Below are 57,671 nucleotides of genomic sequence, written 5' to 3' on the forward strand. Positions count from 1 at the left end.
ACGCCCGAGCAGGATCAGGTCGTCGCCGTCGAACCGTCCCTTGTCGCCGGAGTGGAACGTCCGCACGCCGTCGTCGTCGACCGAGAACCGGCCGGCGTCGCCCGCGGGGTCGAGATAACCGAGAGCGATGTAGCGCGACGAGATCGACACCCGACCGGACGGGTCGATCGTCACCGTCTTGTGGAGCGCCGGGGTGCCCGCGGGCAGCGGCCCGGTTCGGGCGGGATCGCCGGCGCGGACGTCGAAGTGCCCGATCGCATAGGTCTCCGACGAACCGGCCCAGTTGGTGACGGTCGCCTGTGGTGCCAACGCGAGTGTGGCGGTGGCAGTTTCACCGGTGAGCGGTTCGCCGGTGGTGATGATCCGCTGCAGATTCGCCCACGCGGGATGGAGTGCGCCCGACGCGCCGGCGCGAACGAGCGAGCGCAGCAGCGACGGGGTGAGGAAGACGGTGTGGATCTCGTCTGCCGCGATCATGTCGAGCAAATCGGTCGACGTACCCTGCCGCGGATCGGCGACGAGGACATCGCAACCGCTCAGCAGTGAGCCCATCAACACATTGAGGCCGCCGCCGAAACTGATCGGCATGCACAAGGCGACGCGCAGGCGGTGTGCGAGCCCGAAACACGCTCGCATGAAAATCGAGTCGCACAACCACATCGCGCCCGGTTGCAGCACACCCTTCGGGGTTCCGGTGGAACCCGACGTGAACTGGATGTTGGTGACCTCGAAGGCCGTGTCGGTCGGGAGGAGTGGGGCCCCGCCGGTATCGGACGGGATGGCCGCATCCGATGCCGATGGAGCGTCGACGAGGACGTCGGTCGTCGCGGCGACCATGAGTCCGAGTCGATTTCCGCAGTCGCGCAGCCTGTCCAGGTGATCGTCATCGGCGACGGCCAGGCCCGGTGGCCGGCCATGGGTGTGCAGCGAGGCGAGTATGGCGTCGATCCGGTCCGCGGGCAGCGCCGTGTCGAGCGTGACCAGAGGTCGCCGCGTCAGGACGATGCCGAGGACCACGGCGACGGTGTCCGGGGACAGGCCGAGCTGAACGACCACCGGACCCCGCTCGCCGGGTTGCAGCTCGTGGATCCGTCCGGCGACACCACGCGCGGTGTCGAGGAGCGCGCGATAGCTGATCTCGGTGCCCTGCAATCGGAGCGCGATCGCGTCCCCGAAACGGTCGGCGGCCGCCGCGAACGCATGCGCCAGCCCGCCGGCCAGCTCGGGCTGGGCGGTGCCGGACTCGGTCGCGGGGAACGCGGCGACGAGGCCACGAGTGGAGTCGATGGTCATGGTGTGGTCGTCCTCGCCGAGAGCTCGGCAGCAGTGGGGGCGGGGGTCAAGGCCTTGCGGATGAGCCGGAGACCGGGAACGAGCAGCAGGATCACGACGGCGACGTTGGCCGTGAGATAGACGTAACCGACGCCGATGATGCCCCAGTGGTCGGCGCCGAAGACGATGCCGCACAGCACGATCACACCGAACACGCCCTGCACGCCGACGGCGAGGCGGAGCTTGCGGCGGACACGGGCGAGCGCCGTGTAGATCGTCACGAACGACACGGTCGGCAGGGTCAGCGCCATGAGACGGATCAGATCGGTGCCCTCGTCGGCGTATTGGGGTCCCATGATCGCGAGAATCCAGGGCGCGGTGACGAACAGGACGACGCCGCCGATGACCCCGGCGCCACCGCACAGGGTCATGAACCGGATCGTTGCCGACCGGAGATCGGCATCGGGCTCCGCGGCCTTGGCCACGAAGGGCGCCGACGTTGCGTGCAGGAGGATCGCCGCGGTGTTCACGACGAGCCAGCAGATCGAGAAGTAGGCGTTCATCTCGGTTCCCAGGCGAGCGACGATCACGAGCGGCACGATGAGGGGCACGACCACCCCGACGGCCGTGATCCCCAGTGAGCCGGCATAGAACTGGGCGATCTCGCCCGGCCGCGGAAGTGTGCCCGGGCCGGTCATCGAGCGGGCGGTACGACGGATCGCACTCAGGCCGACCCACGCCGCGATCACCGCCGCGGGCAGGACCCAGGCCCAGAAGACGGCGAATCCGGTGGCAACCGGGATGAACGCCGTCACCAGGACCAGTTTGATGGTCGACTGTGAGATGTTCTTCGTGGCAACGGTTCGCGAGCGGCCCAGGCCGATGAGGGTCTGATCCTGGATGGCGAAGATCCCCAGCACGGCCACGAAGAGCGGGAACAGCCAGGTCTCCCACGGGCTCATGAACAGGGAGTCCACCGGTCCGAGAAACACGAAACCGAGTCCGAGTAGGAGTGCGGCACCGATGATCACGAGGCGCCCCGACGCGATGATCCGGGGCGCGTTGCCCCCTGCGACAGGGAGAAAGCGTTCGTAGAGGCTGCCGATGCTGAGGTTCGACAGGGTGGCCAGCAGGGTCGCCGAGGTGATGAGCGCGGACGCCCGACCCACCTCGGCGGTGGTGTAGCCACGTGCGGCGATGGTCCAGAAGACGAATCCGAGGACACCGGTCGCGAGACTCGACGTCATGACGGCCATGATGTTGAGGCCCACGCCCGTCTGGTCGCCGAGGAGCCCTCCGGTGTTCCTGGTGAATCTTCTCGGCCGGGCGCGCCGCCGGGTGACGGATTCCGCCGGTGTCTCGATCGGTCGAGGAGATCGTCGGGACGGCGTGTGCGCGTCGAACACTGACTTCTCCGATCGTGATCCGGCGGGCGGTGAATCTGGCGGGACGCGCGGATCCGAGATGAGGGTAGCCTATCCTGAAGTTGGCTTTCCACTCAGTGGTGTCGGATGACGCGGAGCGGATGGGCGCTTAGGCCTCACGAGGGCATCGCTCGTACCGATCCGACTGCGCGAGTCCGTTTTAGGCGGTTCGTATGAAGCTGATCACAAAGTAAGAGCAGCCTAACCTTACTGGTTATGCTTCACTCGCTGAGCGTCGTGGGGGGCGCTTCATGACTCATGATGATGCGATTCGCGCTGGAGGTATGGTGACCGACTTGATCGACGCTGGGAACGGCACGGGGGGTGCAGATCCGGCGGTGCTCGACGACATGACCGAGTTTGAGAACGAACTCGACGTCCATCCATCGGGTGGCGTGGAAACGGGGGAGCGGGTCGCGGAGATCGCCGGCATCGGCGACGTCTCCGCGGCCGAGGTCGTCGAGACTGCGAGACCTACTGTCACCGTCGTCATCCCGACCCGCAACGAGGCGCTCAATCTGCCGTATGTGGCCGAGCGGATGCCGCCCGTGGACCAGATCGTCGTCGTCGACGGCGCGTCGGTGGACGGGACCGTCGACGTCGCGCGGACGTTGTGGCCCGATGCGGTGATCGTCTCGCAGACCCGTTCCGGCAAGGGAAACGCGCTCGCCTGCGGCTTCGAGGTGGCGACCGGTGACATCATCGTCATGATCGACGCCGACGGCTCCACGGACCCCGCCGAGATCCCCGACTTCGTCGGTGCGCTCGTGGCCGGCTCCGACCTCGCGAAGGGCAGCCGCTTCTCCCTGGGCGGGCACAGCGACGACATCACCGCCTTCCGCCGCGCTGGCAACAAGGGTCTGAACTGGCTCGTGAACCGGATCTTCGCCACCTCGTTCGCCGATCTCTGCTACGGCTACAACGCATTCTGGCGTCGCCATCTCGACGTCCTCGATCTTCCGCTCACCGATGTCGACGAACCCCAGTGGGGCGACGGGTTCGAGATCGAGACGATCATCAACGTGCGCATGGCGCGGAGCGGTCTGACGATCCGTGAGGTCGGCAGCCGCGAGTCCAAGCGAATCCACGGACGCAGCAACCTCAACGCCCTGACCGACGGTGTGCGCGTGCTCCGGACCATCGGTTTCGAGCGTCGCCTCCACCGCGACCACAAGGCGTCGGCTCTCCGCTGAGCGGACCGAGAGCGCCTCTGCCGCAAAGGAGGACGCCCCGCGTGACGAACGCCGGTGACCGTGAGGTCGCCGGCGTTCGGCGTTCGGGAGCAGTGATCCTCGCGAGCCCTTCGTGGCTCGTCGCTATCGCTCCTCGCACCTCAGGGGGCGGAGGGGGTCGATCGCTTGTGCTCCTTGCACCTCAGGGGGCGGAGGGGGTCGATCGCTTGTGCTCCTTGCACCTCAGGTGGCGGAGGGGGCGCTCTTCTCGGCTCAGGGGGCGGAGGGGTCGCGCTGGGGTTCGAAGACGAAGATCGCGGTCTCGCCGTCCTCGTGGACCATGCGCCACCCCGGCGCAACCCGAAGAGCGGCTTCGAGTTCGGCCGCCGCGTCGGGCCGGTACGTCCCGTAGTAGGCGGAGATCCGGCGCGACTGCTCGGTGAAGGTGACGTAGGTCGGCATGTCGGACTGGTCGACCTTCCAGAAGAGGTCGCCGAGCTGTTCGGGACTGGGGAACGTCATCCGGTCGCCCGCGAGGTCGAAACTGAGCGGGTAGTCGAAGTAGGGGTTCGCCAACGTCATCGGCGCGTAGTTGCCGTTCGTCCGGGTGGGCATGCCCGCCGGATGCAGTGAGATGAACCGGGTTCCGGGTTCGGCGTTCTCCGTGATGGTGTCGATCGCCTCGTACTGTGCGCGGGTCTCGACGATCAGCGGCCACAGCGCCACATAGGAATACATGCCGGCGAGGGTCGCCGCGCAGACGAGTACGGCGGCGCCGGCGGCCCGCAACCGGGCCCCGGCACCCCGCGAGAAGCCGGTGAGCAACCAGACCAGGGTGGGTGCGATCAGCAGCGCACAACCGAGGAGCCCATAGAGATAGACGCGGAAGATCGCCTCGCCGCCATAGCTCTGGCCCAGCAACAGGGCGAGAGCGGAGAACGCGAGCACAGCGAGGGTGAGCCAATGTGCGCGCCTGCGGCGCAGGCCGATCAGCGCGCAGACGCCGGCCGACACCACGACCCCCGCCGACAATCCACGGCACACCATCGAGGTGGTCTCCTTGGCGGGCACGCCGGCCATGGTGAAGTTGCTGGCCGCGTTGTCGATCGGGTTGCCGCCCGACAAGATGCCGTACGGGGCAACCGCTTCCAGATTGGCCAGCAGATAGGCACCGGCGATGGCGACCATGATGGCCACCGCCCACCACGGTCGCACCCGGCGCAGGATGACCAGCAGGATGCCCGCCCCGAGTACCCAGAACGGTGTCAGCTGATGACTCGGCACGATCGCCGCGAATGGGATGATCGCCAGGACTGCGGCGCGCGGGGTGCGTCGCGACGCCAGCAGGAGGGCGATCGCGCCATAGGCCAGCACGAGCGCCCATGCCTGGGGTGCGAAGTAGTCCTGACCGACCCAGTTGACCGTTTCGACGAGGAAAGCTGCTGTCAGCGCGACGATGCGACTCATCGACAGGGTGCGCGCCGTGGCGTAGACGATGACCGCGAGGAGTACGTGGACGACCGTCGCGAAGAGATGCGCCAGCACCATCGGATCCAGTCCCGTCACGTCGCAGAACCAGGCCCCGACCACGAAGAACGCGGGCCACTGGGCGTAGATGTCGGTACCGCTCGGGGTGAGGGTGCCGGTGTCCTGGATGTAGTCGACGACCGCGAGGTGTTTGTATGTCCAGTCGTAGAGCGGCATCTCGGTGCCGAGCCAGGTGGTCACGCGGCTGACGACGATCGAGGTCCCGATGGTGACCACGAGCCCGGCGGAGCTCCGGGTGGCGATCGCGACGACGGCAGCGGCCGCGGTCAGCAGGGTCGCCGGGATGAGCAGGCGTCCGCTGCCGGAGAACAGCAGACCGTAGTAGCTCGCGTCGACGCCCGGGAGCGTCGGCACGGCGATCGCCCACAACGTCAGCGCCGCAACGCAGAACGCAACGGACACACGGAACCCGGTCGACCGGAGGCCGGGACTGCGGAACGCGGTGGCCCCGCGGCCGGTGAGTCGGGTCCGTAGCTCCCGGAGGTCGGGGGTCGGCGCGTGCGTCCGTCGACGAAACGCGATGCCCGACGCCAGCACCGCCGCGCTGCCGACCACCAGGAGGACTGTCGGCTGCCACCACGACGCCCAGATGGCGGCGATGGTGACCAGGGTGGTGAGCGCCAGGCCGAGCGTCGGTACGGCGGCGAGTCGGGTGCGCCGCGGGAGTTCCACCCAGGTGCACACGGCGGCACCGGGTCCACAGATCACGAAGAAGCCCACCGACAATGCGCTGAGCACCGACGGCAGCGGCAGCGCACCGACGAGTCCGGCGATCGCGGCGACGACGCTCAGGGTCGCCACAAACCCCGAGCGGCCGGCCGTCGCCGTGGTGCTCACAGTGCCGGCGTCGGAGAGACGCGACGGTGCGGCCTCCGCGGCGGCAGTCACGCTGATCCCTTCGCCAGCGGCTCGGCGCGACGGCCACGAAGGCGCTCGCGAACCAGCGCGACGGGTCCGCCGACGACCGACAGCACCTCGCGCCGGCCTGCCCGGGCCGCGACACCGTCGGCGATGGCCGCCGGTGGTCTGGTGATCGCACCATAGGCGACACCGGCTTTCGCGACGGCGCGCGACCGACGCCGGAGCACGCGCAGGGCGAGTGCGAGATGGCGTCGGTCGGTGGCGACCTTGGTCAGCCACGCACCGAGTCCGACGCCGTAACCCCGCGACTGCTCCAGCAAGGCGTCGTCGGTGCTGCGATGCCGGTGCCAGATGATCGAATCCGGCTCGTTGGCCAGCGCGTGGCCCGCCGTCAGGATTCGGAAGAACATGTCGATGTCCTCGCCACCCCGTGTCCGGGTCCCGGCCCCGAGCGCCTCGTCGAACCCGCCCAGCGACAGCGCGATGTCCCGGCGGATCGCGAAATTGGCACCCGTGCCGTAGACCCCGATCTGGAAGGGGAACAGCGGCAGATCCGATGGTGGCTCGGCGAGTGAGAAGACCCGAGCCCGCATCGAATCCGCCCACGACACCCGCCAGTCGAAGTAGACCTGCGACCGAGTCCGCAGTTCTCCGCTCGGCACCATGCCGCACACGCATGCGATCTCCGGCGACCGGGCGAAACCCTGGGCCAGCCCCAGCAACCACCCGGTGTCGGCGACGACGTCGTCGTCGGTGAAGGCCACCAGGTCGTGAGCGGTGGCCAGCAGGCCGGCGTTGCGTGCGTTGGACAGTCCCGCGACCGGCTCGGTCACGATCCGGAACCGCGGGTCGTCGAGGGACTCGACGACCTGTCGAGTGCCGTCGGTGCGGGGCGCGTTGTCGACGACGACCACCTCGTAGTCGGGGTAGTCCAGTCGTTGCAGTGACTGCAGCGCATCGGCCAGCATGCCGGGGCGCTCGTGCGTGCAGACGACGACGCTGATCGGCGGTAGTGAGGCGCGCGAAGGTGGCTCGGGCAGTGCGTACGGTGCGACCGGGACCCGCACGAGGCCGTCGTCGATCGGCGCGTCGACGAACCGGATGGGTACGGAGCCGTGTCGGAGGAGAACCCGTGCGCGCCGATAACCCGTGGCGTCCGATGGGACGCAGGTGACCGACCCGTCGGGCGCCGATCCGGGAGTCCGGTCGCCGTCGGCGATCTCGGTGACATCGAGTGTCCCGACCCAGGTGGCACCCGCCCATTCGGGGGCGCCCTCGAGCGGCATCGCGGGATTCAGCGGAACCGGGGCCGGATCGGTGGTGTCCTCCGCCGCGTCGTGGACGTAGTCGGTTGTCACGGTGCGGTCACCCGTACCCAGTCGACGAGCATGGTGTTCTCCGCGGGTGTCGTGTCGTCGGTCGGTCCGGGCCAATTGCCCCCGACGGCGAGATTGAGCAGTAGGTGGAAGGGCTGGTCGAGGACCCAGCGTGCGTCCGGCGCGAGATCCCCGGGTTCGACGACGAACAGCCGCTGGTCGTCGATCCCGCTCTCGATCCGGCCCGGGAGCTTGTTCAGCCAGTAGGTGCGGAAGGTCGAGGCCAGCGGCCCGGCGGGGACGCCCGATCTCGAGATGTTCTGTCCCCGTTCCGAGGACGTCTGCGGTACGTGGACCCCGGTGTGGAATTCCGGTGCCTGATTGAGCGTCTCGATGATGTCGATCTCACCGGCCGCGGGCCACCCGACCTCGTCGATGTCGTCGCCGAGCATCCAGAACGCGGGGTGCAGACCGGTGCCGGCGGGTACGGCGATGCGGGCACTGATCCGGCCGTAGGTGACCGAGAGCCGATCCTTCGTCGACAATCTCGCCGAGGTGTAGCCGTCCGGTCCCCGGCGCGCGGTGATGGCCAGGTGTCCCTCGCCGTCGATCCGGGCGTTGGCGGACGAGTCGGTGTAGACCTGCGACTCGTCGTTGCCCCAGCCACCGCCGCCGGTCATCATCTGCCAGGGGCTGCCCGGTGCGCGCGCGGGGCCGTCGAACTCGTCGACGAAGATCACCTCGGGTCCGGTGTCGGGCTCGGCCAGGACGGTCGGTACCGAACACGCGGACACCGCCGTCGCCACCGCCGCACCCATCGACGCGAGCAGCCTGCCGGGCCTCATCGGGACACACCTCGCCCGCGGCCGGCAAGCCCGAAAGCGTATCCGGCGCAGGTGAGCACGAAACCGGCGACGAGCGCGCCGACCCGACTCGGGGTCCGACGATGTCGCCAGACCCCCGCGGGCAGCACCCTGGTGCTGTACCTCCGCTCGCTCGCCAGGGCCTCGCCGCTGCCGGCCAGTTCCGACAGGATCGCCTTCGAGCGCCCCTCCTGGTAGCACCGACGGGCGAAGTAGCCGAACCGGGCACGGTCGTCGGTCACCGTATGTGTGACTCCGAAAGCCGTGTCGCGCAGGATCTTCGACGACGGGTCCCGGCGCCGCAGGTCGATGCCCATGAGGGTTTCCTCGCACCCGGCGGGCAACGTGCCCTGTCGACCGAGTCGCGTCGAGAAACCACCGATCTCGGTCAAGGCGACCCGGCGGACGGCCATGGCCGCGCCGATCGGGTTGCGGATCGGCGCGCCGTCACGCGGAAGTCCTCGGTAATCGCAGCCGACCACCCACCCGAACTCCTCGGGGAACCATCGGGGCGCGGGGGAGTCCCACAGTGCCACAACGGCTCCGCCCACTGCCACGACGTCGGGGTCCGAGCATCGGGTTCGGACGGCCGCCAGTGCGCCCGTGGCCGGACACGCGTCGTCGTCGATGAAGACGACGACGTCTCCGCCCGCAGCGGCCGCGCCGGAGTTGCGTGCATCGGACAGCCCGCGGGCTCCGGTGTTGGCGCACACGATCGCGTCGGGATGGGCGACTGCCAGGTCCGCGCGCAGGGATTCGTTGTGATCGATGACGACGAGGAGTTCGTCGTCGGGACCGAGTTGCGCTCGTACTTCGTCGATCGCGGTGTCGAGCGATCGACGCCGACGCTCGGTGTAACAGCAGATGATGACCGACAGCGTCGGTTCGGTGCGCGCCGCGGCGTCGAGAACGGGGATGCCCGGTGCGGGGGTCATCGGGTCGGCCGCTGGTTCGGCAGGGTGGGAGGACAGCACGTTTCGGCCTTCGATAGCTCGGATCAGGTGGACTTCACGGGTGGGACGGGGGACCGGTGGACGTCAGGGCACCCCGACGATCCGCGCGGCGTGCCCGGCGACGGCTTCCATCGCCGCGCGAATGCGTGCCGGGTCGAAGACGTCGTCGCGGAAGGCAGCGGTCATGGAGATCCCGCCCCCCACGAAACCGGTCGTCACCGTGATCCCGGCTGCCGACGGCGGTGTGGCCACGGCGATGACCGCGGCGCGGGCGGGGTCGGACCACTGCCAGCCGCGCTCGCGGCCGGGGAGGTGGCCGACGCTCGAATGCAGCAGTTCGGCACGGACCTCACCCTCGGCCGGGACGTGGATGTGTTGACCCGGCGACGCCGACCGGTGGCTGTGGCGACGCAGCGTCTTGATCGTGGCGACGGCCAGGTTGGCCGTCGGACGTCCCATCCGGGCCGATGCGGTCATCGCGCGTTGCAGCGCGGGGGCCGATGTCGTGTGATCGACCGGAAAGCTCAGTCCGGCAGAGAAGTTGGCGTAGGTGCGCACCCGGGCGGGTAGGGAGGTGCGGACGTCGAAGGGCAGTGTGACCATCGGGTCCAGCCGGACGCCGGCCTCGGTCAGTGCCTCGACCAGGGCGACCGTACAGACGGCGAAGAGTCCCGTTTGCGGCATCGACGACGTCCGCGCGGCGCGGATCGCATTCACGTCGGGGGCCGCGATGTGGACATTCGCCGACACCGGCCGCCGTGGTGGGACCGGACGGTTCGTGAACGCCGACTCGGCGGGTTCGCGGTGCGACCGGAAGCGCAGGAGCGCGGCGACCCGGCGCGGGTCGGCCACGGTGAGTGCGGAGGCGACCAGCAGGGGTGAGACCGCCGGCCCCCGCCGAGGCAGTGTCGACGGGTCGACCGCGCCCACGATGACGTCGACGATCAGGTTGAGCAGGGTGAGGTCGCCGAGTCCGTGGTCGTAGTCCAGCGCGAGGTGGTCGCCCGCCAGCACGATCCGTATCGGCCTGTGCGGCAACGCGTACAGCGCCTCGAACAGGCGGGCCGGGTCCGTCCCCGGCGCGGGGGGCGGTGCGTCGGCGACCGAGTCGGCCGCTGCATCGGGATCGAACACCCAGTCCCGTCGATGGGGCGAGGGCAGGAGTCCGACGCGGGTGTGCGGGCCCAACCGCGCCAGGCGCACGATCCGCTCGGCTGCCACGGCGCGGGACGGAAGGTCGAGTGGGCCGATCACCAATGCCGCTCGGTTGTGCCCGTGCAGCAGGTCGATCGCCGCGCAGCGGAAACGCGGAAGCGTGCCGGGTCGGGGTGCCGCGGGGTCGACGTGCCGGGGGGTCGAAGGCGGGGTGGGTGAGGGTGTGGCCATGAGTACGATCCGCAGAACTATAGCAAGGCTTGCCTAAGTCTCGATTGTCGGGTTACGCAGATCACGTACGATCGCCTCCGGGCAGGTAGCACCCCGTCTGCCTTGGCCAGTTCACCCGCAGTTCATCTTTTGTAGGGGATCAGTCCACCGCGCCCCCATAGCTTTCCAATCGGACACTCCGGACCCGACGCCAGTCGGCGCGGAGAACGCGAACGGAAAGGCAACACCAGCGGTGAAAATCAATCGGAACGGCGCCCTTGCGTCGGTGTCGGCGATTGCGGCACTGACCCTCGTGACGGCGTGCGGTGGGGGAAGCGAACAGACGGTCAGCGGCGAGGGCTCGACCGCGCAGCAGAAGGCCATGGAGCACTTCAGCCAGGTCCTGACCGACAACACCGACATCGTGCTCGACTACACCGGCAGCGGCTCGGGCGATGGCATCAAGAAGTTCATCGCGGGCGACGTCGACTTCGCCGGCTCGGACTCGGCCCTCAAGGACGACGAGGTCACCGACGCCACCGCGCGCTGCAACGGCAACGCCCCGTGGCACCTGCCGCTGGTCGTCGGCCCGGTCGCGGTCGCCTACAACCTCGACGGCGTCGAGGACCTCAAGCTCAACCCGAGCGTCATCGCACAGATCTTCAACGGCAAGATCACCAGCTGGAACGACCCGGCCATCGCGGCGCTGAACCCGGGCGTGCAGCTGCCCGCGACCGACATCGTCCCGGTCTACCGTTCGGACAGCTCGGGCACCACCGACAACTTCCAGCGCTTCCTGGAGAACTCGGCTCCCGCCGACTGGCCGTACGAGCACAGCAAGGAATTCGCTCCCAAGGGCGTCGGTTCCGGTGCTTCGAAGTCGACCGGCGTCGGCGACACCGTCAAGAAGACCCCCGGCTCGATCACCTACGTCGAGTGGGGCTTCGCGACCGAGAACGACCTCGGCGTCGCCCAGGTCGACTTCGGTGCCGGCCCGGTCGCCCTGAACGCCGAGAGCGCGGGCAACGCGCTCGAGTCGCTGGCCTTCAAGGATCCGGCAAGCAAGGACCTCGTCGTCGACACCGACGCCCTGTTCGCCTCCAAGGCCCCGGGCGCCTACCCGCTGCTGCTCACCCCGTACTCGATCGTCTGCTCGGCAGGCTACGAGGACGAGGCCACCAGCCAGACGCTGAAGGACGCCTTCACCGCGGTCCTGAACGACGGCCAGGCCGGCCTCGAGGAGATCGGCTACGTGCCGGTCCCCGACGCCTTCAAGGCCAAGCTGCAGGGAACCATCGACTCGCTGTCCGGTGGGCCCGGGAACGCCTGATCAACCCCATCTGATCGCGTGCGCGGGGCCGCTTCGGTTGCGGCCCCGCGCACGTGGTTGACACACTGACACGACATTTCGCGTGTCCACGAGACGGCGGGAAGTGCCCCAATGACCAGAGCCGAATCACAAGAAGGACGCATGACCTCGCTGAGCAAAGAGGGTGGCGCGATCCCGCCGGACACCGGCGAACGCCAGACCCCCGGGTCATCGCCCGACCAACCCGAATCCTCGCTCCACGCAGCCGCACATCATCGCGTGGCCGACCGGGTGTTCCGCACCCTCGCCGTCGGCTCGGGCTTCGTGGTCTCCATCGTCATCGCGCTTATCGCGCTCTTCCTCCTCGCGCAGGCGATCCCGTCGCTGGCCAAGAACGAGGAGAACTTCTTCACCTACACGGGTCAGTGGATCACCAGCGGAGATCAGCTCGCCTTCGGCATCCCGCAGCTGTTCTACGCCACGGTCGTGGTCTCGGTGATCGCGCTGCTGATCGCCATGCCCGTCGCGCTCGGCATCTCCATCTTCCTGACCGAGTACGCACCGAAGCGGTTCGTCGGCCCGATCACCTACACGGTCGACCTCCTCGCCGCGGTGCCCTCGATCGTCTACGGCCTCTGGGGCATCCTCGTCCTCGGTCCCGCTCTGGTCCCGGTCAACGAGTGGCTGGTCGGGAACCTCGGCTTCCTGCCGTTCTTCCAGCAGCCCACCCAGGTCGCCAACATGAGCACCGGCGGAACGCTGCTGACCGCGGGGATCGTGCTCGCGGTCATGATCCTGCCGATCATCACCGCGGTGACCCGCGAGGTCTTCATGCAAACCCCGAAGGGCCACCGGGAGGCCGCGCTGGCACTGGGCGCCACCAAGTTCGAGGTCGTGAAGGTCGCGGTGCTGCCCTTCGGGTTCTCCGGATACATCTCCGGATCGATGCTCGGCCTGGGCCGCGCACTCGGTGAGACGATGGCCCTGCTGCTCATCATCTCGACCGTCGGACCCATGAACTTCAACCTCATGGAGAGCGGCGAGACCTTCGCGACGAAGATCGCCAACAACGCCGCCGAGTTCGACTCCCCGGCCAAGACCGGCGCCTACATCTCCGCCGGCCTCACCCTGTTCGTCCTGACCTTCATCGTCAACGCCGCCGCCCGCGCGGTCGTCGCCGGAAAGAAGTGACCATGTCTGTGACCACGACAACTTCCGCGGCCGACCCGGTCAAGAAGCCCTCCGGCTTCACCCCGATGTCCGGGCGCAGGCGTTTCACCGACGGGGCCGTGCGCGCCGCCGTGATCGCCGCCCTTCTGCTGGCGCTGGTTCCCCTGCTCTGGCTGGTGTTCACCCTGGTGTCGCGCGGTATCGAGACGATCGTCGACATCGACTGGTGGACTCAGGCCGAGCGGCGCGGCGGGGCGGCAAACGCGATCGTCGGCACCCTGATGCAGACCGCGCTCGCCGCGGTCATCTCCATCCCGCTGGGCATCTTCGTCGCCATCTACCTGGTGGAGTACGCGACCAAGAAGTCGCTGCTGGCGCGGGTCACCACCTTCATGGTCGACATCCTCTCCGGTGTTCCGTCGATCGTCGCCGCTCTCTTCGTCTATGCGGTGTGGCGGACCACGCTCGGACTTCCCCGGTCGGGCTTCGTGGTGGCCATCGCGCTGGTGCTGCTGATGGTTCCGCTCGTGGTGCGCGCCACGGAGGAGATGTTGAAGATCGTGCCGCAGGACCTTCGGGAGGCGTCGTACGCGCTGGGCATCCCGAAGTGGAAGACCATCGTGAAGATCGTTCTCCCGACGGCGCTGTCGGGCATCGTCACCGGCGTCATGCTGGCCATCGCCCGCGTGATGGGCGAATCGGCACCGGTGCTGATCCTCGTCGGTGCCACCCGGGCGATGAACTGGAATCCCTTCGACGGCAACCAGCAGTCACTGCCACTGATGATGGTGCAGCAGTACAACAACGGACCGGGCGCGTTCGACCAGGTGTGGGGCGCGGCACTGACACTGGTGATCCTCGTCGCCATCGTCTACTTCGGTGCCAAGGCGGTGTCGAAACTCTTCGCCCCCAAGACCTCCTGACCTCCTCACCCTTCTCGGGTCATCTTTTCCAGAACGGACCACTGCCATGGCCAAGCGCCTCGACATCAAAGACCTGAACATCTACTACGGCGATTTCCACGCGGTCAAGGACGTCACCCTCGAGGTCCCGCCGCGTTGCATCACCGCCTTCATCGGCCCGTCGGGCTGTGGCAAGTCGACGGTGCTGCGAACCCTCAACCGCATGCACGAGGTGACCCCGGGTGCCTACGCCAAGGGGAGCGTGCTCCTCGACGGCGAGGACATCTACGGCAAGACCGTCGACCCGGTCAGCGTGCGTGCGACCATCGGCATGGTGTTCCAGCGGCCGAACCCGTTCCCGACCATGTCGATCCGCGACAACGTCGTCGCCGGTCTGCGCCTGCAGGGCGTGCGGAACCGTTCCCAGCTCGACGACGTCGCCGAGAAGAGCCTGCGCGGCGCGAACCTCTGGGAAGAGGTCAAGGACCGCCTGGACAAGCCGGGCGGCGGACTGTCGGGTGGGCAGCAGCAGCGTCTGTGCATCGCCCGCGCGATCGCGGTCTCGCCCGACGTCCTGCTCATGGACGAGCCGTGTTCGGCGCTCGACCCGATCTCCACGCTGGCCATCGAGGATCTGATGGGTGAACTCAAGAAGGAGTACACCATCGTCATCGTGACCCACAACATGCAGCAGGCGGCTCGCGTCAGCGATCAGACCGCGTTCTTCAACCTCGAGGCAGTCGGCCAGCCCGGCCAGCTGGTCGAGATCAACGACACCGAGACGATGTTCTCCAACCCGACGAAGAAGGAGACCGAGGACTACATCTCGGGCCGCTTCGGCTAGAACCCGACGCGAGACCGACAAAGCCCGCTCACCCATCCGGGGAGCGGGCTTCGTCGTGCGTCACATGTTGATTAGCAGGATCGCCAGCAGGGCGACCAGCGATGCTGTCACACCCAGATACGCGAGTATCTTGCGGCGGTGGGCGGCAGCCTCGGCGTCCTCGTCGGTCACCGCATTGAAATCGGGCTCGGTCGGATAGTGCTGGGCCATGACCGCCACCCTAACGACGACCTCGGCGCGTGTGAAATCTCGCCGGCCTCACTTCGGGCACAGTTCTTCACGAACGTGAAAAGAGGCCGAGTTCAGTGTCGGAAACTGAATTCTCGGCCTCTTTCGGTGTGGTCCTCTGCTCGACGATCCGCGTCGAGCGAGGGAAATCACCCCACGCTCTGGAACTGCTCCGGGGTCTTGCCGGTCGCGGTGAACACGACGCGACGGCCGATCAGGACTGCGTGGTCGGCGAATCGCTCGTAGTAGCGGCCGAGCAGCGTGACGTCGACAGCGGCCGCGACGCCGTGCTTCCACTCGCGGTCCATGAGGACGGTGAAGAGATGGCGGTGGAGGTCGTCCATCGCGTCGTCGTCCTCCTGGAGGCGGAGCGCGGCCTGCGGGTCGCTGGTGACCAGGACCTCGTGCGCGTTCTTCGCCAGCGTCACCGCCAGGCGACCCATCTCGGCGAAGTAACCGTTGACCTCTTCGGGCAGCGCCTTCGCCGGGTGGCGACGACGGGCGACCTTCGCGACGTGCAGCGCCAGGGCGCCCATCCGGTCGGCGTCGGCGACGATCTGGAATCCGCTGACGACCCCGCGCAGATCGCCGGCGACCGGCGCCTGCAACGCGAGTAGCGCGAAGGACTGTTCCTCGGCGCGGGCCGTCAGCTGGCTCATCCGGTCGGTGTCCCCGATGACCTCTTCGGCGATGGCGAGATCGGCCTGCAGCAGTGCCTGCGTGGCGCGCGCCATCGCGGTGCCGGCGAGCTCGCACATCTCACCCAATACCGAGGTCAAGGCCTCGAGTTGCTCTTGGTAGGCGGTACGCATGTTGCCAGGATACGTGCGTGATCGGACGGGACCGACTCCGACCGATGAACGTGCGGTGAACGTCGGGTGCAGATCCGTCCATCCGGGCCTCTGCGACCGCCCGTGATCACGTACAGGTGGTGTCGCCCGCGTTGGTGATCGCCAGGTCATTGGGCAGATTGCCGGTGTTCTCGGCGGGTGCGAGCTGATTCGCCGTCAGGGTTGCCCCGGACGCCGGAACCGATCCGAGAGAGCCGGTGAAATCCGCCCCGACGATGAGCTCGACGCCGGACTTGACCGTGCGATCGAGCTGGATGCTGGCGTTGGGGAACATCTCGGCCAGCGTTGCGGCGGCATCGCGCTGTCCTGGGCCGTAGCGGACGACCGTGTCGTCGCGGTTCTCCGAGGCGTCGGCGACACCGCGGACGTCGAAGCCGTACGGCGTGAGCTGTTCGGACACCTCGGTGGCGAGACCGGTGCGATCGGTGCCGTTGAGCACCCGGACGCCCACATTGCCGGGGTTCTGTGCCGTCGCGGTGACCGGTCCGGGAGCGGACGTGTCGGCCCTGGTGCTCGGGGCATCCGAACTCGAGGGGGCCTTGGAGGATGACGGCGGCTTCTTGCGCGCCTGTTCACCCGGTAGGGGCAGGTCGTCGATGATGGCGTCGAAGATCGCGTCGATGTCGCTGGTGCGCGGGATCTCGTTGTTGGCGCCGTCAGTGGACGTTCCCGATGTCGGGATCGTCAGGAACGAGACGCGTCCGGCCTCGATGCCCTGCATGGACTCGGCCAGGCTGATGAGCGACTGGGTGTCCACACCGTCGACATAGCTGTACTCGATGAACGTGTTCACGATGCCGTTGAGCTTGTTGGGGTTCGACAGCACGTTGCCCGACAGAGACGACCGCAGCAGCGACGACATGAACAACTGCTGACGCTTGATGCGCCCGTAGTCGCCGTTGCCCTCGGAGGAGATGTTGCGGGCCCGCACGTAGTTGAGCGCCCGTCGACCGGTCAGCTTCTGCTTGCCGGGCTTACGCAGGATCTGACCGATCTCATAGTCGTAGAGCGGCACCGTCGAGCAGACCTCGACGCCGCCGATCGCACGGACGACCTTCTCGAAACCGTAGAAGTCCATGCCGATGAAGTGGTTGATGTTCAGACCGCTCATCGCGGTGATCACGCGGACGAGGCACTGCGGTCCACCCGCGGCGTAGACGCCGTTGAGTTTGACGTCGTCGGCGGGCGCCATCTCGGCGCCGTAGGCGCCCGTCGCGTTGTCCCAGGCACGGCAGGCCGGCTGGTCCACCTGCAGGTCCCGCGGGAACGACACTGCGACGACGCGACTCCGGTTCGCGGGGATGTTCACCAGGATGACGGTGTCCGATCGGGCACCGTCGGCGTCGGCCGTGGTGCCTGCCCCGACCTTGGCGTTCTGTCCGCCGCGCGTGTCGGTTCCGACGATCAGATAGGTCTCGTCACCGTACTGGGCGTCCTTGTTGCGAATGTTCTGGTCATCGGGATCGACGGCGGTGACGTTGCGCCAGTTGCCGTTCCACGACTGCAGGTAGCCCCAGACGAAGCCGGTGCCGACGAGCGCGAGGACACATGCGATGGCGACCAGGATCCGTCCGGTCGCGGCGGTCTTGCGGAGCATCGCACCCTGACGGTCCTCGTCGCGTCCGGGATGACGCCGGGGTGCCGAACGCAGCGCGAGGGGTCCGGTGAGATCGGGGGTGCGCTCGAGCGGTGCCTGCGCGACCGGGCTCCCCGACGGAGACCCGGCGACCGGTTCCTGGCCCCTGGATTCCTCGATGGCCCGCTTCTCGGTCGCACGGTCGGACAGGTCCGGTGCGGAGTCGCCGATGGTGGGGATCTTCTGGGTGACGTCGTTGTCGAAGCGATGGACCGTGGTGGGGCGATCGTCGGGCGCCGGCTGGGGTGCGCCCGGCGCACGTGGGGGTGGCGGCGGTTCGGCGCCCTGACCGAACGGCTGTCCGAGGCGGCGGGAACGTGCGCGCGTCGACGGGGTCTCGGGATTCCGCGACTCCGGACGCGGGGGCATCGCGCGGCGGGAGCCGGAGCGGCCGGAGCCCGCAGGCGGCTCGACCGGTGACGACTCCTCCGCGTTCATCTGCTCCATGAGCTGACGGACGGTCAGCCGCGTTCGTCCGCGGACGAATCGATCCGCGGACCGCGGCTCACGGAGGCTGGGGTGTGCGGGGGGCTGGTCACCCGGGCCGACGGGGCCGGTGGCGTCCTGTCCCGGGGTCGGGCCGAGCTCGTCGTGGGAGCGTCCGGCGCGACGACCACGACGAGAGCGATCGGCGTCGCCCGCCTCGGGGTCGTCCGGGCCCGGTGTCCTACGACTCAATGCACGTTCCTCATGCCCCGTGGTCTGATTCGCGAGTCACCGCAGATCGGGGCTCGACCAGCGCGGTGCGCACAGAATGGAGGTCCCGGCGGCCGGGACCTCCGCGCAATAGTACTGATCCCACCTGAGAAAGCATCTCAGCCAGGCGCCGGTTGTGACGGTTTTCGCAATCCGGTTCAACCGCCGGAGTGCATGATCTCGGCCCCGGCCGGGACGACGTCCTCGTCCGGATCGTCGAGCCATCCGTCCGGCAGCGCGACCTTGGCCGGGGATCCCTGCCTGCCGCGCGGGCCGTGGCCGTCGGACGGGAACGGGGTGTCCGCGGGCAGCTCGGCGAGCAGTTCGCGCAGCTCGTCGACGCTGCCGACCAGTGCCATCCGGCGGCGGATCTCCGATCCGGCCGGGAAGCCGCGCAGGTACCACGCGACGTGCTTGCGGATCTCGCGGCAGCCCTTCATCTCACCGTGGTGGTCCACGAGGAGTTGGCAGTGCCGGACCATGATGTCGGCGACCTCGCCCAGATTCGGCGGGGTCGGGGCGTCGAACCCGCCCAGCTCGGCGGCGAGTTCGGCGAACAGCCAGGGGCGGCCGAGACAACCGCGTCCGATGACCACGCCGTCGCAGCCCGTGCGGTTCATCATCGCGACCGCGTCGGCGGGCTCGAAGATGTCGCCGTTGCCCAGCACGGGCACGGACGTGACGTGGTCCTTCAGACGGGCGATCTCGTCCCAGTCGGCTTCGCCGGAGTACCGCTGCGACGCGGTGCGCGCATGCAGGGCAACGGCGGCGGCGCCCTCCTCCGCGGCGATGCGACCGGCGTCGAGGTGGGTGCGGTGCTCGTCGTCGATGCCGATGCGGAACTTCACCGTCACCGGGATGTCGGTGCCCTCGGTGGCGCGGACCGCCGCCGCGACGATCTTGCGGAACAAGGTGCGCTTGTAGGGGATCGCCGAACCGCCGCCCTTGCGGGTCACCTTGGGGACCGGGCAGCCGAAGTTCATGTCGATGTGGTCGGCGAGGTTCTCGTCGACGATCATCTTCGCGGCCTGATACGTGTACTCCGGGTCGACGGTGTAGAGCTGCATCGACCGAGGATTCTCGTCCGGTCCGAAGGTCGTCATGTGCATCGTGACCGGATGCCGCTCGACGAGCGCGCGGGCGGTCACCATCTCGCAGACGTACAGCCCGGAGACGGTGCCGGTGCGGGCGAGTTCGAGCTCACGGCACAGCGTGCGGAATGCGACGTTCGTGACACCGGCCATCGGGGCCAGCACGACCGGGCTGGCCAGTTCGATCGAACCGATGCGCAGCCCCTTCGAGACGCTCGCAAGCTCGCTCCTCAGGGGGCTGGGGTCGACGCTCGCAAGCTCGCTCCTCAGGGGGCTCGGGTCGACGCTCGCAAGCTCGCTCCTCAGGGGGCTGGGGAGCGAGCTTGCGGTGGTCGAAGGCGCCGGGTCGCTGCTCCCTGAGGTGTGAGCGGAGCGAGCCTTGAAGGGGAGGGTGGTGCTCAGGATGCCTGCTGCTCCCGCTTCTTGGCCTCGCGGGCGAGCGAACGGTCGCGCATCTCCTCGAAGCGGATGGTGTCCTTCTCGAGCTGCTCGAGGAAGGCGGCGAGCTCCTCGCGGGTCTTCTCGCCCTCGCTGGTGAAGTCCTCACGCTCGAAGACGTTCCACTTGCGCAGGACCGGCATGACGACCTCTTCGAGGTGCTGGCGCAGGTCGTAGATGCCGTGCTTGGCCATGAGCACGCCGTGACGACGGAAGTTGGGCATCCCGGCGCCGGGCATCTGGAAGTTGGTCACGATGTCGGTGACCGCGCGCAGCGTCTGATCGGGCGAGATGTCGAAGCCCGCGCCGCAGATGTTGCGGTAGAAGATCATGTGCAGGTTCTCGTCGGCCGCGATGCGCTGGAGCATCTTGTCGGCGATCGGGTCATTGCACGCCTTGCCCGTGTTGCGGTGGCTGACGCGGGTCGCGAGTTCCTGGAAGGTCACGTAGGCCACCGAGTGCAGCAGGCCCAGCTCGTCGGCGTGCTCCTCGAGTTCGTCCACACGTCCGGCGGCGGCCAGCATCGGGTCGTAGCCGTTGGTCATGTGGATCATCCGCGCCTCTTCGAGTGCGACGGGATCGACGCCGCGGGTGACCACGAGGTAGTCGCGCATGACGATGCCGTGGCGGTTCTCCTCGGCGGTCCAGCGACCGACCCAGTGGCCCCAGGCGGAGTCCATGGAGAAGTTGTCGGCGATGACGCGGTGGTACGACGGCAGGTTGTCCTCGGTGAGGAGGTTGGTGATCATCGCGGCCTTGGCGACCTCGTCGAGCTGCGACTGCTCGGGGTCGTAGTCGACCCCGCCCAACGCGGCGAAGTTCCGGCCCTCGTCCCACGGCACGTAGTCGTGCGGGTTCCAGTCCTTGGCGATCTTGAGGTGGCGGTTGACGTTGTCCTCGGCAACCGGGGCCAGCTCCTTGAGGAGCTCGAGTTGCGTCAGGTCGCGTGCCATATGGGTGTCCTCCGAACGGTGTCCGCGTGTGTCATCGTGCGTGTGTCGTCGTCTGTGTCTGGTGGGTCGGTCCACGTGCGCGGCCGCTGCCACGATCGTGGTTCTCGACGTCGTCGGTGATGCTCGACGTCTTGGCGGATGCGTGCCGGGTCCGCCGGACCGCGGTGTGTCGGGCCGGGGTGCGCTCCGGCGCCCGACGCCACTGGTCAAAGTCCTAGCGTACGGCACGCTCACCGGTGTCCCAAGTCCGTCGTGAGGGTGTCGTCGCCGCACCGGCGAACCGTTACGGGGTGCGAGGGTGTCATCCGTCACGCCGGCGACCCCCGCAGGCGTCGCCGCAAACGCCCAGCTGGGCGCGGGTTCGCCCGGTGCGGCGGAACGGTCAGCGCCGAGAGGCGAACATGGCCCCGGTCGTCTCCATCCAGGCCGTTGCGGGCTCGTCGATGGTGCCCAGTTCGCGGGCCTTCTCACACCAGCGCATGGCCGCCCGACCGAACTCCATGGGGTTGTACACGTCTTCCTCGCGGCTCCAGCGACCGTTGCCCGCGTAGGTGAGGATGGTGATGTTGGTGGCGGTGATGTGGGTGGAGTCACCGGGGTCACGCATCGGGTTGTCGACTTCGCAGATGACCCGGCCGGTAGGGGCGTCGACCACATGCCACAGGGAGGGGAAACCGGTCATGTGGCTGCCGGGGAACGAGGTCATCGTGCGCCAGATCCAGGTCCGGATCTCCTCACGGCCGCGCATGGTGCCCAGGGCGTGCTCGACGTAGTCGGCATCGTCGGTGAACAGCTCGGCGAAGCGATCCCAGTCGCGGCTGACGGCGATCTCGGCGACCGTGCGCTGGAACTGCGCGAAGGCCTCGTCGAGTTCTGCGTGGGTGAACTCGGTGGTCGGCGGGGTCGGTTTCTCGGTGGTTTCCATCGTCGCCGATCGTAGAGTCCGGAACGGCGCGATCCACCGCGTTTCGCGACACTCGGTACCATTCGTGCCCAACACTGCCACCGCACACGGATCGGTGAGGACGTCATGTACCAGGTAGGGGACCTGATCGCGGGGTACCGCGTCCTCGACGTGCTCGGACGCGGCGGCATGGGCGAGGTCTACAAGGCCGCCCATCCCCGGCTGCCGCGCGCCGACGCCCTCAAGGTGCTCCGGTCGGTCCACGCCACCGACCCGGTCTTCCGCGCCCGGTTCGAACGCGAGGCCGACATCGTCGCGCCCCTGCACCATCCCAACATCGTCGCCGTCTACGACCGCGGTGTGTTCGACGAGTTGCTGTGGATCGCAATGGAGTACGTGCCGGGCACCGATGCCGCGCGGATGCTCGCCCGGGAGTCCCCGCTCGACCCCGGTCTCGCATGCACGATCATCACCGGGGCGGCCGCCGGACTCGACGCGGCACACCGGCGCGGCGTCATGCATCGCGACATCAAGCCGGCCAACATCCTGATCACGCCGGGCGAGGAACGTGTCGACGGCGGTCCGAGCGGTCCCGAAGCCATCAAGCTCACCGATTTCGGCATCGCGCAGGTACTCGACGAGGTCACCCACCTGACCGGCACCGGGATCACCATCGGCACGATGCGCTATGCCTCGCCGGAGCAGATCGAGGGCCTGCGCGTCGACGGCCGCAGCGACATCTACTCGCTCGCCGCCACCGCGTACGAATTGCTCACCGGTGCCCCGCCTTTCGACTCACCGTCGCTGCACGGGTTGATGACGGCCCACATGCACCACGAACCTCCGTCGGCCAGTGCCCGCAACCGGGCCCTCCCCGCGGCCGTCGACCGGGTGCTCGCCCGGGCGATCGCGAAGGAGCCGGGCCGCCGACACTCGACGGCGGGGGAATTCGCGGCCGCGCTCGCCGACGTCTTCGACTCCCGCGCAACACTCATCGGCCCGGTGGGCGTGCCCGATTCCGGGGAGGTACCCGCGTCCCACGGTCGGGACGCGGAGATCCTCGCCGAGCTCCGTCCCGCCGGAACCGGCGTCGGTACCGATCCCCGCCCGCCGATCGGTGCTCCGGGCCCGCGTGCCGCGGCGCTCGCGCCGGTTCGGGTTCCGCCGGAACCGTCGCCCACCTGGCCGGCCGACGACGATGCGACGCAACCGAATGCGGTCGGCCGTCCGCGCCAGCTGCTCGTGATCGGGATCGTCGCCGTGCTCGTCGCCGGAATCCTCGGCGCCGGCATCGGACTCGTGCGCATGTCGGCCACGTCTCTGGACACCCCGGACCCGCCGGACGCGGAGGTCACGACCACTGCCGTCGAACTGACCTGGAACAGTGTGGCCGGGGCCACCGGCTACGTGGTCACCCAGAACGACGCCGTGATCTACTCCGGGCCCGCGACCGAGTTCACCGCGCCCCGACCGGTACCCGGTACCTACACGTTCCAGGTCGCCGCGCACGACGACGGCCGGGTGTCGGACTTCTCGCGGAATTCCGAGCAGGTCGATGTCTTCATGACGTGGGGCCAGCTGCAACCGATCGCCGACCTGTACCACGATCTCATCCCCGCGACACCGTTGAGCACCAACGGTTTCGATGCCATGCGCTGCTGGGGTGAGGACGGCGACCTCGCCTTCTCGTCGAGCAAGCGCACCGTGTCGTGCACGCGCGAAGCGGAGAACCCGACCGGGGCCGGCAGCGGAGACCCTTCCGGTCCGCAGGTGGCTGCGTACCAGGTGATCGTCGATGCCTACGACACCCCGGAGGAGGCCACGGCAGCAGCGAAGGTGACCGCGTACGACCTCCGCGGCGTCGACTACACGACTGCGCAGGGACACGCCGGCACGTTGTATCTGTCGGACAAGCAAGGTGATCAGGGTCAGGCGATCCTCACGTTCGACGACGGTGACCACGCCCGATCGGTGGTGTGGGTCGTCGTCCCGGGCGAGCCCGCCGCCGCGGCCGGCGACGTGTTGAAGAGGTTGCCGATCTGATGAACTCGCCCACTCCACCCGCTCTCCCCACTTCGCCGATCTCGACGACGGTCCCGACCCGGCCGCGACGGATCGGATCCGGCCCCTGGCTGATCGGGTTGATCGTGCTGATCTCGGCGGTGGTGGCGCTCGGTGGGTTCGCGGTGGTCCGTTCGGTGACGGCACCCGATGCGCCGGACCCGCCCGGCGGGCTCACCCTGCAGGCCCGGCCGGGGCGGGTCATCGCGACCTGGGACCCGGTCGACGGGGCGTCGGCCTACCAGCTCCTCCGCGGTGACGGATACGTCGTCCACCAGGGGCCGGAGACGACGGCCGAGGACGCGAGTGTGCCTGCCGGAGAACATGACTACCGGGTGGTTGCGATGCGTGGGGGCGTGTACTCCGAGCCCGGGCCGGTGCAGCGGGTCCGGACGGGTGCGAGCTGGGGAGAGTTCGCGCCGCTCGTGGCGCAGTTCCCGGAGTTGCTCCCGCAGGCCCCCGACACCGCCGCGCAATGGATGAACACGGAGTGCATCCGCCGCTACTCCGGTGGCCGGGACGAGGTCGGCCCGTCGGAGACCGGGGCGGGGCAGGTCCGCACCGTCTTCGTCGTGCGGTGTGCGGCGGGTGCGGTGGATCGTCCTTTCGGGGTGTTCTGGTTTGCGTCCAGGGATGCGCTGAACGCGGAGTACTCGCGGTCGTCGTCGACGTCGCGGCCGGTCAGGTGGCGGCACGGAACGGGATTGATCGACGAGAACGGCCGCGGGGTCTTCAAGATCACCGACGACCCGGCGCGCGAACTCGCGATGATCGTCGTACTGGAAACCGACGGTCAGGACATTCTCGACATGGTGGACTCGCTGCCGCTCTGACCGCCGGAGAGCTTGTGTCCCGAGTCGGCCGTGGCGGTCGGCGGAACCGGCTCCGCGAGGCACGCCGGGTGCGGCATGATGGCGTGGGGTGCCTGCGGGGTGGGTGCCCGACGTCGAGGAGAGGCTGAACTCATGCAGCGCTTGAGTGGATTGGACGCATCGTTTCTCTACCTCGAGACGCGTTCGCAACTGATGCACGTCATCGGTCTGTTCGAGATCGACCCGAGCACCATGCCGGGCGGCTATCGGTTCGACAAGATCCGTGCGGAGATGGAGCGACGGATCGCCGCCATCCCCGCGTTCCGCCGCAAGCTCGACAACTCGTTGCTCAACATCGACCACCCGGTCTGGATCGAGGACGAGGACTTCGACATCGAGCGTCATGTCCACCGCGTGGGGGTGCCGGCACCCGCCGGCGCCGGCGAGGTCGCCGAGCTGGTCGGCCATCTCGCCGGTCAGACGCTCGACCGGGGCAAGCCGCTCTGGGAGCTCTGGATCATCGAGGGGCTCGCCGACGGCCGGGTCTGCGCCATGCTGCGTATGCACCACGCCGGGACCGACGGTGTCACCGGCGCCGAGTTGCTGGCGCAGATGTGCACGCTCTCACCGGAACCCCCGGAACTCGACGCCGAGAAGGTGGGAGAGTCGGCCGGGCCGTCGTCGCGCGTCGCGATGGCCGCGGGTGGGGCGGTCAACTACTTCGTCCAGCGTCCCCTGGCGATGGCCAAACTGCTGCCCCGGACGCTCGGCGTACCGGTCGGCTGGTTCCGTCGCGCACAACAGGATTCGGCGATGCCAGCACCGTTCCGCGCGCCTCGGACGCGGTTCAACGCACCCATCACGCCGCATCGCAGCATCGCCGTGACCCAACTCTCGCTCGCCGACGTGAAGCGCGTGAAGGACCACTTCGGCGTGAAGATCAACGACGTGGTGCTCGCGATGGTGGGTGGAGCGCTGCGCACCTACCTGCTCGAACACGACGAGTTGCCCGATCGCCCGCTGGTCGGGATGGTCCCGGTCTCGGTGCACGGCGCCGATGAGAAGGACCTGGTCGTCGGCGGCACCAACAAGGTGACCGGGATGTTCACCCAGCTCTCCTCCGACGAGCCGGATCCGGTTGCCCGGCTCCAGAAGCAGGCCGAGCTGAGCCGCACCTCGAAGGAGCACCACGCCGAGATCGATGCGAACATCCTGCGGTCCTGGGCTCAATTCGCCCCGGGCACAACGCTGTCCACCATGATGAAGATCTACGGCGACCGCAACCTGGCGTCGGCCCATCCACCGGTCTTCAACGTCCTGGTGTCCAACGTGGCGGGTCCGGACTTCCCGCTGTACTTCCTCGGCGCCCGGGTCACCGGCGTCTACCCGCTCGGCCCGATCTTCCACGGACTGGGACTGAACATCACGGTGTTCTCCGCCGACGGCAACCTCAACATCGGCATCGTGGGCTGCACCGACCAGACCCCGGATCCGTGGGCGATCGCCGACGCCTTCGACGATCAGCTCAAGCAACTCCTCGCCGCTTGCGACTGAGCACCTTCTGCTGGTTGAGCAGTCGACGAGCGCAGCGAGGAGACGTGTCGAAACCACTCCGCCGCAACGTCATTCCCCGGACATGCCCCCGGCCAACTGGTCGAGCCAGACCCGCGCCGACGCATCCGACGGTGACCGCCAATCGCCACGCGGGGACAGGGACCCGCCCGATCCGATCTTCGGACCGTTGGGCATCGCCGAGCGCTTGAACTGGTTGCCCATGAACCGCTTCAGGAACACTGTCAGCCAGTGCTCGATGGTCGCCGCATCGTATTCGTTGCGTTTGTCCTCGGTCAGCAGATCCGACCACGGACCGCGGGTGCGGTCGCCCCACGCCTGCCGGGCGAGGTAGGCGATCTTGGTCGGCCGATAGCCGAAGCGCGTCAGGTGGTAGAGGAAGAAGTCGTGCAGTTCGTAGGGGCCGACGGTGTCCTCGGTGCTCTGGATCCGGCCGTCGTCACCGGGCGGCACCAACTCGGGGGAGATGACGTCGTCGAGGATCTCGATCAAGGTCTCGGTGGTCTCCGACGAATGGTGTCCGCTGGTGATCATCCACCGGATCAGGTGCTGGATGAGCGTTTTCGGCACCGAGCCGTTGACGTTGTAGTGGGACATCTGGTCGCCGACACCGTAGGTGCACCAACCGAGCGCGAGTTCGGACAGGTCGCCGGTGCCGAGCACGATGGCGCCGTTGGAGTTCGCCAGGCGGAACAGGTGCGAGGTCCGTTCGCCCGCCTGCACGTTCTCGAACGTGACGTCGTAGACCTTCTCGCCGCGGGCGTACGGATGGTCGAGGTCGGCGAGCATCTGCTCACACGACGGCCGGATGTCGATCTCGGTGCCGCTCACGCCGAGGGAGTCCATGAGCGCGTGGGCCCGTCGCAGCGTCGGGCCGCCGGTCGCGAAACCGGGCATCGTGTAACCGAGGATGTTGGTGCGCGGCAGCCCCAGTCGGTCGAACGTGTCGACCGCGACGAGGAGCGCGAGCGTCGAGTCCAGCCCGCCGGAGACGCCGATGACGATCTTCTCCAGTCCGGTCGATCGCAGTCTCTGGGCGAGACCCTGCACCTGAATGGAACGGACCTCGGCACAGCGTTCGTCTCGGTCGGCGGAATCCGCCGGCACATAGGGGAACCGGGGAATCACCCGCCGGACCACGTCATCGTCGCCGGCCAACTCGCCGAAGTCGAAGCCGATGCGGCGCAACGACTTCAACCGTTCGGAGTGGTCGCCGACCTGGTCGCGCAGGCTGATCATGCGCATCCGTTCCTGCCGCAACCGGTCGAGATCGATGTCGGCGGAGATGATCTGGTCGGTCGTCGCGAACTGTTCGCTCCGGGCGAGGAGCGAGCCGTTCTCGGTGATGAGGGCGTCACCGTCCCAGGCCAGGTCGGTCGTCGATTCGCCGAAGCCCGCGGCGACGTACACGTGGGCGGAGATGGTGCGTGCGGAGTGCCCCGTGCACAGGTTGGTGCGGTAGCCCTCTTTGCCGATGGTGACCGGGCTGCCCGACAGGTTGGCCAGCACCGTCGCGCCGCCGAGAGCCGCCCACGTGCTCGGTGGGATCGCCACCCACCCGTCTTCGCAGATCTCGACGAACAGTGCGAAACCGGGGAGGTCGCGTGCCTCGAAGACGAGATCGGCGCCGAACGGGACCTCGTCGCCGCCGATCGACACGGTCGTGGGGATCGCGTCGCGTGCCGCGGCGAAGAAGCGCTGCTCGTAGAACTCGCGGTAGTTCGGCAGGTAGGACTTCGGGACCACCCCCAGGACGGCACCGTCGTGGATGACGGCGGCGCAGTTGTACAGGCCGTCGCCGACGAGCATCGGCAGCCCGACGCAGAGGACCGGCGTCAGTCCGGCGCTGGCGGCCACGATCTCGTCGAGTGCGGCGCGGCACCCGTCGAGGAGAGCATCCTGATGGAAGAGGTCGTCGACGCTGTAACCGCACAGCCCCAGTTCGGGGAAGACGACCAGGCAGGCGCCGTCGTCGGCGGCCCGTCGCGCGAGTGCGATGGTGCGCGTGGCGTTGACCGCGGGTTCGGCGATCGTCAGGACGGGAACGGCACCGGCGACCCGGGCGAATCCGTTTGCGTAGACAGACACTCCGACACCCTAATCGCGGGCGGGCCCGGACGCGCCTCGGCGGGCAGGTGTTCCTAGGACCGCCACCAGGTGTCGTCGACCTCCACCGGAGTCGTCCGCTTGTGCCGGTTACGATGCCACGCGGCCTCGATCTTCTCCGCGGCCTCGACCGGGATCTCGCGTCCCTCGAGGTAGTCGTCGATGTCGTCGTAGCGCAGGCCGAGTTCGTCCTCGTCGGTCTGCCCCGCCTTGTCGTCCAGCAGGTCGGCGGTCGGGACCTTCTCCCACAGTTGCTGCGGCGCACCGAGGTGGCGCAGCAACGCACGACCCTGCCGCTTGTTCAGTCCGGAGAGGGGGAGGACATCGGCGGCACCGTCGCCGTGTTTGGTGAAGAAACCGGTGACGTTCTCCGACGCGTGGTCGGACCCGATGACCAGCAATCCGCGGTCGCCGGCGAGCGCGTACTGCGCGACCATCCGGTGCCGGGCCTTTGCATTGCCCTTGGTGAAATCGGTGAGTCGGTTGCCGGTCGCCTGTTCGATCTCCGCGGTGAGGGCGTCGACGCCGGGGGCCACATTGACGGTGACCACCTCGTCGGCGGCGACGAAATCGAGCGCGGCAGCCGCGTCGTCCTCGTCGTGCTGCACCCGGTAGGGGAGGCGGACCCCCACGAAGACGGCCTCACCGCCACCGGCACGGACGCGGTCGGCGGCCAGCTGTGCCAGCCGTCCGGCCAGGGTGGAGTCCACCCCGCCGGAGATGCCGAGGACATATCCCTTGGCGCCGGTCGCGTCGAGGTAGTCGGCGAGGAAGCGCACCCGGCGTTCCACCTCGTCGGCGGGTTCGATCGAGGGCTTCACCGCGAGGGCGTCGATGATGGTTCGCTGGATCTCACGCATGACCCCAGTGTGCGCCATCGGTCAGTCCTCGCGCGGGATTCGCACACCCACGAGGTGGGCCCCCGGGTCGGGGGACAGGCCGAGGCGGCCCCACGGGTGGGTCACGCCGACGACCGCGTAGGCCGAGGTGGGAAACCGTTCGATGTGACCGTCCGGGTCGAGCGTCAGCGCGGTCGCGGGCATCCCCGGCTCGTGCCCGACGACGAGGATCGTCTGCGCGTCGGCGGGCGCGTAGATGCGGATGGACTCGAGGATCTCCTCGGGTGCGCCGCCGTAGATGTCCTCGACGTAGGTCACCGGCGCGTCGATGCCGGTCCGGGCGAGGGTCTGACGCGTTCGCGTCGACGTGGAGCACAGCACCGCGTCGACCCGCAGGCCCTCGTCGGCCATCCATCGTCCGGCCAGAGCGGCCTGCCGGTCGCCGCGTTCGGCCAGCGGACGGTCGTGATCGGGCGTCGCGGGCGGGTAGCCCGACTTGCCGTGCCGCATCAGGATGAGCGTGCGGGCCTCGCTCATGCGGCGCCGTGCCGTCGGTCGCTGACCCGGTTGCCGGGCCCGGACTCGGCGACCATCATCCGCAGCACCCGCACGGTGGCGCGCCACGCCGCCGCCTCCTGCCGGAGGAAGGCCGCATGCTCGTCGTCGCCGCGGGCCTCGGCCTCCTCGGCGGCGACGTCGAACTCCAGATACTCGTCGACGGCGCAGGCGATGAATTCGCCCACCGAAGTGCAGTCGGTGCAGGCCACCTCGATCGCGGCGGCGTCGAGGGTGGCCAGTCGTTCCAGATCTGACCGATAACGCATGGGTTCGAATCTACGTTGTCCGAGCAGGTGGTGGGTGTTCCGACACCGTCGATCTCGGTTCGGGCGACTCCGGTCGCCACCGCGAGCACCGGCAGCCGCCGTTACCCTGGGGATCGTGCACACCTGGGTACCCGCTCTCCTCGCGGTGCTGGCCGCGTTGATGATCGCGGCGGGCACCGTGTTGCGTCAGCGCGCCTCCCGGGTGAACGGTGCCATCACCCCGGGTTGGTGGGCGGGTGCGGCGATTGCGCTGTGCGGCTTCGGTTTGCAGGCGTCTGCGCTCGGGTTGGGCTCGATCCTGCTCGTGCAACCGCTGGTCGTGCTGGCGGTGCTGTTCGCCCTGCCGCTGGAGGCCTGGGCCGACCATCGGCACCCGGCCCGCATCGAATGGGCGTGGGGCGGGGTGCTCGTCGCGTGTGTCGTCACGTTCCTCATCGTGGCGCGACCCGAACCGTCGATGCGGCGACCCGACGCATTGTTGCTCTGGGGCACGGTGGGGGCGGTCATCGGTGTCGTGGTGGCGTTGGTGGTCTTGGCGCACCGCTCGAGCCCGCACTACAAGGCGCTGTTCTACGGACTGGTCGCCGGCGTTCTCTTCGGGGTGTCGGCACTGCTGGTCAAGACGGTGATCTACCAGGTCACCCATCATTTCTGGCGTACCTTCGTCCACCCCGAGATCTATCTCTTCGTGCTCGTGGTGATCGGCGCGATCCTCGCCCAGCAGATGGGATTCGGCGCGGGCGACCTGCAGACGTCGTTCCCCTCGATGACGGTGGCCGAGCCTGCCGTCGCCATGGTTCTCGGCGTGTTGTTGCTCGGCGAGAACCTGCAGGTGTCGGTGCCGACGGCGCTGTTCCTCGGGATCGTGCTCGCGATCATGGTGCGTGCGGTGTGTGAACTCGCCAAGCTGTCGGCAGTGCGCGGGTACGAACAGGCGGTCGCCGCGGAAGAGGCCGCCGCTGTCGAGGAGACCGCAGCCGACGGGGTCGCAGCGAAAGACGCCGCGGCGGGGGAGTCGGAGACGACGACGTCGCGGCCGGTGGCCTGACCACCGACCGCGACGACGTCCGGGTTCTCAGATCTCCTGCGAGATTCCTTCGGCCCACTCGGCGGCCTGCTTCGCCGGCTTGATCGCCGACGAGTTGTCGTGGCGGGCGTGTTCGCCCACCTGGACCGCGCCGCGCTTGGTGAGCATCTCGGCGACGATCTCGCCGCCGCGGTTGAACGTGTCGTAGATCGAATCCCCGAGCCCGAACACCGCGAACCGCACACCGGTGAGGTCGGGGTCGACGCTCTCGAGTTCCTCGGCGAAGGGCTCGGCGCCGGTCGGGAGTTCGCCTTCGCCGTAGGTCGAGCAGACGATGACGAGGAAGTCCTCGGGGTCGAGATCCTCGACCGCGAACTCGCTCATGTCGTAGATCGAGGGATCGTGATCGGCGGCCAGCGTGTCGGCGATGGCGTCCGCGACGAGCTCGCCGTTCCCGGTTTCGGTTCCGTAGAGGATGACAACCGACATGTGAACTCCTCTCGACGTCGGCGTTTTCGCAAAGCGAGGGTAGCCTAACCGGCTCGCCGGTGCGAAATCGCTGGTGAACAGGGGGTTGGAAGAAATACTTGGATGTCCTACTATGTGGTGACACCGGCCATAACCCCCAACGAAGTCGAAGGTGATCTCCGTGTCCGCTCCTGCTGTCCCCTCGATCCCGCACTACCTGAACGGCAAGCGCGTTCCCGCCGAGGGCGGACGTTTCGCCGACGTCTTCAACCCGAGCACGGGCGCCGTGCAGTCCCAGGTCCCGCTGGCGTCGACCGACGACGTCGCCGCCGCGATCGCGACCGCCTCGGAGGCGCAGAAGGAGTGGGCCGCCTGGAACCCGCAGCGCCGCGCCCGCGTCCTGATGCGGTTCGTCGATCTGGTCAACAAGAACGCCGACGAGCTCGCGACCACGCTGTCGCTCGAGCACGGCAAGACCCACGCCGACGCTCTCGGCGACATCCAGCGCGGCGTCGAGGTGATCGAGTTCGCGATCGGCATCCCGCACCTCATCAAGGGCGAGTTCACGGCCGGTGCCGGCGGCGGCATCGACGTGCACTCCATCCGTCAACCGCTCGGTGTCGTCGCGGGCATCACGCCGTTCAACTTCCCGGCCATGATCCCGCTGTGGAAGGCCGGCCCGGCCCTCGCGTGCGGCAACGCGTTCATCCTCAAGCCCAGCGAGCGCGATCCGTCCGTGCCGGTGCGGCTGGCCGAACTGTTCACCGAGGCGGGCCTGCCCGACGGTGTGTTCCAGGTCGTGCACGGCGACAAGGAAGCGGTCGACGCGCTGCTGACCCACCCGGACGTCAAGGCCCTCGGCTTCGTCGGCAGCTCCGACATCGCGCAGTACATCTACTCGACGGCGGCCGCCCACGGGAAGCGCTCACAGTGCTTCGGTGGCGCCAAGAACCACGCGATCATCATGCCCGACGCCAACCTCGACCAGGTCGTGGACGCGCTGATCGGTGCGGGCTACGGCAGCGCCGGTGAGCGCTGCATGGCGATCAGTGTCGCGGTCCCGGTCGGCGAGCAGACCGCAGATCGGTTGCGCGCCAAGCTGATCGACCGGGTGAACGCGCTGCGTGTCGGGCACAGCCTCGATCCCAAGGCCGATTACGGGCCCCTGGTCACCGCCGCCGCCCTCGAGCGGGTCCGCGGGTTCATCGACAAGGGCGCCGAGGAAGGTGCCGAGGTCGTCATCGACGGACGTGAGCGCGCCAACAACGAGCAGACCTTCGGCGACGAGGACATCTCGAAGGGCTTCTTCATCGGCCCGACCCTGTTCGACCACGTCACCAAGGACATGACCATCTACACCGAGGAGATCTTCGGTCCGGTTCTGTCGATCGTGCGTGCCGGCGACTACGAGGAGGCCCTCGCGCTGGCGTCGGACCACCAGTACGGCAACGGTGTCGCGATCTTCACCCAGGACGGCGACGCCGCCCGCGACTTCACGGCTCGCGTCGACGTCGGCATGGTCGGCGTGAACGTGCCGATCCCGGTTCCGGTGGCGTACTACACCTTCGGCGGCTGGAAGCGTTCGGGCTTCGGTGATCTCAACCAGCACGGCCCGGCGTCGATCCAGTTCTACACCAAGACCAAGACGGTGACGACGCGCTGGCCGTCCGGCATCAAGGACGGCGCCGAGTTCGTCATCCCGACGATGGACTGATCGGCGTTGACCACTTTCGCCGACGCCGCGGTCGCTCGGCTCGACGGTGACGAACGCGTCATCGTCGAGACCGCAGCGGGTTTCGCGGCGAAGAAGCTGGCGCCGTTCGCGCTGGAGTGGGACGCGTCGAACCACTTTCCGGTCGACGAGCTGCGCGAGGCGTCGGAACTCGGGATGGGCGCCATCTACTGTTCGGAGGATGCCGGCGGCAGTGGCCTGCGCCGTCTGGACGGCGTGCGCATCTTCGAGCAGCTGGCCTACGCCGATCCGGCCGTCGCGTCGTTCCTGTCCATCCACAACATGTGCACGTGGATGGTCGACAAGTACGGCACCGACGAACAACGTTCGACGTGGGTGCCGCGCCTGGCGACCATGGAGACGGTTGCGAGCTACTGCCTGACCGAGCCGGGTGCCGGCTCGGACGCGGCCGCGCTCGCGACCCGTGCCGAGCGGTCCGGCGACGAGTACGTGCTCACCGGGGTCAAGCAGTTCATCTCGGGTGCGGGGTCGTCGGACCTCTACGTCATCATGGCCCGCACGGGCGAGGCCGGTCCGAAGGGGATCTCCACGTTCCTCGTGGAGAAGAACTCCCCCGGGCTGAGTTTCGGTGCGCAGGAGCACAAGATGGGCTGGCATGCGCAACCCACCGCCCAGGTCATCCTCGACGAGGTGCGCGTGCCCGCGGCCAATCTCCTGGGCGCCACCGAGGGCATCGGCTTCGGCATCGCGATGAACGGCCTGAACGGAGGTCGCATCAACATCGCGGCATCGTCGCTGGGCGGTGCACAGGCGGCCTTCGACAAGGCGGCCGCCTATGTCGCCAGTCGTCGGGCCTTCGGGAACGCGCTGATCGACGAGCCGACGATCCGGTTCACCCTCGCCGACATGGCCACGTCGCTGCAGGCGTCGCGACTGATGCTGTGGCAGGCGGCGTCCGCACTGGACGACGATGCGCCGGACAAGGTCGAGCAGTGTGCGATGGCGAAGCGCTTCGTCACCGACACGTGCTACGAGGTCGCCGACCAGGCGCTCCAGCTGCACGGCGGATACGGGTATCTCACCGAGTACGGAATCGAGAAAATCGTCCGCGACCTCCGTGTGCACCGCATCCTGGAGGGGACCAACGAGATCATGCGCGTCGTGCTCGGCCGTTCGATCGCGACCAGCTACCGTTCCCTCGCCCCCTGAGGTGCGACGAGCCTCGAAGGGCTGAACCCGCTCCACACAACCACTTTCGTAGGAAGCAGAGACAATGACGACGATCGCCTTCCTCGGCCTCGGCAACATGGGCGGCCCGATGGCCGCCAACCTGGTGAAGGCCGGGCACACCGTTCGCGGGTTCGATCCGGTACCCGAAGCGGTGAAGACGGCACAGGACAACGGCATCGAGACCTTCCCGGCCGCGATCGAGGCGGTGTCCGCCGCCGAGGTCGTGATCACGATGTTGCCGAGTGGCGCCATCGTGAAGAAGCTGTACGACGACATCCTCCCGGCGACGCCGACCGGCGCGCTGTTCATCGACTCGTCGACGATCTCCGTCGACGACGCCCGCGAGATCCACCAGCGCGCTGCCGAGCACGGCTTCGCGCAGCTCGACGCGCCGGTATCGGGCGGCGTCAAGGGCGCCGTCGCGGGCACACTGGCATTCATGGTGGGCGGTGAGGACGAGGCCTTCGCCGCCGCACGCGGAACCCTGGATCCGATGGCGGGCAAGATCATCCACTGCGGTGCCGCGGGCGCCGGCCAGGCCGCCAAGGTCTGCAACAACATGGTCCTCGCCGTCCAGCAGATCGCGGTGGGCGAGGCGTTCGTCCTCGCGCAGAAGCTGGGTCTCGACGATCAGGCGCTCTACGACGTGATCACCGGCGCCACCGGCAACTGCTGGGCCGTGCAGACCAACTGCCCGGTCCCGGGTCCGGTCCCGACGTCGCCGGCGAACAACGACTTCAAGCCGGGCTTCGCGACCGCTCTGATGAACAAGGACCTCGGTCTGGCGATGGACGCCGTCGCCAGCACGGGGTCGCGCGCACCACTGGGCACTCATGCCGCACAGCTTTACCGCGGCTTCGCCGAACAGCACGCCGACCTCGACTTCAGCGCGATCATCACCTCGCTGCACTAGGTCTTCGCCGTCCGCACGAGACCCGTATGACGTTGTGCCCGGTTTCCGGGTGCAACGTCATACGCGTCTCAGGCGGCTGATCGGTGGAGCGCGGTGTGGATGGCCGTGGCGACCTGGGCGGGTCGTTCGATGAGGTCAGTCCAGGTGAAGTTGAGGACGGTCCAGCCGTTGGCGGTGAGCAGGTTGCGTTTCGTCCGGTCGCGCTGGAAGGTGGCGACGTCGCGGTGGAAGGCGAAGCCGTCGATCTCGACTGCAATCTTCGTGTCGGGGAAGGCGAAGTCGATGACGTGGCCGAGGGTGGGCATGTTCGCGATCCAGCCGGTGATGCCGGCGGTGGTGAGCAGTTCGGTGGTGAGTCGTTCGGCTTCTGATCGTGCCCCGTCGCCGAGGAGTCGCAGATAGGTGGCGACTCGTGGTGCTCCGTGTCGGTTCGGGTAGCGGTCGTGTGCGGCGTGGAGTGCGTCGAGGGTGACGCGGGTGGTCAGTAGTGCTGAGTCGAGGATGCTGATCCCGATGTCGAGGGAGGCGTCGAGGACGGTCAGTGCGGCGGCCGTCGTCGGAAGTCCTTGGTGGATGGTGATGTCCTCGGCGTGCAGTGGGCGGTATCCGACGAGTGCGGTCGCTGACGAGCGGCGGGCAGTGCCGCGGGTTGGCGTGTACACGACGTGTTTTCGTGGTTCGTCGTCGTGGAGGCCGAGCCACCAGGCGGCGGCCGCGCCGCCGAGTACCGCTGCGGTGTGGACCGACAGGACCGCGATGCGCGCTTGGGCTCGGGCTGTGCGGGGGTGTCCGGCGACGAGGTACACCCCGCGTGCGACGGCTTTCCAGTCGCCGGCGGCGAGTTTGCGGTGGATGGTCGAGGAGCTGACGCCGCAGTCGCGGGCTTCGCGGGTGGAGAACACGCCGTCTCGGCGGGCGGTCAGTTCGGCAATGTCCATGGTGATTCGACGCTGCCGGTCGGCGTGCGGTTCCGTCGTCGGGTGGCTCCGGAATCCGTATGACGTTGTGCCCGGTTTGCGGGTGCAACGTCATACGCGTTTCAGGTGCCGACTCAGAAGTCCCCGTTGTGCTTGCGAAGCGACTGGATCGCGCCGACGAGACCGGTCATCTCGTCGTCGGACATCCCGACGTCGCCGAACACCTCGCGGTTGAGGGTTTCCGTGGCCTCGCCCACCGTCTTCTGCCCGAGCTCGGTGATCTCGACGAGCGTGGTGCGTCCGTCGGTGGGATGCGGGACGCGCCGGACGAGGCCGCCCTCTTCGAGCCGTCGGATCGCGTGGGTCACGCTGGTGACATGGACCTGGAGCCGGTCGCTCGCCTTGGTGATCGGCAGTGAGCCGTGCCGCGAGAACGCCAGCAGGCGGAGGAGTTCGAAGCGGGAGAAGCTGAGGTCGTACGGACGCAGTGCGGCCTCGACGCGCGCGAGCAGGATCTGGTGCGCGCGCATCACCGAGGTCACCGCCACCATGCCGTCGGCGACCCCGCCCCACCCCGCCTGGGTCCAGTTCTCCCGTGCCTCGGCGATCGGGTCGAAATCCATGCTGCGCCCTGCCATACCGATACCCTAGTGCGCCTCTCGTCCCGCCGCGGTCAGGCGCGTGCAGTGCGCCACCCGTCGATGACGGCGGTCGCGGCGGCCACCGGGTCGGCGCCCGCCGGGTAGTTGCCGGACAGCAGGAGCGTCGCCATGCCGTGCACCTGTGCCCACAACGATGCGACGACGGTCTCGGTCTCGGTGTCGGCGGCGCGGAGGAGCCCGGCTCCGATCGCCGCCTGCACCCCCTCGCGCAGCGGGGTGATCGCACGCGTCGCGGCCGCACGGGTCTCGTCGGTGCGTTCGACCCCCACGAGCGCGTCGGAGAACATCAGCTCGTAGAGCCTGGGATTCTCCAGTGCCCATCCGACGTAGGCGACCCCGAGGCCTTCCAGCGTCATCGGGCCCTCGGCTGCCGCCACCGCGGACCGCTGCGCGCGCGCGAACGAGTCGAAGGCACGGACCAGGATCGCGCGCGACAGTCCCTCCTTGTTCCCGAACAGCGAGTAGACCCCGGTGGTGGAGGTGTCGGCAGCGCGAGCCACCTCCCGCACCGACAGCGCACCGACCCCGTGCGCGGCCACCACCCGGACCGCTTCGTCGAGGAGTCGTGTCCGCACGTCATCGGTGTGCGATCGAGGTCTTGCCACGACCACCATCGTTTCATAACATCGTTCTGTAACAGCGTTACCAAACTACGGAGTCGCCATGCCACCCCGCCGAGCCGTCCGCATGACCAACGACATCCCGCCTGCGGGCACGGCCGTGTTCCTGATCGGGATGCGGGTGACCCGGCCCTGGCGGGTGCGCGCGTGGTTGTCGGTGATGGCGGCGATGCCGAGGATGCTCATTCATCTCCGGCGACGACCGCAAGCGGGCATGCTCGACGCCCGTCTCTATGTGGGTGGCTCACTCATGGTGTTGTCGTACTGGCGCAGCGCCGACGATCTCCGGCGGTTCGCGTCCGACCCCGACGCGCCGCATCTGCCCGTCTGGCGGTGGTTCAACCGGGAGCTCGCCGACACCGACTCGGTCGGGATCTGGCACGAGACCTACGTCATCGGTGAGCACGAGTCCATCTCGAGTGGGATGGCCCCGCAGGGCCTGGCGCGTGCCGTCGGGTGGCGCCCGGTCGGACCGGGGACGGCCACCGCTTCCGGTCGCCTCGGTCGAAGCCGGCCGATTGCGGACGGTGTCGTGCCAGTGAATGACACTGCCGATTCGGGCGATTCGAAGGGTTGATTCGATCAATTGTGATCAGGGTATTCGCAATCAAGCCGACGATTAGCATAGAGAACTTATTTGTTAGCAACGACACCTAAATTTCCGCATGTCCCATCTGGGTGGTTCGTCGTCAAAGGGCGTATTGACGCAATCGGTCCTGGTCACCAAAGATCAACCAGCACTTGTTGTTTGACAAACACTGACTTTCTGATGAATCCGGATTCGGTTTTACCGATCGCACAGCTGAAAATCAGAGACATGGGCAAGAATCCACCCTTTTCCGAAAACTCATCTGATGAGACCAATCGATCTTTCGTGACGCTTTCGAGACCATTTGTCCCATGTCATTAAGATGCCTTTACCGGCATTTTGCCTTTGTCGAAAATTGATGTCGGCGAATGTTTATCGGGAGTATGGTCCGATTTGTCGACGGGGCGACAGCTCTCCAGGGGGGCTTACTTGGCTTGATCTTGCGCGGGTGACGAGATCTTTCGTCCCGTGGTCTGCGGGGTCCGCCCGGGTCGTCCCGAACCCCGGACGAGTGCGATCGACACGAACGCATGGAGGCCACGTGACCATCTCCGACAAGGACATCGTCAACCCGCCCGCGGGGCCATCGACCCGGCCACCGGCCGCCGCCCCGACGAGACCGGGGGACGGCATCGACTCGTTGCCGCTGTCCGCCGCGCAGCGGGGGATCTGGTTCGCTCAGCACCTCGCGGGTGATCTGCCGATCTCGGTGGCGCAATACGTCGACATCGACGGCGCACTGGACACCGAGTTGCTGGCCACGGTCTGCCGGACCACGGGGCGGGAATTCGGATCGGGACACCTGCGCTTGACCGTCGTCGACGGCGAACCACGACAGTACGTCGCCGCACAGGGCGCCCCGGTGCGCACCGTGGACCTCCGGGACGAGCCCGATCCGATCGCCACCGCTCATCGAATGATGGTGCGCGACTACACCACACCGCTCGATCTGCTGGCGGATCACCTGATGACGAGCATCGTCTACCGCGTCGGGGACGAGCACTACATCTGGTACCTCCGCGCCCATCACATCGCGCTCGACGGGTTCGCCGCCGTCACGATGGTCCGGCGCATCACCGAGTTGTACAACGCCGCCGTTCGCGGCGACCCGGCGCCGCCGTCGACGGCGAGCGACATCGCCGACATCGTCGACCAGGATGCGTCGTACCCGGGGTCGACTCGTCACGACAACGATCGGAAGTACTGGAGCGAGCACCTCGAGGGCGCTCCGCCGGTCGTCACGCTCGCCGGCCGGCACGGCAAGCCGACCCTGCACCCGATCCTGGTGAGCGCGCCGATTCCGGAGGGCACGGCACAGCGCCTCGACGCCGCCGCGCATGAGGGAGGCGGAGTCACCCCGGTGATCGTCGCGGCCTTCGCCGCGTACCTCGCGCGGATGACGGGAAGCGCCGAGGTGCTCCTCAGCCTGCCGGTGTCCGGTCGGCACTCGGCCGTGCTGCGCAGGTCCGGCGGCATGGTGGCGAATGTGGTGCCGCTGCGCGTCCCGGTCGCGGGGCGCACCCTCGGCGGCGTGGTGACCTCCGTGCAGGGGGAATTGCTGAGCGCCCTGCGCCGCCAGCGGTACCGCCAGGAGGACATCTTCGCCGACATGGGGATGGCCCGCGACGAGTCGGCCTCCTTCGGGCCCGCGGTGAATCTCATGATGGTCGACAGCGAGGTCGTCCTGGGTGGGGTCACCGGGCGCCTGCACGTCCTGACGTCCGGCCCGACGTCCGATCTGTTCGTCAACATCTACCCGGGTGCGGGCAAGAGCAGCACACACATCGACCTGCAGGGCAATCCGAACATCTACACACCCGACGAGCTCACCGCGCACCACCGCCGGTTCCTGATGTTCCTGCACGAGTTCCTCGGCGGGGCGCCCGGCGACCACGTGGGACGACTTCCATTGCTCGACGAGCAGGAGCGCTCGGCGTTGCTCCCGGTCCGTGGCGCCGACCCCGCAGCGCCGCGGGTGCTGGCCGATGTCCTCGCCGATACGGTTGCGCGGCACCGAGAGTCAATCGCGATCTGCGCCTCGGGGCGGAGCATGACCTACCGCGAACTCGACGCCGCCTCGTCGCGGCTCGCGCGTCGGTTGCTCGCCGCCGGTTGCGAGCCCGAGACCTCGGTGGCCATCCTGCTGCCACGATCCCTGGGCACCGTCGTGGCCGTCTGGGCGATCGCGAAGACCGGGGCCGCGATCGTCCAGGTGGATCCGGAATACCCGCGCAAGCGGATCGAGCACATCGTCGCCGACAGCGGTGCCCGGGCTGCGATCACCGTCGACGACCTCGCCGATCGAGTGCCGCCGGCGGCGGTCCGGATCGACCTCGGTGACCTGTCGACGGACACCGACCCCGGCGACCACGACGGGGCAGACGACGGCGACTTCGCAACGCGTCCACGACTCGAGAACGTCGCGTACATGACCTACACGTCCGGTTCGACCGGCGTGCCGAAGGGCGTGCAGGTCACCCATGCCGGTCTGGCGAGTCTCGTCGCCGACCGGACCGACGCGTACGGCCTCGGACCGGACTCACGGGTGTCCTATGCGCTGTCCCCGAGTTTCGATGCGTCGATGGAACAACTCCTGACCTGCTTCGCGGCCGGCGCCGCCTTGGTCATCGTCCCGCCGGAGGTCATCGGCGGGGAGCGGCTCACACGGCTGCTTTCCGACGAGCGCGTGACCCACCTGACCCTGACCCCGGCGATGCTGGCGACCGTCGAGCCGGAACCGCTGGCGGGACTGCAGACGGTCGTCGTCGGGGGCGACAGATGCGCGCCGCATGTCGTCGAACGGTGGACGCGATCGGCGACGATGATCAACGAGTACGGGCCGACCGAGGCGACGATCACGGCCGCGAGTTCGGTGGTCGAAACCGACGGCGATGTCACCGTCGGGGGCCCCATCCGCGGGACCTCGGTGATGGTCCTCGACCACGCGCTCCAGCCGGTGCCGGTGGGGACGGCGGGCGAGCTGTACCTCGCCGGCCCCGGTCTGGCGCGCGGATACGCGCACCTCTCCGGTCAGACCGCGGCTCGTTTCGTCGCCCATCCGAATGGCGCCCCGGGCGAACGGATGTACCGGACCGGCGATCTCGCGCGTTGGGTCGGTGCGTCGGCGTCGCCGTCGCTGGAGTTGCTGGGTCGCACCGACTTCCAGCTGAAGATCCGTGGGTACCGGATCGAGCCCGGCGAGATCGATGCCGCCCTCACCGGCCACGCCCAGGTGGAACAGTCCGTCACCGTGCCGGTGCGCAATCATGCGGGCACGACCGTGCTGGCGTCGTATGTGGTGCCGGCGGCGGGGCCGCGGCCCGAGCCGGCGGAGCTGGAGCGGTTCGCGCGTGACTGTCTGCCACCGCACCTGGTCCCGGCCGTGATCACGACGCTCGACGCCCTGCCGCTGAACCCGTTCGGCAAGGTCGACCGGCGTGCCCTCCCCGCACCGGTGTTCGCCGCCGCCCGGTCTGGGCGACCGCCGTCCACGCCCAGGGAATATCAACTGGCGCAGCTCTTCTCGGACGTCCTGGGAGTTGCGGGGGTGGGTGCCGACGACAGCTTCTTCGTTCTCGGCGGTGACAGCATCCTCTCGATCCAGCTCGTGGCGCGGGCGAAGGCGAGCGGCCTGGCGTTCACGACCCAGGACGTGTTCGAGCACAAAACCGTTGCGGCACTTGCCGCGATGGCGTCCGAGGTCGCCGACGACGCCGGGTTGCGCGAGCTGCCCGGCGGTGCCATCGGGTCTCTGCCGCTGTCGCCGATCATGCACGCGATGCTCGACCGTGGTCCCATCGACCGCTTCGGACAGGCGGCGCTGGTCGAACTCCCGGACACCGTCGGGCGCGACGAGCTGGTCCGCACGCTGACCGCCGTCCTGGATCGGCACGACATCCTTCGCGCCGTACTCGTCGACGATCTGGCGGACCAGCCGCACGTGGTCGTCCGGCCGCCCGGCGCGGTCGACGCGGACGAGGTGCTGGAGCACACGTGGCTCGAACAGCGGGGTGCCGAGGAGATCGACCGGCACCTCCAGGCCGCGGCCGACCGGCTCGACCCGCGTGCCGGCGTGCTGGTGAGGTTCGTCTGGTTGCAGGACCGCGAGCACTCCGCGCCCGACCTGATGTGGCTGGTCATCCACCACCTGGCCGTCGACGGCGTCTCCTGGCGCATCATCCTCGCCGACCTGGTCACGGCCTGGCATCAGATCCGGGAGGGGGACGTGCCGAACCTCGGCCTGCCGACGACCTCGGTGCGGCGCTGGGTCCACGGCCTCGTCGAGCAGGCTCCGTCGCGTGCCGCGGCCGAACTCGACCGATGGACGGGGGTCGTCGCACCGGCGGACCGGTTGCTCGGTCGTCGCGCACTCGACCCGGATCGCGACATCGTCGCCACCGCCGGCCGGCTCCGGATGCGGATTCCGGCGGATGTGACCGAGGCGGTCCTCACCACCATCCCCGCGCGGTTCCACGGCGGTGCCAACGATCCGCTGCTGGCGGCCCTCGCCCTCGCTCTCGCGCAGTGGCGCCGCAGGCACGGCCAGACCGACGGCAGCGAACTGATCGCCCTCGAAGGTCACGGTCGCGAAGAGGCCGCGGTACCCGGCGCGGACCTCACCTCGACGGTGGGCTGGTTCACCGCACGCTTCCCGGTCCGGCTCGAGCTGCAGGGCGTCGACCTCGAGGACGCCTTCACCGGCGGTGCGTCGGCGGGGCTGGCGATCAAGCAGATCAAGGAACAGCTCCGGGCCGCGCCCGATCACGGGATCGGTTACGGACTGGTCCGGTACCTCGATCCGACCGGCCGCGACGTCTTGGGAGACCGGCCCGAACCCCAGATCAGCCTCAACTATCTGGGCCGGATGGGGACCGGCGAACACTCCGGCCCGTGGATGCCGGCGCGCGGATTCGACGCGCTGGCAGGTACCGGCGACCCGTGGATGGCGTTGCCCGCCCTCATCGACATCAACGCGATCGCCGAACCGGGCCCGGCCGGCGCCGAACTCGACGTCGGCTGGGAGTACGCCTCGCTGGTGCTCGACCGGGTCGACGTCGAAGAACTGGCCGCGCTGTGGGCGCAGGCGCTCAAGGGTCTCGCCCAACACGTCCGGTCCGGGACGGCCGGCGGTCACACGCCGTCGGACTTCCCCTTGGTCTCGGTCAGTCAGGCCGACATCGATCGCTGGGCGGTGGCCCACCCGTCGATGGTCGACGTGTGGCCGCTCACCGCGCTGCAGTCCGGCCTGTTGTTCCACGCGACCTACGACGACGCCGCCGACGGCTACACCGTGCAGGCCGAATTGCGACTGGGCGGGCGCCTGCGACCCGAACGGATGCGACGGGCCGCGCAGGCGTTGATCGATCGGCACGACAGTCTCCGCGTCGCGTTCGTCGAGACCGGCGCCGGGCCACGCCAGATCCTCCTCGACGACGTGGCCGTCGACTGGTCGGACTCCGACCTCACCGGCATCGGCGACGCCGACGACCGAGACCGGGCACTGCGGCGGCTCATCGCCGAGTCGGCCGGGCCCTTCGACCTGGCACACCCGCCCCTGCTGCGTTTCCGGCTCGCGCGGGTCGCATGTGGCGACACCGCCGACACCGTCGGCACATCGGACACCGCCGACACCGTCGGCACATCAGACACCGACGAGTACGTGCTGTCGATCACCAACCACCACATCGTGCTCGACGGCTGGTCGATGCCGGTACTCATCTCCGAGCTGTTGCGCCTGTACCTGACCGACGGCGGGAAGGCCGGCGACACCGGACTCCCGGGTCCTCGGACGTTCCGGGACTACCTGCAGTGGCTGCACACCCGCGACCACGATGCGACGACGCGCGCGTGGCAGGAGACCCTCGCCGGCATCGAGAGTCCGACGCGACTCACCGGAGTGCCGGAACGGGGCACCACCGGCGAGATCGGCGAGACCTGCCTCGAACTCGACAGGGCGACGACGGAGGCGATCGCGGGACTCGCACGCGCCCACGGCGTCACCGCCAATACCTCGATCCAGGTGGCGTGGGCCCTGCTGCTCTCGATCATGACCGGCCGGTCCGACGTCGTGTTCGGCAACACGGTGTCCGATCGTCCCGCCTCGATCCCGGGCATCGAGCAGATGATCGGATTGTTCATCAACACCCTGCCGGTGCGGATCCGGCTCCGCCCGGACGAGCGCGTCGTCGATCTCCTGACGCGGGCCCAGTCCGAGCAGGCGGCGATGCTCGACCACCGCGACATCGGCCTGGCCGAGCTCCAGCGGGTGACCGGGGTGGCCGACATGTTCGACACCGCCACGGTGCTGGAGTCCTACCCCCTCGATCCGGACGAGATCAACCGCATGCTCGCCGACGCGGGCCTGCGATGGAACGGTCTCGCCGCGCACGACGCCACCCCGTATCCGGTGAGCCTCCAGGTCACGCCGCCCCGGCCGGGAAGCTCGGACCGTTCGGCCACCGATCAGCCCGGTACCTATGAACTTCTGCTGAAGTACGCCGTGGACCGGCTCGACGCGGAGTCCGCAGACGTGCTGCTCGAGCGGTTCGTGCTCCTGCTGCGGCAGATCGTCGCCGAACCCGGCCGCACGGTCGCCGCGCTGGCCTCGTGCTGGGACACCGAACGCGCCGCCCTGTGTCCGATCGAGGGGCCACCCCCGGTGTCAGCGCGCGTGCTCCGGGACATCCTCGCCGACACCGCACGCCGGCACCCCGAGGCGCCCGCCGTGCGCGCCGACGGCGCGACCATGACCTACCGCGAACTCGCGGACCGCAGCGACCGACTCGCCGCCGACCTCGCCGCCCGCGGCGCCGGCCCGGAAAACTCGGTGGCGCTGGCGGTCCCGCGATCGGCCGCGCTCATCGTGGCGATCTGGGCGGTCGCGCGGACCGGGGCGGCCTTCGTCGCCGTCGACCCGGGCAATCCCGCCTATCGCATCGCCGAACTGCTCGCCGATGCGCGATCCACCATCGGGGTGACCGTCGACGCCGTCGTGCCGAACCTCCCGGACACGGTCGAGTGGCTGACCCTCGTCGGCCCCGGCTCGCTCCCGCTGGGCGACGACACCGCACTGCCGGACCGGCCGGTCGACCCCCGCCCGCTCCGGCCGGACAACGCGGCCTACCTCATCTTCACCTCCGGCTCCACCGGCCGGCCCAAGGCCGTCCACATCACCCATCGCGGTCTCGCCGATCGGGTCGTCGAATACGCGGAATCGTTCGCGGTGCACCAGGATTCGACGATCCTGCAGGTCGCCTCGCCGGGGTTCGACGCCTGTGTCTCGGAAGTGCTGGTCGCGCACAGTGCCGGCGCGTGCCTGGTCGTCGCGCCGCCCGAGGTCTACGGCGGCTCCGATCTCGAGGACCTGCTGCGGATCGAGCGGGTCTCCCACGCGATCATCACGCCGACGGTGCTCAACACGATGGACCCGTCCCGACTGCCGGCGCTGCGGATCATCGCGGTGGTCGGCGAGGCGACGGGTGCGGACATCGTGAACCGGTGGTCGCCGGGGCGTCGGCTGATGAATCACTACGGCCCCACCGAGAGCACGATCTGGGCGACCGGCGCCGACGACCTCCGGCCCGGTGAGCCGGTGACGATCGGGGAGCCGATCCGAGGCGTCTCGGCGTTCGTGCTCGACACCTGGCTGCGTCCGGTGCCCGTCGGTGTGGTCGGCGAACTCTATCTCGGTGGTCCCGGACTCGCGCGCGGCTACTTCGACCGCCCGGGCGTCAGCGCGGCGCGGTTCGTCGCCGACCCACTGCGGGCCCCGGGAGAACGCCTGTATCGCACCGGCGATGCCGTGCGGTGGGTGCGCGTGGACGACGCCTTGCGGCTGGAGTACCTGGGCCGCAACGACCAGCAGGTGAAGGTCCACGGCCTGCGGATCGAGACCGGGGACATCGACGCCCACCTCGTGCGCAACGCCGGTGTCGCCCAGGCAGCCACGGTGCTCCAGCGCGGACATTCGGGCCGTCCGGTCATCGTGTCCTACGTCGTCGGGACGCCCGACGAGACGCTGGACGTGCACGGACTGCATGACGATCTCGCGAACACGTTGCCGCAGTATATGGTTCCCGCGGCGATCATCGAACTGGAGTCGATGCCCGTCACCCGATCCGGCAAGGTCGACACGAAAGCGCTGCGGCAGTGCGACTTCCGCGCCGAGAGCGGGGGCGGGCGAGCGCCGGGGACACCGACGGAGCGGATCATCGCCGCTCTGTTCGCCGAGGTGTTGCAGCTCGAGGACGTCACCGCCGACGACAATTTCTTCACGCTCGGCGGCGACAGCATCGTCTCGATGCAGCTGGTCGCGGCAGCGAAGGCGGCCGGCCTGTCCATCACCCCCCGTGCGGTCTTCGAGGCGAAGACCGTCGCCGCCCTTGCCGCCGTCGCGACCGGAATCGGCGACACCGGCACGGGAAGCGAGGCGAACGGGCCGGACACCGACGTCCTGTCGACGGGTGTGGGCGCCGAAGTCGATGTCGCACATTCGGGGTCGCACCTCGAGCAGCTGCCGCACGGCGACCTCGAGAGCCTGCGACGGCGGTACCCGGCGCTCACGGATGTGTGGCCGCTGTCGCCGACGCAGTCGGGGATCCACTTCCACTCGACGCTCGATCCCGACTCCGTGGACGACTACACCGTGCAATCGACGATCGCCCTGTCCGGTCGGCTCGACGTGGAGTTGCTGCGCCGCGCCGCTCAGGCCGTCGTGGACCGGCACGACATCCTGCGGACGGCTTTCGTCCAGACGTCGCAGGGCCCCCGGCAGATCGTCGTCGGCGATGTCGGGGTTCGTTTCCGGAGCGTCGATCTCACCGCGGTCGAGGACCGGGGAGCGGCGCGTCGGATCGCCGCCGACGAGGCCGGAGCGGGTTTCGATCTCGCCGAGCCGTCCCTCATCCGATTCACTGTCGTGCGACTCGACACCGACCGCTACGCGGTCCATGTCACCAACCACCACGTGATCCTCGACGGCTGGTCGATGCCGCTGTTGCTCGGCGAACTCCTGCAGTACTACGGAGATCCGGCGCAGATCGGCGTGGCCGGCCCGGCGTCGTCGTACCGGAACTACCTCGCGTGGCTCGACGCGCAGGATCACGACGCCTCGACGGCCGCGTGGGCGCACGCCTACGCCGACGTCGACGGACCCACCCGGGTGACCAGGAGCGGCCTCGCGATGAGTGGGGTCGCGGCCGGCGAGATCATCGCCGAACTCCCCGAGCAGGAGTACGCGCGCCTGCGGTCGGCGGTCGCGGATTCCGCCGTGACCGTCGGCACCGCCCTCTCGGCGGCCTGGGCCCTCGTCCTGCGGACCCTCACCGGTGACACCGACGTGGTGCTGGGCTCCGCCGTGGCCGGGCGACCGCCGGAGCTGCCCGGCGTCGAACGGGCGTTGGGCATGTTCCTCAGCACCGCGCCGATCCGGGTCCGTCTCGATCCGTCGATGTCGTTGCGTGACCTGCTGGTTCACGTGCAGGACGCGAACGCGCTGGTTCTCGACCACCACTATGTCGGACTCCCGGCCATCCACCGCGCGGTGGGACGGTCGGATCTGTTCGACACCGCGCTGGCCTTCCAGTCGTTCCCACTGCGCGAGGAGGCGTTGCAACAGCTCGTCACCTCGGCCGGTCTGCACGTCGACGGCATCACCGGACTCGACGCCACGCCGTACCCGCTGAGCGTCGTCGTGGCGCCGAAGATCGACAGCGGCGAGGGCGAGCCGGGGCTCAGCGTCACGGTGCGGTTCCATCGCGACGAGTTCGACGAGACCCGCGCGCGTGAGATCGCCGACCACTTCGTGGAATGCCTGGCCCGGATCGCCGACGGGCCCGGTGTACGGCTCGGCGACCTCCGTCATGCGGGGCCGGCCGGTGTCGGTCGGACCGACGAGTCGGCGCCACCGGCAACCCTTCTCGACATCCTCACCGCCGCGACCGGGCAGAATCCGGATGCGATCGCGGTGACCTGTGGGCAGACGTCGATGTCGTATCGAGCGCTCGACGCGGAGTCCGACCGGGTGGCCCGACAGATCCTGCGGCGCACGACGGATCGCCTCGTGGCGTGCGCTCTGCCACGATCCGTCGAGGCGGCGATCGCAATCTGGGCGGCGGCGAAGGCGGGAGTACCCTTCCTGCCGTTGGATCCGAACCTGCCCGCCGAACGCATCGAGTTCGTGCTGGCCGATTCGCGCGCCGGGCTGGGGATCACGATCGGCGCATGCCGGGCGGGGCTGCCCGACAGCATCGACTGGATCGTTCTCGACGGGCCGCACTCGTCTCCTCGTGCGCGCGTCAGACCCGCCGACCCGATCACCGATGACGAACGGAGCGGCCCGATCCGGGTCGCCGACACCGCCTACGTGATCTACACGTCGGGGTCCACCGGTACGCCCAAGGGCGTGGTGGTGTCCCATCGCGGACTGGCACAGGTCGTCGCGGCCCAGCGCGCGGTCCTCGGCGTCGACCACCGGTCGACCGTGCTCCAGGTGGCATCGCCCAGCTTCGACGCCTTCGTGTTCGAACTGTTGATGGCGCACGGGTCCGGCGGGCGGCTGGCCGTGTCGCCGCCGGAGGTCTACGGCGGGCCCGACCTCGCGAATCTGATCCGGCGCGAGAACATCTCCCATGCGGTGCTGACACCGTCGGCCCTGGCCACCGTGCCGTCCGAAGGTCTCGACAGCCTTCGTGTGCTGGCCACCGCGGGTGAGCCCGTGGGGCACGAGTTGGTGTGGCGTTGGGCCGGCGGCCGGAGCATGGTCAACCTCTACGGACCGACCGAGTCCACGATCTGGGCCACCGCGAGCGCACCGTTGGGCGTGGCCGGTCCGATCACGATCGGAACCGCGGTGGGACCCGTCGGCACGGTGGTACTCGACTCGTGGATGCGCCCGGTCCCGCAGGGCGTTGTCGGCGAGTTGTACCTTGTCGGCCCCGGGTTGGCCGACGGCTACGTCGGGCGTGCCGCGACGACGGCCGTGCGTTTCGTGCCCTGCCCGGCCGACGTACCCGGCGCCCGGATGTACCGGACGGGCGATCTCGTCCGGATCACCCGATCCGGTGAACTGGAATATCTGGGACGCAACGACTTCCAGGTGAAGGTGCGCGGTACACGAGTCGAGGTGGGCGAGATCGACGCGCGCCTCGGGTCCCGCGTGGACGTCGCCTACGCCGTGACCGTCCCGCATGGGGGGAACGGAGCGCCGCAGTGCCTGGTGTCGTACGTGACCGCCGCGCCGGGGGTGTCGCTGTCCGGGGACGAACTCCGCGCATCCCTGGAGCAGACGCTGCCCGCGTACATGGTTCCCGCCGCGGTCGTCGTCCTCGACGAGATCCCGCTCACCCCGACCGGCAAGCTCGATCGGCGTCGGCTGCCCGAACCGGTCTTCGCCGCTCGGGAGTTCCGCGCACCGTCCAACCGAGCCGAGTCGGCGGTGGCCGCCGTGTTCGAGGAGGTCCTCGGAGTGCCGCGGGTGGGCGCCGACGACGACTTCTTCGCCCTGGGCGGTGACTCGCTGAGCGCATCGGTGGTGACCGCGCGGCTGGGAGCTGTCCTCGGGGTGCGGATCCCACTTCGATCGGTGTTCCGATCGCCCGGCGTTGCGGCCCTGGCCGAGTCGGTCGGATCGCTGGGCGACGACCGGCGCGCACCGCTGGCGGCTTCCGAACGCCCGGAGAGACTTCCGTTGTCGCTCGCGCAACAGCGGATGTGGTTCCTGAACCGGATGGAGCCCGAGTCGCCGGCCTACAACATCCCGGTGGTCCTCGAACTGACGGGGCGACTGGACCTCGCCGCACTCGAGCGGGCGCTCGGCGACGTGGTCCGACGGCACGAGGTACTGCGGACGATCTATCCCGAGATCGACGGTGACCCGTGGCAACTCATCCTCGACGAGGCCCCGGTGACCGTGGAGACCCGCCGGGTGCCGGCGACCGAGGTCGAGGACGTCGTCGCCGGATTCGTGCGCCGCGGATTCGACGTGACCACGTCGGTGCCGATGCGCGTGGCAGTGGTCGCGGTGGATGATCCGGACGAGCGGGGTCGAGACCACCGGCGGACGACCGACGGACGCTTCCTGCTCGTACTCGTGGTCCATCACATCGCCGGTGACGGACAGTCGATGGCACCGCTGGCGCAGGATGTGATGACGTCCTACGCCGCTCGGCTCGGCGGCGCGGAACCGGCCTGGGAACCGCTCGCGGTCCAGTACGCCGATTACGCCCTGTGGCAACGCCAGATGCTGGGACGCGACGATGACCCGGCATCGATGATGCACGCCCAGCTGGACTTCTGGCGCGCGACCATGGCCGGTGCACCGGACGTCCTCGATCTGCCCACCGACCGGCCGCGCCCGCCGGTGGCGACCCTGGCCGGCGGTCAGGTGCCGGTGGCGATCGATGCTCGGCTCCACGAGCAACTGCTGGCCCTCGCCCGCTCACACGGCGCGTCGTTGTTCATGGTCCTGCATGCCGCGCTCGCGACGGTCCTCGGCCGGTTGAGCGGGGTCGACGACGTCGTGATCGGCGCACCTGTGGCCGGGCGCGGCGAACCGGATCTGGAGCCGCTCGTCGGCATGTTCGTGAACACGCTCGCGCTCCGGACCGATCTCGACGCGGCGGAGTCGTTCGCCGGGTTGCTCGACCGTGTGCGTGACGTCGACCTGGACGCCTTCGAGCACTCCGACGTCCCGTTCGAGCGGATCGTGTCCGAGCTCAATCCGCAACGGTCCACCGCCCACCATCCGCTGTTCCAGGTCGCCCTGGCGTTCCAGAACCTGTCCGGCGTCGACGTCGAACTGCCGGACCTACACGTGTCCCGTGCGCGGGCCGACACCGGTATCTGTCAGTTCGACCTCCAGCTGGTCGTGGCCGAGTCGTACTCGGACAACGGTGCGGCACAGGGGATCGCCGGCACGATGATGTTCGCCCGCGACCTCTTCGACCCCGCGACCGTCGCGGGATTCGTTCGTCGGCTCGAGTTCGTGCTCGACGCGATCGTCACCGACGCGTCGACGCCCGTCGGTGACATCGACTGGCTCGGTGACGACGAGCGCACCGAACTGCTCACGGTCGTCGGATCGGGTGCGGCGGCGGAGCCGACCCTGCTGCCGGAGGTCTTCGCGGCCGCCGTCGACGCCGATCCCGACGGCGCGGCGGTGATCGCCGGCGACGTCGAGGTGTCCTACGGTGAGCTCGATCGCCGCTCGAGTCGACTGGCCAGGCAGCTGATCCGGAGCGGAGCGGCACCGGAACGACCGGTGGTGGTGGCCGTCGAGCGGTCGGTCGACTCAGTGGTGGCATGGTGGGCGGTCGTGAAGTCGGGTGCCCCCTACGTCCCGGTGGATCCCCACTACCCGGCTGCACGGATCGACCAGATGGTGACCGATTCGGTTGCGCCACTCGGTATCACGACGCGTGAGTCGCTCCCTGCGCTGCCCGATGCGCTCGAGTGGGTGGTGCTCGACGACCCCGCGACCGCCGCCGAGATCGAGGAACTGCCGTCCTCGCCGATCGCGCAGTCCGACCGGGTGTGCCCGGTCCGACCGGCGAACATCGCGTGGGTCGTCTTCACCTCCGGCTCGACCGGCGTGCCGAAGGGTGTCGCCGTCTCACACGCCGGCGTCGCGGACTATCTCGCCACGCTGCACGTGGACCGAGCGGCCGGAACCTCCTCGCGGGTCCTGCATTTCGCCTCCCCGTCGTTCGACGCCTCGCTGCTGGAGATCCTGCTCGCAGTGAGTGCCGCGGCCGCGCTGGTGGTCGCGCCCACCGGGATGCGTGGCGGTCGCGAACTGGCGGATCTCCTCCGTCGGCATCGCGTCTCGCACGCGTTCGTCACGCCGGCCGCGCTGGCATCGGTGGACCCGGACGGTCTCGATGATCTGCGGGTCGTGTTCTCGGGCGGTGACGAGGTGCCCACCGATCTGGTGAGCCGGTGGGTGGGTGCCAGTCGTGCCGGCGGCCGACAGTTCCGCGTGCTGTACGGCCCGACCGAGACCACCATCGTGGCCACCGCCACGGCCGGATTGCAGGTGGGGGAGCGTTCGACGATCGGCTCGGCACTTGCCGGAATGCAGACACTCGTACTCGACCCGCGTCTGCAGCCCGTGCCGGACGGGGTCGCCGGGGAACTGTACCTGTCCGGACCCGCGCTGGCGCGCGGCTACCTGAACCGTCCCGGGGTGTCGGCGGCGCGGTTCGTCGCCCATCCCTTCGGACGGACGGGAGAACGCGCGTACCGGACCGGCGACCTCGTTCGCCGGAACCGCGAGGGGATGCTCGAGTTCCTGGGACGCAACGACTTCCAGGTGAAGGTCCACGGCTTCCGGGTCGAGCTCGGGGAGATCGACACCGCCTTGGCCGAACTGGCCGCGGTGGCCTTCGCCGTCACCGTTCCCCGACACGACGCCGGTATCGGCATGCGCCTGGTGTCCTATGTGGTGCCTGCGCCCGGTGTCGCCCTGACCGGCGAGAAGTTGCGAGCCGGGCTCGGCGAGGTCCTGCCGTCGTACATGGTCCCGGCCGCGGTGGTGGTCCTCGACGAGATCCCGTTGACGCCGAGCGGGAAACTCGACCGGCGTGCCCTTCCCGCGCCCATCGTCACCACCCGGACCTTCCGCGCACCCGCCACACCGGTCGAGGAGATCGTCGCAGGGGTGTACGCCGACGTCCTGTCCATCGACGCCGCGGTCGGTGCCGATGACGACTTCTTCGACCTGGGTGGGAACAGTCTGGCCGCGACCCGCGTCGTGGCGAGAATCGGTGCGGCGCTGGACACGACGATCCCGGTCTCACTGATCTTCGAGGCATCCACGGTGACGCGACTGGCGGCGCGCGCCGAATCCCACGCCGACACGGGCCGGGTCGGCCTGGTGGCACACGCTCGTCCGGAACGGGTTCCGCTGTCCTACGCCCAGCAACGCATGTGGTTCCTCAATCGGATCGAACCCGACTCGTCGGCGTACAGCATCCCCATCGTGGTGCGGCTGTCCGGCGATCTCGACGTCGACGCGCTCCACCGGGCGATCGGCGACGTCATCGACCGTCACGAGATCCTGCGCACCGTCTACCCCTTCGTCGAGGGGGAACCGGCCCAGGTGATCCTGCCGGCCGAGGCCGACATCGTCCCGATGGAGGTCGCCCGGGTCGCCGAAACCGAGGTGGACCAGGCGATCGCGGACCTGATCGGGACGCCGTTCGACCTGACCGTCCAGGCGTCGACGCGGATCGTGCTCTTCGAACTCGGCGCCGACGAGTGGGTGCTCGCCGTCGTGCTGCACCACATCGGCGGCGACGGCTCGTCGTTGACGCCCCTGGCGCGCGACATCATGTCGGCCTATGTCGCGCGAGTGCAGGGGGAGGCGCCCGGGTGGATGCCGCTCCCGGTGCAATATGCCGACTACGCGATCTGGCAGCGGGCGGTCCTTGGCTCGGAGTCGGACCCGGACTCGCTGTTGCGTGCGCAGATCGACTACTGGGCGGAACAGTTGGCCGACACGCCCCCGCTGCTCGAACTACCCACCGACCGGCCCCGCCCGGCCACCCAGTCCTACGCCGGGGATTCCGTCGGTCTGACCGTCGACGCCGAACTGCACGCCGGGCTGCAACGGGTGGCCCGCGCGCACAACACGACCCTGTTCATGGTCGTCCACGCCGCGCTGGCCGCCCTGCTCGCCCGACTCGCCGCGACCGACGACGTCGCCGTCGGCACCCCGTATGCCGGCCGCGGGGAACGCGATCTCGACGACCTGATCGGGATGTTCGTCAACACCCTCGTGCTGCGCACGAGGGTGCGAAGCGGGATGTCGTTCGCGCAGTTGATCGATGACGTGCGCGACACCGACCTCGCGGCATTCGGTCACGCCGACGTCCCGTTCGAGCGGCTCGTCTCCGAACTCAATCCGGTCCGCTCCGACGCCCACAACCCGCTGTTCCAGGTGATGCTCGCGTTCCAGAACATCTCGACCACCGACATCGAACTGCCCGAACTGTCGGTGCGGGCCGTCGAGCCGGACACCGGGCTGGCCCTGTTCGACCTGCAGGTGACGGTGGCCGACGCCTATGACCCGGACGGCACGCCTGCGGGCATCGCCGGGGGGGTCACCTTCGCGTCCGACCTCTTCGACCGGTCGACCGTGGAGCGCTTCGTCGACCGGTTGGTGGGGATGCTCGAGGCGATGACGACCGACCCCGACGGCGCCGTCCACGACGTCGACCTGCTCGACGACGCCGAACGACATGCCGCACTCCGGGGTTCGAATGCGTCGGCGCACGATGTGGATTCCGCCGAGAACCTCGCCTCGATGTTCGCGGCGGCTGCCGCGGCGCACGCCGAGGAGACCGCGGTGATCTCGGGGGCGGTCACGCAGAGCTACGCCGAGTTCGCCGGTCGGGTGAATCGACTGGCCCGCTGGATGATCGCACAGGGAGTGGGCCCGGATTCGCTGGTCGCCCTCCGCATGCGGCGCTCGCTCGATCAGGTGACGGCGATGTACGCGGTGCACGCCGCGGGCGGTGGTTACGTGCCGATCGACCCGGATCATCCGGCCGAACGGATCGACTACATGATCGAGTGCGCCCAGCCGGTGTTGGTCCTGTCGTCACTCGACTCCGTGGACCTGACGGGGTTCGACGACTCGCCGCTGACGGACGACATGCGGACCGGACCACTGAACCCGGATGCTCTTGCCTATGTCCTGTTCACGTCCGGCTCCACAGGGCGTCCCAAAGGCGTTGCGGTGTCGCATCGCTCGGTGGTCAACCAGGTGCGCTGGATCAGTGCCGAGTACGGGCTGAACCCGGCGGACGTGGTGCTGCAGAAGACTCCTGCGACCTTCGACGTGTCGGTGTGGGAACTGTTCGCGACATTGGCCGTGGGTGCCCGTCTGGTCATCGCGCGACCGGACGGCCACACCGATCCGCGATATCTGGCCGAGGTCATGTCCGCCCATCGGGTCACGATCACCTCGTTCGTGCCGTCGATGCTGGCGGTGTTCGCCGATGCCCTGCCCGTCGGTTGGGCGACGTCGCTGCGGACCCTGCTCGTGGCGGGCGAGGCGTTCGGGCCCGACGTGGTGGACGCCGCCCGCCGCGCGCTGCCGGGAGTGGAGATGTACAACCTCTACGGACCGACGGAGTTCACCGTGCACGCGACGTCGTCCGTGGTGGGGACGGCCGCCGACGGGGCGGTGCCGATGGGGGTACCGGTGTGGAATTCCCGCGCGTACGTGCTGGATTCGCGGATGCGCCCGGTGCCGCCGGGGGTGACCGGCGACCTGTATCTGTCCGGGACACAGGTGGCTCGGGGTTACCACGGACGCCCGGGTCTCACCGCCGACCGTTTCGTGGCCGACCCGTTCGTCGACGGCGCCCGGATGTATCGCACCGGCGACCTGGTGCGTCGACGCCGAACCGGTGAGCTCGAGTATCTGGGACGCAGCGACTTCCAGGTCAAGCTACGTGGGCTCCGGATCGAACTCGGCGAGATCGAGGCGGTGTTCGCCGGGCATCCGGATGTCGCCCGCGCCGCGGCCGCGGTCACCTCGACGGACACGGTCGACTATCTCACCGTCTACCTGGTGCCGGTCGGGTCGGACCGCGACGGGGCGGGATCGGTGGACACCGCCGAGGTCGTCGCCTTCGCGTCGGCGGCGCTACCGGGATACATGATGCCGAACGCGGTGATGGTGCTCGACTCGCTGCCGTTCACCGCGTCGGGCAAGCTCGACCGCGCGCGGTTGCCGGAGCCGCCCCGCGACGCCTCCGGGTTCCGCGCACCCTCGTCGTGGCTCGAGACCGAGATCGCGCGGACGTTCGAGCACGTGCTCGGCGTGCCCAGGGTCGGGGCCGACGACGACTTCTACGCCCTCGGGGGCAATTCGCTGAGGTCGGTGCAGGTGGTCAACGATCTGGAGACCGAGTTGCACGTCGAGATCCCGATCCGGTGGATGCTGTCCGATTCGAGCCCGGCCGACCTGGCCCGGCGGATCGAGGCCGGTATGCGCAACGGGTTCGATGCCGACCACGCTGCCGCGACCGGGCCGGGTGGCCCGGGGTCACGCGGCGTGGGGCTCGATGTCCTGCTCCCGATTCGTCCGGAGGGCGAGCAGGCGCCGCTGTTCTGCATCCATCCCGCATCCGGACTGTCCTGGTGCTACCAGACGTTGAGCCGGCAGATCCCGGCCGGCCGGCCGGTCTATGGACTGCAGGCGCCCCAGATCGGCGGCGAGGTGCCCGGTCCGGCCACGATGTCCGAGATCGCACGCAGGTACTTCGACGAGATCCGGTCGGTGCAGTCCGAGGGCCCGTACCACCTGCTGGGCTGGTCGCTGGGTGGGGTGATCGCACATGCGGTCGCGGCCGAGATGCGGGCGGCCGGTCACGAGGTCGCCCTGCTGGCGATGCTCGACACAGAGGCCGACGGCGTCGACACCTCGGCGATCACCACGGTCACGGCGGGCGAGCTGATCAGCAATCTCGGACCGGTGCTCGGCATCGACTTCGTGAGTTCGGACGCGACCGCCGAACGCGCTGCCGAACAGATCGCCGAGCGTCTCGGGGACGGGCTCGGCATCGACGCCGCGACGATCGAGCGGCTGACCGACGCCTACAACCTGCTCATCCGTGCGACCGGTGATTGGCATCCGCCGGTCGTCGAGACCGACGTGCTCTACTTCACCGCCGTGCGCGATCGGCGGCCGGACGCGGTGGGTGCCGACGGGTGGGGTCCATACGTCCGGGGGAGCATCACGAATGTCGACGTCGACACCCACCATCTGGGGATGACCGAGAACGAGGCGATCGCGCGGATCGCAGCGGTCCTCGACAACCATCTGACGTCCGAAAGTGCCTCGCAGCAGGCCCGTTCGGGGTTAGCGTTTTCTCACGATGATCGGTTCACCATCAAGAAATGAGGTCGTCCATGGACAAGATCGGCAAATCCGGCGCACACCGGTGCCCACGCCCGCGCGGTCGCCGCCCGGCCGGGGCCTTGCTCGGCTGCGCATTGGCCGCATCGCTCACCGTGACGGCCCCGGCCGTCGCCCAGGCGGCCGCGCCCGGTGTCGCCCTACCGGTCCCGGTGGTTCCGTCGTCGTCGACGCCGGGAGGAGAGGTGCTGCCCGGCAACGCCTTCCGGGTCGCGCACGTCGACGCCGCGTTGGTGTCGGACGCCGGCCCGGTCGTGGTCGGCCAGTGGCCGGAGGCGCCCTCGGTCGTCCCGTCGCCGCGGCACCTACGGCCGCTCGGCCAGGTGATGGTGCCGGTCGCGGCCGATGCCGGTGACCGGGTCCGGGTCGGCAACCTCGATCTGACCCGGCCGAGCGCGTTGTCGCCGGAGCTGGCGGCCCAGATCACGGCGGGGTCCGGTGAGATCGTCCGGGGCATCTCGGATGTGTTGCGGAGCAACGGTGTTCCGGCTGCCCGCGCGGACCGGGTGGCCGAACAGATGGTTGGTGACGCCGCAGTGGGCGGCGTCATCGGCGCCGGGGTGGCCGCGCCCCTCGCCCTCGCGGTCGGTGGCGTTGTGGGCGGTGGACTCGGT

The 57,671-nt window shown here is 68.9% G+C and carries 37 protein-coding genes (2 of these 37 only partly in view); 16 read left to right on the forward strand and 21 right to left on the reverse strand.

What is annotated here, in order from left to right:
• A protein-coding gene (locus MHN80_RS21145) for an alpha/beta fold hydrolase (RefSeq protein ID WP_239403510.1) crosses the window boundary here: on the reverse strand, nucleotides 1–1,293 show its start. It extends 1,341 nt beyond the left edge of the window; the window shows 1,293 of its 2,634 coding nt (coding positions 1–1,293); it begins with the start codon at nucleotides 1,291–1,293; its stop codon lies beyond the left edge, outside the window.
• Nucleotides 1,290–2,519 (reverse strand): lipopolysaccharide biosynthesis protein, encoded by a 1,230-nt coding sequence (locus MHN80_RS21150; protein WP_239403511.1) that lies wholly within the window; start codon nucleotides 2,517–2,519, stop codon nucleotides 1,290–1,292. Before MHN80_RS21150 ends, MHN80_RS21145 begins: the two co-directional genes overlap by 4 nt.
• Before the next feature lie 461 nt (nucleotides 2,520–2,980).
• Between MHN80_RS21150 and MHN80_RS21155 the strand changes: the two genes are divergently transcribed.
• Entirely contained in the window at nucleotides 2,981–3,889 is a 909-nt protein-coding gene (locus MHN80_RS21155) for a glycosyltransferase family 2 protein (RefSeq protein ID WP_239403512.1), read from the forward strand.
• Nucleotides 3,890–4,141: 252 nt separating this feature from the next.
• On the opposite strand, the gene MHN80_RS21160 is transcribed toward MHN80_RS21155, so the two are convergent.
• From MHN80_RS21160 to MHN80_RS21180, 5 genes are all read right to left on the reverse strand, one after another.
• Nucleotides 4,142–6,304, reverse strand: a complete 2,163-nt coding sequence (locus MHN80_RS21160; RefSeq protein WP_239403513.1) for a hypothetical protein — start codon at nucleotides 6,302–6,304, stop codon at nucleotides 4,142–4,144.
• Nucleotides 6,301–7,635, reverse strand: a complete 1,335-nt coding sequence (locus tag MHN80_RS21165; RefSeq protein ID WP_239403514.1) for a glycosyltransferase family 2 protein — start codon at nucleotides 7,633–7,635, stop codon at nucleotides 6,301–6,303. The genes MHN80_RS21160 and MHN80_RS21165 overlap by 4 nt, the downstream gene beginning before the upstream one ends.
• Nucleotides 7,632–8,411: a glycoside hydrolase family 16 protein gene (locus tag MHN80_RS21170; protein ID WP_239403569.1), complete on the reverse strand. Its 780-nt coding sequence runs from the start codon at nucleotides 8,409–8,411 to the stop codon at nucleotides 7,632–7,634. Before MHN80_RS21170 ends, MHN80_RS21165 begins: the two co-directional genes overlap by 4 nt.
• Nucleotides 8,412–8,434: 23 nt before the next feature.
• Nucleotides 8,435–9,430, reverse strand: coding sequence for a glycosyltransferase family 2 protein (locus tag MHN80_RS21175; protein WP_239403515.1), 996 nt, complete (start codon nucleotides 9,428–9,430; stop codon nucleotides 8,435–8,437).
• A 63-nt stretch (nucleotides 9,431–9,493) separates the two neighbouring features.
• Nucleotides 9,494–10,795, reverse strand: a complete 1,302-nt coding sequence (locus MHN80_RS21180) for a hypothetical protein (protein ID WP_239403516.1) — start codon at nucleotides 10,793–10,795, stop codon at nucleotides 9,494–9,496.
• 232 nt (nucleotides 10,796–11,027) lie between these two features.
• Between MHN80_RS21180 and pstS the strand changes: the two genes are divergently transcribed.
• The 4 genes from pstS to pstB all read left to right on the forward strand — a co-directional run bounded on the left by pstS (nucleotide 11,028) and on the right by pstB (nucleotide 14,999).
• On the forward strand, nucleotides 11,028–12,104 hold the full coding sequence (gene pstS / locus MHN80_RS21185; RefSeq protein ID WP_239403520.1) for a phosphate ABC transporter substrate-binding protein PstS: 1,077 nt from the start codon (nucleotides 11,028–11,030) through the stop codon (nucleotides 12,102–12,104).
• Between the two features lie 141 nt (nucleotides 12,105–12,245).
• Complete coding sequence (gene pstC, locus MHN80_RS21190; protein ID WP_004022010.1) at nucleotides 12,246–13,274, forward strand: phosphate ABC transporter permease subunit PstC; 1,029 nt, start codon at nucleotides 12,246–12,248, stop codon at nucleotides 13,272–13,274.
• A gap of 2 nt (nucleotides 13,275–13,276) precedes the next feature.
• The gene (gene pstA / locus MHN80_RS21195) at nucleotides 13,277–14,176 is read left to right on the forward strand and encodes a phosphate ABC transporter permease PstA (protein ID WP_004022009.1); all 900 of its coding nucleotides are present in this window, start codon (nucleotides 13,277–13,279) and stop codon (nucleotides 14,174–14,176) included.
• Between the two features lie 46 nt (nucleotides 14,177–14,222).
• Nucleotides 14,223–14,999, forward strand: a complete 777-nt coding sequence (gene pstB, locus MHN80_RS21200; RefSeq protein ID WP_004022008.1) for a phosphate ABC transporter ATP-binding protein PstB — start codon at nucleotides 14,223–14,225, stop codon at nucleotides 14,997–14,999.
• 60 nt (nucleotides 15,000–15,059) lie between these two features.
• On the opposite strand, the gene MHN80_RS21205 is transcribed toward pstB, so the two are convergent.
• The 4 genes from MHN80_RS21205 to dusB all read right to left on the reverse strand — a co-directional run bounded on the left by MHN80_RS21205 (nucleotide 15,060) and on the right by dusB (nucleotide 19,654).
• Nucleotides 15,060–15,209: a hypothetical protein gene (locus MHN80_RS21205; RefSeq protein WP_239403522.1), complete on the reverse strand. Its 150-nt coding sequence runs from the start codon at nucleotides 15,207–15,209 to the stop codon at nucleotides 15,060–15,062.
• Between the two features lie 167 nt (nucleotides 15,210–15,376).
• Entirely contained in the window at nucleotides 15,377–16,039 is a 663-nt protein-coding gene (gene phoU, locus MHN80_RS21210) for a phosphate signaling complex protein PhoU (RefSeq protein WP_004022006.1), read from the reverse strand.
• Between the two features lie 106 nt (nucleotides 16,040–16,145).
• Nucleotides 16,146–18,392, reverse strand: a complete 2,247-nt coding sequence (locus MHN80_RS21215; protein ID WP_239403524.1) for an LCP family protein — start codon at nucleotides 18,390–18,392, stop codon at nucleotides 16,146–16,148.
• 176 nt (nucleotides 18,393–18,568) lie between these two features.
• Nucleotides 18,569–19,654: a tRNA dihydrouridine synthase DusB gene (gene dusB, locus MHN80_RS21220; RefSeq protein ID WP_064569798.1), complete on the reverse strand. Its 1,086-nt coding sequence runs from the start codon at nucleotides 19,652–19,654 to the stop codon at nucleotides 18,569–18,571.
• A gap of 40 nt (nucleotides 19,655–19,694) precedes the next feature.
• Here dusB and MHN80_RS21225 point away from each other — a divergent pair, with 40 nt between their 5' ends.
• The gene (locus MHN80_RS21225; RefSeq protein WP_239403525.1) at nucleotides 19,695–19,868 is read left to right on the forward strand and encodes a hypothetical protein; all 174 of its coding nucleotides are present in this window, start codon (nucleotides 19,695–19,697) and stop codon (nucleotides 19,866–19,868) included.
• A gap of 31 nt (nucleotides 19,869–19,899) precedes the next feature.
• Here the strand turns inward: MHN80_RS21225 and MHN80_RS21230 are convergent, their stop codons facing one another.
• Together MHN80_RS21230 and MHN80_RS21235 are read right to left on the reverse strand one after the other, a co-directional pair.
• Nucleotides 19,900–20,892 (reverse strand): acyl-ACP desaturase, encoded by a 993-nt coding sequence (locus tag MHN80_RS21230; protein ID WP_004022003.1) that lies wholly within the window; start codon nucleotides 20,890–20,892, stop codon nucleotides 19,900–19,902.
• A 382-nt stretch (nucleotides 20,893–21,274) separates the two neighbouring features.
• A complete protein-coding gene (locus MHN80_RS21235; RefSeq protein ID WP_064569787.1) occupies nucleotides 21,275–21,817 on the reverse strand; it encodes a nuclear transport factor 2 family protein in 543 nt (180 codons plus the stop codon).
• Between the two features lie 105 nt (nucleotides 21,818–21,922).
• Here MHN80_RS21235 and MHN80_RS21240 point away from each other — a divergent pair, with 105 nt between their 5' ends.
• The 3 genes from MHN80_RS21240 (at nucleotide 21,923) to MHN80_RS21250 (ending at nucleotide 26,223) form a co-directional block, all read left to right on the forward strand.
• Entirely contained in the window at nucleotides 21,923–23,839 is a 1,917-nt protein-coding gene (locus MHN80_RS21240) for a protein kinase (RefSeq protein ID WP_239403531.1), read from the forward strand.
• A complete protein-coding gene (locus MHN80_RS21245; protein WP_239403535.1) occupies nucleotides 23,839–24,690 on the forward strand; it encodes a fibronectin type III domain-containing protein in 852 nt (283 codons plus the stop codon). The genes MHN80_RS21240 and MHN80_RS21245 overlap by 1 nt, the downstream gene beginning before the upstream one ends.
• A gap of 132 nt (nucleotides 24,691–24,822) precedes the next feature.
• Nucleotides 24,823–26,223, forward strand: coding sequence for a wax ester/triacylglycerol synthase family O-acyltransferase (locus tag MHN80_RS21250; RefSeq protein WP_004021999.1), 1,401 nt, complete (start codon nucleotides 24,823–24,825; stop codon nucleotides 26,221–26,223).
• Between the two features lie 69 nt (nucleotides 26,224–26,292).
• On the opposite strand, the gene MHN80_RS21255 is transcribed toward MHN80_RS21250, so the two are convergent.
• Genes MHN80_RS21255 through MHN80_RS21270 form a run of 4 tightly spaced genes read right to left on the reverse strand, consistent with a single transcriptional unit; the run spans nucleotide 26,293 to nucleotide 30,010 of the window.
• Nucleotides 26,293–28,329, reverse strand: coding sequence for an NAD(+) synthase (locus tag MHN80_RS21255; protein WP_239403541.1), 2,037 nt, complete (start codon nucleotides 28,327–28,329; stop codon nucleotides 26,293–26,295).
• A 53-nt stretch (nucleotides 28,330–28,382) separates the two neighbouring features.
• Nucleotides 28,383–29,207, reverse strand: coding sequence for an ammonia-dependent NAD(+) synthetase (gene nadE / locus MHN80_RS21260; RefSeq protein ID WP_033206327.1), 825 nt, complete (start codon nucleotides 29,205–29,207; stop codon nucleotides 28,383–28,385).
• 21 nt (nucleotides 29,208–29,228) lie between these two features.
• Entirely contained in the window at nucleotides 29,229–29,723 is a 495-nt protein-coding gene (locus MHN80_RS21265) for a histidine phosphatase family protein (RefSeq protein WP_239403543.1), read from the reverse strand.
• Nucleotides 29,720–30,010, reverse strand: coding sequence for a hypothetical protein (locus tag MHN80_RS21270; RefSeq protein ID WP_004022499.1), 291 nt, complete (start codon nucleotides 30,008–30,010; stop codon nucleotides 29,720–29,722). The genes MHN80_RS21265 and MHN80_RS21270 overlap by 4 nt, the downstream gene beginning before the upstream one ends.
• Before the next feature lie 115 nt (nucleotides 30,011–30,125).
• Here MHN80_RS21270 and MHN80_RS21275 point away from each other — a divergent pair, with 115 nt between their 5' ends.
• Nucleotides 30,126–31,058, forward strand: coding sequence for a DMT family transporter (locus MHN80_RS21275; protein WP_101822830.1), 933 nt, complete (start codon nucleotides 30,126–30,128; stop codon nucleotides 31,056–31,058).
• A 27-nt stretch (nucleotides 31,059–31,085) separates the two neighbouring features.
• On the opposite strand, the gene MHN80_RS21280 is transcribed toward MHN80_RS21275, so the two are convergent.
• Nucleotides 31,086–31,526, reverse strand: a complete 441-nt coding sequence (locus tag MHN80_RS21280) for a flavodoxin domain-containing protein (protein WP_004022497.1) — start codon at nucleotides 31,524–31,526, stop codon at nucleotides 31,086–31,088.
• A gap of 160 nt (nucleotides 31,527–31,686) precedes the next feature.
• Here MHN80_RS21280 and MHN80_RS21285 point away from each other — a divergent pair, with 160 nt between their 5' ends.
• The 3 genes from MHN80_RS21285 to mmsB all read left to right on the forward strand — a co-directional run bounded on the left by MHN80_RS21285 (nucleotide 31,687) and on the right by mmsB (nucleotide 35,341).
• Nucleotides 31,687–33,219 (forward strand): CoA-acylating methylmalonate-semialdehyde dehydrogenase, encoded by a 1,533-nt coding sequence (locus tag MHN80_RS21285; protein WP_033206343.1) that lies wholly within the window; start codon nucleotides 31,687–31,689, stop codon nucleotides 33,217–33,219.
• 6 nt (nucleotides 33,220–33,225) lie between these two features.
• Nucleotides 33,226–34,407, forward strand: coding sequence for an acyl-CoA dehydrogenase family protein (locus MHN80_RS21290; RefSeq protein ID WP_239403547.1), 1,182 nt, complete (start codon nucleotides 33,226–33,228; stop codon nucleotides 34,405–34,407).
• Nucleotides 34,408–34,471: 64 nt separating this feature from the next.
• Nucleotides 34,472–35,341 carry a 3-hydroxyisobutyrate dehydrogenase gene (gene mmsB, locus MHN80_RS21295; protein WP_064571021.1) on the forward strand — a complete coding sequence of 290 codons (870 nt, stop codon included), beginning with the start codon at nucleotides 34,472–34,474 and terminating at the stop codon, nucleotides 35,339–35,341.
• A 68-nt stretch (nucleotides 35,342–35,409) separates the two neighbouring features.
• Here the strand turns inward: mmsB and MHN80_RS21300 are convergent, their stop codons facing one another.
• From MHN80_RS21300 to MHN80_RS21310, 3 genes are all read right to left on the reverse strand, one after another.
• The gene (locus MHN80_RS21300; RefSeq protein WP_239403554.1) at nucleotides 35,410–36,279 is read right to left on the reverse strand and encodes a type IV toxin-antitoxin system AbiEi family antitoxin domain-containing protein; all 870 of its coding nucleotides are present in this window, start codon (nucleotides 36,277–36,279) and stop codon (nucleotides 35,410–35,412) included.
• Nucleotides 36,280–36,392: 113 nt separating this feature from the next.
• A complete protein-coding gene (locus MHN80_RS21305) occupies nucleotides 36,393–36,896 on the reverse strand; it encodes a MarR family winged helix-turn-helix transcriptional regulator (protein WP_004022492.1) in 504 nt (167 codons plus the stop codon).
• 35 nt (nucleotides 36,897–36,931) lie between these two features.
• On the reverse strand, nucleotides 36,932–37,534 hold the full coding sequence (locus tag MHN80_RS21310) for a TetR/AcrR family transcriptional regulator (RefSeq protein ID WP_239403555.1): 603 nt from the start codon (nucleotides 37,532–37,534) through the stop codon (nucleotides 36,932–36,934).
• A 49-nt stretch (nucleotides 37,535–37,583) separates the two neighbouring features.
• Here MHN80_RS21310 and MHN80_RS21315 point away from each other — a divergent pair, with 49 nt between their 5' ends.
• From MHN80_RS21315 to MHN80_RS21325, 3 genes are all read left to right on the forward strand, one after another.
• Complete coding sequence (locus tag MHN80_RS21315) at nucleotides 37,584–38,117, forward strand: DUF4188 domain-containing protein (RefSeq protein ID WP_064571019.1); 534 nt, start codon at nucleotides 37,584–37,586, stop codon at nucleotides 38,115–38,117.
• A gap of 553 nt (nucleotides 38,118–38,670) precedes the next feature.
• Complete coding sequence (locus tag MHN80_RS21320; RefSeq protein ID WP_239403563.1) at nucleotides 38,671–57,042, forward strand: amino acid adenylation domain-containing protein; 18,372 nt, start codon at nucleotides 38,671–38,673, stop codon at nucleotides 57,040–57,042.
• Nucleotides 57,039–57,671, forward strand: the 5' portion of a protein-coding gene (locus MHN80_RS21325; RefSeq protein ID WP_239403564.1) for a hypothetical protein. Its footprint extends 423 nt past the window's final position; 633 of the gene's 1,056 nt are visible here — the first part of the coding sequence; the start codon lies at nucleotides 57,039–57,041; its stop codon lies off the right edge, out of view. Before MHN80_RS21320 ends, MHN80_RS21325 begins: the two co-directional genes overlap by 4 nt.

Source organism: Gordonia sp. McavH-238-E, from assembly GCF_022348225.1.
In the GTDB taxonomy this organism is placed as follows: Bacteria; Actinomycetota; Actinomycetes; order Mycobacteriales; family Mycobacteriaceae; genus Gordonia; species Gordonia terrae.

Excerpts from the sequence above, each read along its gene's own strand:
- nadE (WP_033206327.1), bottom strand. The coding sequence starts at position 29,207 with ATGCGTGAGATCCAGCGAACCATCATCGACGCCCTCGCGGTGAAGCCC.
- MHN80_RS21150 (WP_239403511.1), bottom strand. The coding sequence starts at position 2,519 with ATGACGTCGAGTCTCGCGACCGGTGTCCTCGGATTCGTCTTCTGGACC.
- MHN80_RS21205 (WP_239403522.1), bottom strand. The coding sequence starts at position 15,209 with ATGGCCCAGCACTATCCGACCGAGCCCGATTTCAATGCGGTGACCGAC.
- mmsB (WP_064571021.1), top strand. The coding sequence starts at position 34,472 with ATGACGACGATCGCCTTCCTCGGCCTCGGCAACATGGGCGGCCCGATG.
- MHN80_RS21250 (WP_004021999.1), top strand. The coding sequence starts at position 24,823 with ATGCAGCGCTTGAGTGGATTGGACGCATCGTTTCTCTACCTCGAGACG.
- MHN80_RS21315 (WP_064571019.1), top strand. The coding sequence starts at position 37,584 with ATGCCACCCCGCCGAGCCGTCCGCATGACCAACGACATCCCGCCTGCG.
- MHN80_RS21170 (WP_239403569.1), bottom strand. The coding sequence starts at position 8,411 with ATGGGTGCGGCGGTGGCGACGGCGGTGTCCGCGTGTTCGGTACCGACC.
- MHN80_RS21300 (WP_239403554.1), bottom strand. The coding sequence starts at position 36,279 with ATGGACATTGCCGAACTGACCGCCCGCCGAGACGGCGTGTTCTCCACC.
- MHN80_RS21265 (WP_239403543.1), bottom strand. The coding sequence starts at position 29,723 with ATGAGCGAGGCCCGCACGCTCATCCTGATGCGGCACGGCAAGTCGGGC.
- pstA (WP_004022009.1), top strand. The coding sequence starts at position 13,277 with ATGTCTGTGACCACGACAACTTCCGCGGCCGACCCGGTCAAGAAGCCC.
- MHN80_RS21235 (WP_064569787.1), bottom strand. The coding sequence starts at position 21,817 with ATGGAAACCACCGAGAAACCGACCCCGCCGACCACCGAGTTCACCCAC.
- MHN80_RS21245 (WP_239403535.1), top strand. The coding sequence starts at position 23,839 with ATGAACTCGCCCACTCCACCCGCTCTCCCCACTTCGCCGATCTCGACG.
- MHN80_RS21270 (WP_004022499.1), bottom strand. The coding sequence starts at position 30,010 with ATGCGTTATCGGTCAGATCTGGAACGACTGGCCACCCTCGACGCCGCC.
- MHN80_RS21225 (WP_239403525.1), top strand. The coding sequence starts at position 19,695 with ATGCGCAGCCCCTTCGAGACGCTCGCAAGCTCGCTCCTCAGGGGGCTG.
- MHN80_RS21305 (WP_004022492.1), bottom strand. The coding sequence starts at position 36,896 with ATGGCAGGGCGCAGCATGGATTTCGACCCGATCGCCGAGGCACGGGAG.
- phoU (WP_004022006.1), bottom strand. The coding sequence starts at position 16,039 with ATGCGTACCGCCTACCAAGAGCAACTCGAGGCCTTGACCTCGGTATTG.
- MHN80_RS21280 (WP_004022497.1), bottom strand. The coding sequence starts at position 31,526 with ATGTCGGTTGTCATCCTCTACGGAACCGAAACCGGGAACGGCGAGCTC.
- MHN80_RS21240 (WP_239403531.1), top strand. The coding sequence starts at position 21,923 with ATGTACCAGGTAGGGGACCTGATCGCGGGGTACCGCGTCCTCGACGTG.
- MHN80_RS21310 (WP_239403555.1), bottom strand. The coding sequence starts at position 37,534 with ATGGTGGTCGTGGCAAGACCTCGATCGCACACCGATGACGTGCGGACA.
- MHN80_RS21230 (WP_004022003.1), bottom strand. The coding sequence starts at position 20,892 with ATGGCACGCGACCTGACGCAACTCGAGCTCCTCAAGGAGCTGGCCCCG.
- dusB (WP_064569798.1), bottom strand. The coding sequence starts at position 19,654 with ATGGCCGGTGTCACGAACGTCGCATTCCGCACGCTGTGCCGTGAGCTC.
- pstB (WP_004022008.1), top strand. The coding sequence starts at position 14,223 with ATGGCCAAGCGCCTCGACATCAAAGACCTGAACATCTACTACGGCGAT.
- pstC (WP_004022010.1), top strand. The coding sequence starts at position 12,246 with ATGACCTCGCTGAGCAAAGAGGGTGGCGCGATCCCGCCGGACACCGGC.
- MHN80_RS21155 (WP_239403512.1), top strand. The coding sequence starts at position 2,981 with ATGGTGACCGACTTGATCGACGCTGGGAACGGCACGGGGGGTGCAGAT.
- MHN80_RS21180 (WP_239403516.1), bottom strand. The coding sequence starts at position 10,795 with ATGGCCACACCCTCACCCACCCCGCCTTCGACCCCCCGGCACGTCGAC.